Source organism: Gracilibacillus orientalis, assembly GCF_900114645.1.
Taxonomy (GTDB): domain Bacteria; phylum Bacillota; class Bacilli; order Bacillales; family Amphibacillaceae; genus Gracilibacillus; species Gracilibacillus orientalis.
On the sequence record NZ_FOTR01000002.1, the window covers coordinates 230,685 to 288,355 of the forward strand.

Annotated in this window: 57 protein-coding genes (2 of these 57 cut by a window edge); 16 read left to right on the top strand and 41 right to left on the bottom strand. The window is 37.3% G+C overall.

Translation table 11 applies throughout. From position 1 onward, the window contains the following. A protein-coding gene (locus BM121_RS04575; RefSeq protein WP_091481775.1) for a M14 family metallopeptidase crosses the window boundary here: on the top strand, positions 1-529 show its 3' end. 662 nt of this gene lie to the left of the window's left edge; the window shows 529 of its 1,191 coding nt (coding positions 663-1,191); the start codon falls outside the window, past its left edge; it ends in the stop codon at positions 527-529. A 37-nt stretch (positions 530-566) separates the two neighbouring features. Here the strand turns inward: BM121_RS04575 and BM121_RS04580 are convergent, their stop codons facing one another. The 16 genes from BM121_RS04580 to BM121_RS04655 all read right to left on the bottom strand — a co-directional run bounded on the left by BM121_RS04580 (position 567) and on the right by BM121_RS04655 (position 18,138). Next, complete coding sequence (locus BM121_RS04580) at positions 567-1,238, bottom strand: NAD(P)H-dependent oxidoreductase (protein ID WP_091481778.1); 672 nt, start codon at positions 1,236-1,238, stop codon at positions 567-569. Positions 1,239-1,344: 106 nt separating this feature from the next. Further along, the gene (locus BM121_RS04585; protein ID WP_091482402.1) at positions 1,345-1,566 is read right to left on the bottom strand and encodes a helix-turn-helix domain-containing protein; all 222 of its coding nucleotides are present in this window, start codon (positions 1,564-1,566) and stop codon (positions 1,345-1,347) included. A 10-nt stretch (positions 1,567-1,576) separates the two neighbouring features. After that, on the bottom strand, positions 1,577-2,053 hold the full coding sequence (locus tag BM121_RS04590) for a DUF2975 domain-containing protein (protein WP_091481781.1): 477 nt from the start codon (positions 2,051-2,053) through the stop codon (positions 1,577-1,579). A gap of 243 nt (positions 2,054-2,296) precedes the next feature. Further along, positions 2,297-3,214 carry an aldo/keto reductase gene (locus BM121_RS04595; protein ID WP_091481784.1) on the bottom strand — a complete coding sequence of 306 codons (918 nt, stop codon included), beginning with the start codon at positions 3,212-3,214 and terminating at the stop codon, positions 2,297-2,299. Positions 3,215-3,274: 60 nt separating this feature from the next. Beyond that, positions 3,275-4,360, bottom strand: a complete 1,086-nt coding sequence (locus tag BM121_RS04600; RefSeq protein WP_091481786.1) for an ABC transporter ATP-binding protein — start codon at positions 4,358-4,360, stop codon at positions 3,275-3,277. Next, on the bottom strand, positions 4,357-6,090 hold the full coding sequence (locus BM121_RS04605) for an ABC transporter permease (RefSeq protein ID WP_091481789.1): 1,734 nt from the start codon (positions 6,088-6,090) through the stop codon (positions 4,357-4,359). The genes BM121_RS04600 and BM121_RS04605 overlap by 4 nt, the downstream gene beginning before the upstream one ends. Before the next feature lie 12 nt (positions 6,091-6,102). Continuing rightward, positions 6,103-7,104, bottom strand: a complete 1,002-nt coding sequence (locus BM121_RS04610; RefSeq protein ID WP_091481791.1) for an ABC transporter substrate-binding protein — start codon at positions 7,102-7,104, stop codon at positions 6,103-6,105. A 378-nt stretch (positions 7,105-7,482) separates the two neighbouring features. Next, complete coding sequence (locus BM121_RS04615; protein ID WP_245780746.1) at positions 7,483-10,674, bottom strand: FIMAH domain-containing protein; 3,192 nt, start codon at positions 10,672-10,674, stop codon at positions 7,483-7,485. A gap of 551 nt (positions 10,675-11,225) precedes the next feature. Then, the gene (locus BM121_RS04620) at positions 11,226-11,669 is read right to left on the bottom strand and encodes a DUF2798 domain-containing protein (RefSeq protein WP_091482404.1); all 444 of its coding nucleotides are present in this window, start codon (positions 11,667-11,669) and stop codon (positions 11,226-11,228) included. Positions 11,670-11,700: 31 nt separating this feature from the next. Then, positions 11,701-12,156, bottom strand: a complete 456-nt coding sequence (locus BM121_RS04625) for an SRPBCC family protein (protein ID WP_091481797.1) — start codon at positions 12,154-12,156, stop codon at positions 11,701-11,703. A gap of 171 nt (positions 12,157-12,327) precedes the next feature. Next, positions 12,328-12,792 (bottom strand): hypothetical protein, encoded by a 465-nt coding sequence (locus BM121_RS04630; protein ID WP_091481799.1) that lies wholly within the window; start codon positions 12,790-12,792, stop codon positions 12,328-12,330. Between the two features lie 201 nt (positions 12,793-12,993). Next, positions 12,994-13,863, bottom strand: coding sequence for an ROK family protein (locus tag BM121_RS04635; RefSeq protein WP_091481802.1), 870 nt, complete (start codon positions 13,861-13,863; stop codon positions 12,994-12,996). 13 nt (positions 13,864-13,876) lie between these two features. Then, complete coding sequence (locus BM121_RS04640; RefSeq protein WP_091481804.1) at positions 13,877-15,259, bottom strand: glycoside hydrolase family 32 protein; 1,383 nt, start codon at positions 15,257-15,259, stop codon at positions 13,877-13,879. 146 nt (positions 15,260-15,405) lie between these two features. Further along, positions 15,406-15,591, bottom strand: a complete 186-nt coding sequence (locus BM121_RS04645; RefSeq protein ID WP_091481807.1) for a hypothetical protein — start codon at positions 15,589-15,591, stop codon at positions 15,406-15,408. A 71-nt stretch (positions 15,592-15,662) separates the two neighbouring features. Continuing rightward, complete coding sequence (locus tag BM121_RS04650; protein WP_091481809.1) at positions 15,663-17,048, bottom strand: sucrose-specific PTS transporter subunit IIBC; 1,386 nt, start codon at positions 17,046-17,048, stop codon at positions 15,663-15,665. 106 nt (positions 17,049-17,154) lie between these two features. Continuing rightward, positions 17,155-18,138 carry a LacI family DNA-binding transcriptional regulator gene (locus BM121_RS04655; protein WP_091481812.1) on the bottom strand — a complete coding sequence of 328 codons (984 nt, stop codon included), beginning with the start codon at positions 18,136-18,138 and terminating at the stop codon, positions 17,155-17,157. Between the two features lie 240 nt (positions 18,139-18,378). Here BM121_RS04655 and BM121_RS04660 point away from each other — a divergent pair, with 240 nt between their 5' ends. Then, the gene (locus BM121_RS04660; RefSeq protein WP_091481814.1) at positions 18,379-18,669 is read left to right on the top strand and encodes a hypothetical protein; all 291 of its coding nucleotides are present in this window, start codon (positions 18,379-18,381) and stop codon (positions 18,667-18,669) included. 65 nt (positions 18,670-18,734) lie between these two features. Further along, positions 18,735-20,459 carry an ABC transporter ATP-binding protein gene (locus tag BM121_RS04665; protein WP_091481817.1) on the top strand — a complete coding sequence of 575 codons (1,725 nt, stop codon included), beginning with the start codon at positions 18,735-18,737 and terminating at the stop codon, positions 20,457-20,459. A gap of 13 nt (positions 20,460-20,472) precedes the next feature. Here BM121_RS04665 and BM121_RS04670 read toward each other — a convergent pair whose 3' ends face one another. The 4 genes from BM121_RS04670 to csaA all read right to left on the bottom strand — a co-directional run bounded on the left by BM121_RS04670 (position 20,473) and on the right by csaA (position 22,548). Beyond that, a complete protein-coding gene (locus BM121_RS04670; protein WP_281244813.1) occupies positions 20,473-20,673 on the bottom strand; it encodes a helix-turn-helix transcriptional regulator in 201 nt (66 codons plus the stop codon). Next, positions 20,673-21,185 (bottom strand): DUF6773 family protein, encoded by a 513-nt coding sequence (locus BM121_RS04675; RefSeq protein WP_091481822.1) that lies wholly within the window; start codon positions 21,183-21,185, stop codon positions 20,673-20,675. Before BM121_RS04675 ends, BM121_RS04670 begins: the two co-directional genes overlap by 1 nt. Before the next feature lie 813 nt (positions 21,186-21,998). Then, positions 21,999-22,175 (bottom strand): hypothetical protein, encoded by a 177-nt coding sequence (locus tag BM121_RS04680; protein WP_245780734.1) that lies wholly within the window; start codon positions 22,173-22,175, stop codon positions 21,999-22,001. A gap of 43 nt (positions 22,176-22,218) precedes the next feature. After that, positions 22,219-22,548 (bottom strand): chaperone CsaA, encoded by a 330-nt coding sequence (gene csaA, locus BM121_RS04685; RefSeq protein ID WP_091481828.1) that lies wholly within the window; start codon positions 22,546-22,548, stop codon positions 22,219-22,221. A gap of 464 nt (positions 22,549-23,012) precedes the next feature. Between csaA and BM121_RS04690 the strand changes: the two genes are divergently transcribed. The 4 genes from BM121_RS04690 to BM121_RS04705 all read left to right on the top strand — a co-directional run bounded on the left by BM121_RS04690 (position 23,013) and on the right by BM121_RS04705 (position 27,404). Beyond that, positions 23,013-25,301 carry a ribonucleoside-diphosphate reductase subunit alpha gene (locus BM121_RS04690; RefSeq protein WP_091481831.1) on the top strand — a complete coding sequence of 763 codons (2,289 nt, stop codon included), beginning with the start codon at positions 23,013-23,015 and terminating at the stop codon, positions 25,299-25,301. A gap of 103 nt (positions 25,302-25,404) precedes the next feature. Next, complete coding sequence (locus BM121_RS04695; RefSeq protein WP_091481834.1) at positions 25,405-26,454, top strand: ribonucleotide-diphosphate reductase subunit beta; 1,050 nt, start codon at positions 25,405-25,407, stop codon at positions 26,452-26,454. 17 nt (positions 26,455-26,471) lie between these two features. Then, the gene (locus BM121_RS04700; protein ID WP_091481836.1) at positions 26,472-26,915 is read left to right on the top strand and encodes a flavodoxin domain-containing protein; all 444 of its coding nucleotides are present in this window, start codon (positions 26,472-26,474) and stop codon (positions 26,913-26,915) included. 57 nt (positions 26,916-26,972) lie between these two features. Further along, complete coding sequence (locus tag BM121_RS04705) at positions 26,973-27,404, top strand: small multi-drug export protein (protein ID WP_091481840.1); 432 nt, start codon at positions 26,973-26,975, stop codon at positions 27,402-27,404. 46 nt (positions 27,405-27,450) lie between these two features. On the opposite strand, the gene BM121_RS04710 is transcribed toward BM121_RS04705, so the two are convergent. Together BM121_RS04710 and BM121_RS04715 are read right to left on the bottom strand one after the other, a co-directional pair. Next, on the bottom strand, positions 27,451-28,359 hold the full coding sequence (locus tag BM121_RS04710; RefSeq protein ID WP_091481843.1) for a TIGR03943 family putative permease subunit: 909 nt from the start codon (positions 28,357-28,359) through the stop codon (positions 27,451-27,453). 12 nt (positions 28,360-28,371) lie between these two features. Next, positions 28,372-29,370 (bottom strand): permease, encoded by a 999-nt coding sequence (locus tag BM121_RS04715; protein ID WP_091481846.1) that lies wholly within the window; start codon positions 29,368-29,370, stop codon positions 28,372-28,374. 185 nt (positions 29,371-29,555) lie between these two features. Between BM121_RS04715 and BM121_RS04720 the strand changes: the two genes are divergently transcribed. Together BM121_RS04720 and BM121_RS04725 are read left to right on the top strand one after the other, a co-directional pair. Continuing rightward, positions 29,556-31,013, top strand: a complete 1,458-nt coding sequence (locus BM121_RS04720) for a Na+/H+ antiporter NhaC family protein (RefSeq protein ID WP_091481848.1) — start codon at positions 29,556-29,558, stop codon at positions 31,011-31,013. 200 nt (positions 31,014-31,213) lie between these two features. Next, on the top strand, positions 31,214-31,669 hold the full coding sequence (locus tag BM121_RS04725) for a DUF2269 family protein (RefSeq protein ID WP_091481851.1): 456 nt from the start codon (positions 31,214-31,216) through the stop codon (positions 31,667-31,669). Positions 31,670-31,738: 69 nt separating this feature from the next. On the opposite strand, the gene BM121_RS04730 is transcribed toward BM121_RS04725, so the two are convergent. The 14 genes from BM121_RS04730 to BM121_RS04795 all read right to left on the bottom strand — a co-directional run bounded on the left by BM121_RS04730 (position 31,739) and on the right by BM121_RS04795 (position 44,755). Continuing rightward, positions 31,739-32,497: an urease accessory protein UreD gene (locus BM121_RS04730; protein WP_091481853.1), complete on the bottom strand. Its 759-nt coding sequence runs from the start codon at positions 32,495-32,497 to the stop codon at positions 31,739-31,741. Beyond that, positions 32,498-33,115 carry an urease accessory protein UreG gene (ureG, locus tag BM121_RS04735; protein ID WP_091481856.1) on the bottom strand — a complete coding sequence of 206 codons (618 nt, stop codon included), beginning with the start codon at positions 33,113-33,115 and terminating at the stop codon, positions 32,498-32,500. A 16-nt stretch (positions 33,116-33,131) separates the two neighbouring features. Then, positions 33,132-33,857 carry an urease accessory protein UreF gene (locus tag BM121_RS04740; protein WP_091481859.1) on the bottom strand — a complete coding sequence of 242 codons (726 nt, stop codon included), beginning with the start codon at positions 33,855-33,857 and terminating at the stop codon, positions 33,132-33,134. Continuing rightward, on the bottom strand, positions 33,799-34,242 hold the full coding sequence (locus BM121_RS04745; protein WP_091481861.1) for an urease accessory protein UreE: 444 nt from the start codon (positions 34,240-34,242) through the stop codon (positions 33,799-33,801). Before BM121_RS04745 ends, BM121_RS04740 begins: the two co-directional genes overlap by 59 nt. 12 nt (positions 34,243-34,254) lie before the next feature. Then, positions 34,255-35,970: an urease subunit alpha gene (gene ureC / locus BM121_RS04750; RefSeq protein WP_091481864.1), complete on the bottom strand. Its 1,716-nt coding sequence runs from the start codon at positions 35,968-35,970 to the stop codon at positions 34,255-34,257. A 14-nt stretch (positions 35,971-35,984) separates the two neighbouring features. Continuing rightward, positions 35,985-36,335 carry an urease subunit beta gene (ureB, locus tag BM121_RS22360; protein ID WP_091481865.1) on the bottom strand — a complete coding sequence of 117 codons (351 nt, stop codon included), beginning with the start codon at positions 36,333-36,335 and terminating at the stop codon, positions 35,985-35,987. 12 nt (positions 36,336-36,347) lie between these two features. Continuing rightward, entirely contained in the window at positions 36,348-36,650 is a 303-nt protein-coding gene (gene ureA, locus BM121_RS22365) for an urease subunit gamma (protein ID WP_091481868.1), read from the bottom strand. A gap of 14 nt (positions 36,651-36,664) precedes the next feature. Then, positions 36,665-37,354: an urea ABC transporter ATP-binding subunit UrtE gene (urtE, locus tag BM121_RS04765; protein WP_091481871.1), complete on the bottom strand. Its 690-nt coding sequence runs from the start codon at positions 37,352-37,354 to the stop codon at positions 36,665-36,667. Beyond that, the gene (urtD, locus tag BM121_RS04770; protein ID WP_091481873.1) at positions 37,341-38,105 is read right to left on the bottom strand and encodes an urea ABC transporter ATP-binding protein UrtD; all 765 of its coding nucleotides are present in this window, start codon (positions 38,103-38,105) and stop codon (positions 37,341-37,343) included. The genes urtE and urtD overlap by 14 nt, the downstream gene beginning before the upstream one ends. Then, entirely contained in the window at positions 38,065-39,147 is a 1,083-nt protein-coding gene (urtC, locus tag BM121_RS04775; protein WP_091481876.1) for an urea ABC transporter permease subunit UrtC, read from the bottom strand. The genes urtD and urtC overlap by 41 nt, the downstream gene beginning before the upstream one ends. A 19-nt stretch (positions 39,148-39,166) precedes the next feature. Further along, a complete protein-coding gene (gene urtB / locus BM121_RS04780; RefSeq protein WP_091482406.1) occupies positions 39,167-40,069 on the bottom strand; it encodes an urea ABC transporter permease subunit UrtB in 903 nt (300 codons plus the stop codon). Positions 40,070-40,747: 678 nt separating this feature from the next. Continuing rightward, positions 40,748-42,037: an urea ABC transporter substrate-binding protein gene (gene urtA / locus BM121_RS04785; protein ID WP_091481879.1), complete on the bottom strand. Its 1,290-nt coding sequence runs from the start codon at positions 42,035-42,037 to the stop codon at positions 40,748-40,750. A 384-nt stretch (positions 42,038-42,421) separates the two neighbouring features. Continuing rightward, on the bottom strand, positions 42,422-43,213 hold the full coding sequence (locus BM121_RS04790) for a carbon-nitrogen family hydrolase (protein ID WP_091481881.1): 792 nt from the start codon (positions 43,211-43,213) through the stop codon (positions 42,422-42,424). A 180-nt stretch (positions 43,214-43,393) separates the two neighbouring features. Continuing rightward, the gene (locus BM121_RS04795; RefSeq protein ID WP_091481884.1) at positions 43,394-44,755 is read right to left on the bottom strand and encodes an aminotransferase-like domain-containing protein; all 1,362 of its coding nucleotides are present in this window, start codon (positions 44,753-44,755) and stop codon (positions 43,394-43,396) included. Positions 44,756-44,862: 107 nt separating this feature from the next. Here BM121_RS04795 and BM121_RS04800 point away from each other — a divergent pair, with 107 nt between their 5' ends. The 5 genes from BM121_RS04800 to pepF all read left to right on the top strand — a co-directional run bounded on the left by BM121_RS04800 (position 44,863) and on the right by pepF (position 50,499). After that, positions 44,863-45,312, top strand: a complete 450-nt coding sequence (locus BM121_RS04800) for a GNAT family N-acetyltransferase (RefSeq protein WP_091481887.1) — start codon at positions 44,863-44,865, stop codon at positions 45,310-45,312. A 252-nt stretch (positions 45,313-45,564) separates the two neighbouring features. After that, positions 45,565-46,899 (top strand): PepSY-associated TM helix domain-containing protein, encoded by a 1,335-nt coding sequence (locus BM121_RS04805; protein ID WP_091481890.1) that lies wholly within the window; start codon positions 45,565-45,567, stop codon positions 46,897-46,899. Positions 46,900-46,911: 12 nt separating this feature from the next. Beyond that, positions 46,912-47,376 carry a hypothetical protein gene (locus tag BM121_RS04810; protein WP_091481892.1) on the top strand — a complete coding sequence of 155 codons (465 nt, stop codon included), beginning with the start codon at positions 46,912-46,914 and terminating at the stop codon, positions 47,374-47,376. A 105-nt stretch (positions 47,377-47,481) separates the two neighbouring features. After that, positions 47,482-48,429, top strand: a complete 948-nt coding sequence (locus tag BM121_RS04815; RefSeq protein ID WP_091481895.1) for a DMT family transporter — start codon at positions 47,482-47,484, stop codon at positions 48,427-48,429. Positions 48,430-48,696: 267 nt separating this feature from the next. Then, entirely contained in the window at positions 48,697-50,499 is a 1,803-nt protein-coding gene (gene pepF / locus BM121_RS04820; RefSeq protein ID WP_091481897.1) for an oligoendopeptidase F, read from the top strand. Between the two features lie 373 nt (positions 50,500-50,872). On the opposite strand, the gene BM121_RS04825 is transcribed toward pepF, so the two are convergent. Together BM121_RS04825 and BM121_RS04830 are read right to left on the bottom strand one after the other, a co-directional pair. Then, positions 50,873-51,523, bottom strand: a complete 651-nt coding sequence (locus BM121_RS04825; protein ID WP_175495322.1) for a LysE family translocator — start codon at positions 51,521-51,523, stop codon at positions 50,873-50,875. Positions 51,524-51,601: 78 nt separating this feature from the next. Next, on the bottom strand, positions 51,602-52,561 hold the full coding sequence (locus BM121_RS04830; protein WP_091481903.1) for an alpha/beta hydrolase: 960 nt from the start codon (positions 52,559-52,561) through the stop codon (positions 51,602-51,604). Positions 52,562-52,877: 316 nt separating this feature from the next. Between BM121_RS04830 and BM121_RS04835 the strand changes: the two genes are divergently transcribed. After that, positions 52,878-54,440 (top strand): catalase, encoded by a 1,563-nt coding sequence (locus tag BM121_RS04835; RefSeq protein ID WP_091481905.1) that lies wholly within the window; start codon positions 52,878-52,880, stop codon positions 54,438-54,440. 49 nt (positions 54,441-54,489) lie between these two features. On the opposite strand, the gene hisA is transcribed toward BM121_RS04835, so the two are convergent. Continuing rightward, positions 54,490-55,269, bottom strand: coding sequence for a phosphoribosylformimino-5-aminoimidazole carboxamide ribotide isomerase (gene hisA, locus BM121_RS04840; protein WP_091481908.1), 780 nt, complete (start codon positions 55,267-55,269; stop codon positions 54,490-54,492). 100 nt (positions 55,270-55,369) lie between these two features. Next, positions 55,370-56,392: an NADH:flavin oxidoreductase/NADH oxidase gene (locus BM121_RS04845; RefSeq protein ID WP_091481910.1), complete on the bottom strand. Its 1,023-nt coding sequence runs from the start codon at positions 56,390-56,392 to the stop codon at positions 55,370-55,372. Between the two features lie 192 nt (positions 56,393-56,584). Between BM121_RS04845 and BM121_RS04850 the strand changes: the two genes are divergently transcribed. Then, positions 56,585-57,421 (top strand): manganese catalase, encoded by an 837-nt coding sequence (locus BM121_RS04850; RefSeq protein WP_091481913.1) that lies wholly within the window; start codon positions 56,585-56,587, stop codon positions 57,419-57,421. Between the two features lie 23 nt (positions 57,422-57,444). Here the strand turns inward: BM121_RS04850 and BM121_RS04855 are convergent, their stop codons facing one another. After that, a protein-coding gene (locus tag BM121_RS04855) for a phosphatase PAP2 family protein (protein ID WP_091481916.1) crosses the window boundary here: on the bottom strand, positions 57,445-57,671 show its end. Its footprint extends 442 nt past the window's final position; the window shows 227 of its 669 coding nt (coding positions 443-669); its start codon lies beyond the right edge, outside the window; it ends in the stop codon at positions 57,445-57,447.

Below are 57,671 nucleotides of genomic sequence, written 5' to 3' on the forward strand. Positions count from 1 at the left end.
AGAGGCAGCAGGTCCTCAAGAAGATTTCGTCCTGTCACTCAATAATGGAAGTTCCGATTTTACCGGATGGAAGGCTAATATCAATGGCGTTGACCTGAATAATCAATACCCGGCTTTGTGGGAAACAGAAGCTGCCAGAAAACCGGATTCACCAGCACCACGAGACTTTCCAGGTTATCAACCCTTATCAGAACCGGAAGCCATTGCGATGGCAGATCTAGCAAACGCACGGTCATTTGAAATAGTGAATGCTTTTCATACACAAGGTGAGGTCATTTATTGGGGATACCAGGGAATGGAGCCACCTGCATCTGAAACGATTGTCCAGGAATTTAATCGTGTTAGCGGGTATGAGCCGATTCAATATGTCGATAGTTTTGCAGGCTACAAGGACTGGTTTATACAGGAATTTCGTAGACCTGGTTACACAGTCGAACTAGGAACAGGTGTTAATCCTCTTCCGATTAATCAATTTGATGAGATATATCAGGAAACATTAGGGATTATGTTGGCGACATTGTATATGTAAAAACCCGTGGTTGAGGAAACCACGGGTTTATTACTTATTATACAAATTTCACAATATCATCAAACAGGCGTCTGCTTTTTTCTGGGGCATCCTGCACACGATAACCGAATGCTGCCATCACGGAAATCGAAAAGCTTTCGTCTTCTAAAAGCCCTTCTTCACGTAGTAATTCGTTCATTTCTTTCATTGAAAATCCTTCGATTGGACAAGAATCAATACCTATATGTGCTGCTGCGGTCATCATGTTAGCCAGTGCGATATATGTTTGCTTCGATGACCAGTCTATCATACGGCGATCATCTACCAATAAATCAAAATCTTCTTTCTGGAAATTTTCAATCATTGGTAACAATCCTTGTAATGCTTCATCAGGAAAATGATGTATGTTTTTATAATGATCAAGAAGATACTCAGCATCATACTTTGTATCCTTTTCTGTTCTTGCCAGGAATATAATGAAATGACTGGCATCCATTACTTTTCCTTTTGCTCCCCATGAAGTGTTTTTAATCTTTTCTCGTAATTCCGGGCTTTGAATAACTAAAAATCTCCATGGTTCAATTCCAAATGAACTTGGAGAAATGTATCCTGTTTCCAGTATAAATCGGAAATCCTCTTCACTAATTTCTTGATTCGGATCAAATTTCTTTGTCGCATGGCGAAAATGCATCGCTTCTATGATATCTTTTTTAATTTGTTTTTTATCCATTTTTGTCACCTCCACATAACTTCTCTCTTATTATACGAATTGTGGGGTAAAACACATAATATTCTGCTTTCATGATTGTAGCAAATCTATATACACCTTACTTCATTTACTCTCGGGTTCCTTCGTCACTTTTGCACTCTAAAATGTCTCCCGGTTGGCAATCCAATGCCTTACAAATCGCATTTAAAGTTGATAAACGAATCGCTTTTGCCTTTTCATTTTTCAATACAGAAAGATTCGCCATCGTGATACCGACCTTCTCTGAAAGTTCCGTTACGCTCATTTTCCTTTTAGCCAGCATCACATCGATATTGATTATAATTGCTATTGTTATCACCTCAGACTGTTAAATCATTTTCCGATTTTATATCAATTGCTTCTTGTAAAAGTCTTTGAAGAACTGCAGCAAACACTGCGATTACCATGGAAGCAAAGATGGGGACCATACCAACTAGTATAAGTCCTGGGGCATCATCTTTCTCTGCTACAAGAAATACGAATGGTATTATAACAACATATAAGCTACTGATTGTAATTGCGCAGTTTTTTATTTTCTTTAGAGCCTTAACAGAAATTTGTGCAAAAGCTTTTTTCTTATCAATATAATTTAAAAGTTTAAAAGCGTTATATAATGCAAAGTAAAACGGGATTGCTGACACATACATACCTATTAAAGCGGGATATAGTATATGGTCATATGCTGGATTTACTGGATTATTTGCTAGGTTAACTAATCCAAATATACACAAAACAAGAACTGGTATTCCAATAAAAAGAACAGCTATCTTTAAAAAGAGTGTTGAACCATGTTTCATAACAAGCACCTCACTAAATTATTTTCCATTTGAATTATACCATATTTTTATCGTTTTACAATAAATAATTACTGTTTATAGTTATTTTCTTATTGTATAAAGGTAGTTTCTTTAATTCTAAGTAATGAAAAAAGCATTCCTTATTTTATATTTTCTGTTTGAGTTTCCATGTATACTAACCATCCAATTGCTCAGCAGTTATAAAGAAAAGCTGTTTATCGTTAAGATAAACAGCTCCATGTTCTACGGTAATTTATTCCCTGCAACACGATACAAGTCATACCATTCTTCTTTTGTCAGGTTTACTTCTGATGCTTTTGCAATATTTTGTAAACGTTCTGGATTCATAGTACCTACAACAGGTTGCATTCTAGCTGGATGACGTAAAATCCATGCAATCGCAATCGCTGATTTAGTGACACCTTTTTTCTCTGCATATTCCTGCAATTTTTCATTTAAAATAGGAAATTTGTCATTATCAACAAATACACCTTCGAAGAAACCATGTTGGAACGGGGACCATGGCTGGACTGTCATATTATGAAGACGACTGTAATCCAGAACTCCTCCATCGCGGACAATCGCCGGATCATGTTCCATATTCACATTTAGACCAGCATCTATCATTGGTGTAAACATCATGCTCAATTGCAGCTGGTTAGCCACCAGATCTTGCTCTACATATTTTTTCAATAATTCTACTTGAGTTGGATTATGGTTACTTACTCCAAAGTGACGAACCTTTCCACTACGCTTTAACTCATTAAATGCTTCTGCCACTTCTTCCGGTTCAACCAATGTATCAGGTCTATGTAATAAAAGTACATCCAAATAATCTGTTTTTAAGCGTTTTAAACTACCTTCGACTGAAGCAAGGATATGTTCTTTTGAAAAATCAAAAAAGCCATCACGAATCCCACATTTCGATTGAATCACCATTTTTTCTCTAGTCGATGAATCCATGTTAATCGCATCAGCGAAGATTTCTTCTGATTTGCCACCACCATAAATATCAGCATGGTCAAACATATCTATGCCTTGTTCAAGAGCATTCTCAATCACACGGTTCGCATCTTGTTTGGACAACTGATCCATACGCATACAACCTAACGAAATTTCACTGACTTCTAAGCCACTATTACCTAATTCAAGCTTCTTCATCTCTCTCACCTCTCCATTTAAATCTAGGCTCATTTTAGCACACAGATAAAATGTAAGCGATTATATTGCTTGATGATTAAGGTTCTTTTGTTCCATATTATGTGGAACAAACAAATGAAGATATACCTGCTCACCTAATGAAAATTGCTGTGATACATCCGTATGGACAGTCCATGTTTGATTAGATATTTGTACAGTGTAGTGAATTTCTTTGCCCTGAAACTGTACACTGTTTATCAAGCCGGGTAAACCACTTTCGTCTTGATTATCTGCTGACATTCGAAACTGTTCCGGTCGAACAGGATAGATGTTTCGTTGTTTCATTTCCGAAACAACACCGGTATCCGGCCATTGAGTGGTAGGAGATAAAGAAGGGGTAAAATAATTATCGTTCCAATCACCTTCTACTAAATTAGCTTTGCCTACAAAACGTGCAACAAATGGGGAGATCGGTTTACTGTAGATTTGACTGGGTGTACCTATTTGTTCTATTTCCCCTTGGTTCATTACAACAATCCGGTCTGCCATCGCTAAAGCTTCTCCCTGATCATGTGTTACATATACAATGGTCGCTTTTGTCAGTTGATGTAAAGTTTGAATTTCACTGCGCATTTCCATTCTCAACTCTGCATCTAAATTACTTAACGGTTCATCCATCAGTAAAAGTTCTGGTTGAGGCGCAATTGCCCGTGCCAATGCAACACGTTGTTTTTGTCCACCGGATAGCTCATTTGGCATACGATCAGCAAATGCTTCTAGATCAATCATTTGTAACACTTCTTTAATCCGATCATGCTGTTTCCTTTTTATTGCATCTGATACAAAACGATGATGCATCAGAGGAAAACGAATATGTTCTTCTACATTTAAATGCGGCCATAAAGCAAACGATTGAAAAACCATACCAATATTTCTTCGTTCCGGTGGTAATGTTTGTTGGAGATTGCCAACTGTTGCATTACCAATCACGATCTCTCCCTCACTTGGGGAAAGAAAGCCTGCCAATAATCGCAGTAATGTTGTTTTGCCACATCCTGAAGGGCCTAAAATGGCGATAAACTCTTCATCCCGTACTTGCAGGTCAATCTTTTTAAGTGCCTGAAAACCGTCAAATTCTTTACTTAGTTGATTAATTGCGATTGTCATTTGACGTTTGCCACCTTTCTGTTCCAAAGATATTGAAATAAAAACAAACTAATAAAACCAAATAATATCAACGCGATAATTAAACTGGAAAAGGCTGTTGAATAGGTTGTATATCCTGCTTGTTCAAAACTAAATATAACAACACCAATTGTTTCTGCATTACTTGACCATAACAGAGAAGAGACTGTTAATTCAGTTAATGCTGTTAGAAAGACAAGAAATGCACCACTTAATATACTTGGTAATAACAGCGGGATTAATATTCTCCTCCATTTTGACAAGCCATTGGAACCACTGACCATCGCTGCTTCTTCCATTGATGCATCCACTTGCAATACGGCAGTAATACTTCCCCTTACCTGTAGAATTAAGAATCTGGTAAAGTAGGCGATAAAGAGAATTATAACCGAGCCGTAAATCCCTGGATTCCAGCCGGGAATAGGTTCCATCCATGCAAAAATCATCGATAATGCCATTACTGTACCAGGTAATGCGTAAGGTAAACTAATAGCGATTTCCGAAAATTGATTCCAACGATTTGGTTTTCTCACGCGATAATAAGCAAATGCTGTTCCGATTACCACTCCAATAGCCGTTGTAATAAGTGCCAGTTGAATACTGTTTCCAATCGCCCGTTTTGCTTTAGGACTAGTGTCCAGTACAAATTGATAGTTTTTTAAGCTAATATTTTCCCATGTAAAGTCCAATCCGTACGCTGATAATAAAGAAGTCATCATCATGGAAACAAAAGGGACCAAACTGCTTATTAGGAAAAAGCTCCATAATAATAGTTCAACAAATTTTCGGTATTTACCAAGGTAAACACGAGGCTTTTTGTCTTCTACAGTTGTTTCGAGCCGTTTTGATTTCTTTAATAACAGCCACTGCAGCAAAGTACCCAATAATGCCATAATCCCAAGCAATACAGAAAAGGTTGCTGCCCTTTGAAATGCAGACGGTCCAAACCCGACAACTTGCTGATAGATGTAGGTACTTAACACATCAATTTGTGCAGGTATACCTAAAAAAGCAGGTATTCCGAAATTATCAAGATTTGCTAAGAAGGCTAGGAAGCCCCCACTCGCTATTCCGGGAAGTGCTAATGGTAACGTTACTTTAGCAAAAGTTCTCCAGCCACTTGCCCCTGATACACGAGCTGCCTGTTCCACTTCACGTGGTACCTTACGCAATACACTAACAGAAAGCAAATATACTAACGGATAATGGGAAAATCCCAACACAAATATGATTCCACCCATGCTGTACAAATTAATTGGCTCCAACGAAAAAGGCAAGATCGATATCATTTTCCCGTAAAGACCATTTGCCCCCAAAAATTGTGTCCACGCAAGGGTTGATATATAGGATGGAATTACAAATGGTAAAATAATAAACACCTGCATCCATTTCTTAGCTCGTATATCTGTATAAGCGACTAACCATGCTAGAAACACGCCTAGTGTTACCGAAATAATAGTTGAACCTATCACAATTAATATCGTATCCATTAACACTGTCCATGTCTTGGAATCTTGTAATATATCTGCATAATTTTGCAGTGACATCTGATTATCTACTTGAAAGCTTAATAGAACCAATCTTAAAACAGGGATTAAAAAGAAAAGAATGATTGCTAGTAATGCTATAATTTTCAAAAATCTCATTTTAAACAGCGAAGATAATGCACGTAATGGCATTATCTCCTTGTACGTATTAGATGTATTCTTCATTAGTGACTCATCCTATTCTCCAAACAACTCACTGAATTTTTGTTTATCTTCTTCTCTAGCCTGATATAATTCATTAATATCTGCTTCTAGTACATCCATCTCATCAATTGTCTTTAGCCCTTCTGGCGCTTCTACTCCTTCACGTATTGGAGTATAACCAATTTCCTTCGCTAATTCCTGCCCCTGTTCAGAAAGGACAAAATCGACAAATGCTTTAGCTGCTTCTTCATTTTGCGCATCATTCATAATGCCGATTGGCTCTGTGATTACTGGAACCCCTTCTTCCGGATATACAAGTGTTACCGGAGATCCCTCTGCTTCAGCACGTGCCACAATAAAATCTACTACCATTCCGTAATCTACTTCTCCAGCAGCTACAGCTTTAAGAACTGCTCCATTTCCTTGTGTGACGGTCGGGTTATTCGCTTGTAAGGATTCATAATACCCCCAGCCAAAATCAGCATTTTGCGTTAAGACTCCTAAATTATAAGCCGCCGCACCAGAATAAAGTGGACTTGGCATTGCTAGATTATCCGATGCTTCTGTTAAAGCATTCCATGACGTTGGTAGATCTGCTACATTTTCTGTATTTACAACCATAGCGGTTGACATCACTTTTGTTCCGGTATACATATGGTCTGTATCGATAAAATTATCTGGAATTGCCTCTAATTCAGGTGATTCATAAGATAATAACATATCTTGTTCTTTCAAACTTTCGAACGTTACAGCATCTGCTACAAGTAACACATCCGCTTGAACATCTCCTGCTTGAGCCTCTGCTTGTACTTTACTAATAACTTCTTCTGTTCCAGATCGATAAATTGACACTGTGACATCTGGATATTGTTCATTAAAGGCTTCCACTAATTGTTCCGCATCAGCATCAGGCTGGGATGTATAAAAGGATAAATCTCCTGAAATTCCATCCTCTTCTCCTGACGTACTATCGGAACAGGCAGCGAGTAAGAATATAGCAATTAAAAAAATAATAGAAGTCCTCATTTTAGACATAGAATTATTCCTCTCCTTTACATTTTGTCTGTGAAATTAGACTGTGCTTGTTATTTTACAGCTTGACTATTAATAACAATTAAACAGAATGTATGGAATTCGTTAAGTACATGTAAAGGAATAATAAGGAAACTGTTGTTGTGATTTTGCATTTGGAGGTAGTTTGAGGTAAGTAAGTGTAAATTTGTTTACATTCAATTAAAATTCTTAACCTAAAATACGAAAAAAAGTTAAAATTAAAGAGATAATGATGAGTGCGTCAATAATTAGTGTACATCTCTTTAGTAGAATGGCTAGCGCTTTCGTTATGTATTGTTTGTTTTGTATTTTAAAATGCACAAGGAGGGACGGTCCCTCCTTGTACAAAAAGGTAACATGTTATTTTATAATATTGTGTATTATGCTCTGTGCGGAGTCTTCAAGCATTTCTTTGGCTATAGATGAAATATGCTTACTGTTCTCTTCTTTCTTTACATGTTTTAAGAAATCCTCTACTCCCTTCACAGCTTGTTCAGTCTTTCCATCCGTGTAGTGTTTTTCTGCAAGTTTAAGCCTGTTGTTTAGTACATTGACTAATGGCTCAGATAATTCACCTGACTCAACATAAGTTTGTAATAAGGTTGATAACGATTCAAACGAAAATTCTTGTACCATCAATGCATTGATAACCCAGTGTTTGTCTGTCTCACCTGAAAAGCCTAACTCAATTTCTTTCCCTGTTTCTCCACCGTTTACTAAGAATGAAAGGACTTTAAACTCACCTAGATCTGTTCCACCGGTTTTAGCAACCTCTTCACCATTAACTGTAACAGTTGTATTTGCTTGGCTATATTGCCGGTCTCCAGACATCACATGTACTGTATGGTAACCAGAAGGGATAGAAATACGTAGTGTAGCTGGATCAAAAGATGCAATAAGATCTCTTCTTAAAAAATCTACTTCACCTCTATCACGGCTATCAGGTACTTCACCAGTCCAGCCATAACCTTTGGTTCCATCCCAGGTATCTTCAGGCGAAAGTCGACTATATTCCCCAAAAACTTCACTATCTGAAGTCCCCGCATCAAGGGCAAATACTGAATCTTCCGCTTTTGGTACAGCTACAATTTCGAATTCATCTGTTTCCAAATTATCATCGTATCTAACCTGAATATTTAGGTTGAATACCTTAGGATCTGCTTTTGCAGGTGGAGTAATAGATAATTCCACTTTTTTAGATTCCAGACCCGCTAACTGTGCTGTTACTGGTTCTATCTTCCATTCGCTTGGAGCATCTGCATTTACCTTTACTTCTTTTTCAGATTCCGTATTATTAGTCACAGTAGTAGTCAAAGTATATTGGTCCCCATAATATAATATATCTGTTTCAAAACCAAAATCTTCAACTTCAACTGGAGGAACAACGGAAATTTTTATCTCGATGACTTTATCTAAATCAGGAAGTGTTGCTTCTACTACCGCCATTCCCTCTTGAGAGAATTGTTCGATATCATACGACCACTCCACTGCAGTATCCAATGTGTCACCTTGATCCGTAGTGACATTGACAGTGCTTGGTAAATTTGGTGGCTCATTAATTAAAACTTTCTCAGGTAGCTCCGTATTAATCGTTACGCCTGCCATCTTATCAAGTAAGTCGAGCTGCCATTCATCATACCAATCAATGGATATCTCATCTTCCTGCCCAAATTCAATTGGTAACCAAATATATCTAGAATTCGCCAAATCGGTCCTATTCCATCTATCACCCATATAAATAAATTTGCCATTATCAGAATCAACAGGAATCACGTACGTACTTTGTGAGCCATGAGTGGTAGACTCTCCTTCCCCTTCGACTGGGTTACCCATATCAGTCCATTCTCCTAAAATAGAGTCTGCGACATGATACCTTGCTGGGTTAGGATCCCATCCAGTAGCACCTGAAGTAATTAAATAGTACTTATCTTTGTATTTGAACATCGCTGGTGCTTCACGATGACCATTATAGATCGCACGCGTAAAATCTTCTCCATATTCATCTCCAGCAAGGGCAGTGTACTCTTCATTAAGTTTGGAAATATACAAAGAATAGTTTTCTTCACTAGAATAAACAATATAAGCAGTACCATCATCGTCTTTAAATAAAGTCATATCTCTGGACATACCAGTATTACGGACCTTATATTCATAACCTTCTGGCATTTTATTTAAGCGATTACTTTCTAGAAATTCAAAAGGTCCTGTTGGGGAATCACTAATTGCCACACCAGCCTTTGCTTTAGCATAGTTAGAATCTGATCCCTCATATGGTCCATCAACATGTAACCATAATACATACTTATCAGTTGCTTCATTATAAATAACCTTTGGTCGCTCTAATACACCACGTTCCTGATTTATATCACTAAAAATAGTATCTTTTTCCTCGGCAGATCTATTTTTATACAATTCCGCCAAATACGGATCTTCGTCCAAATCTTCTCTACTTTCAACTGCTTTCATGACTACACCTTCATCTTTCCAATTATATAAATCCTTAGATGAATAGGCATGAACACCTGTGGCCGGAAGGTAACCATTGGTTTTATCTTCCCCGTACCAATAGTATGTTTCTGTTTTCTCATCATACATGATCCCGCCACCATGTGCTTGGATAACTGCTCCATTCGTATCTAACCATGGTTGCCCTGGTTTAATGGATTCATTTAAAGTGTTAGCAATCAAACCAGCTAATGATTCATCAAGTTGATTGACTTTACCACGAATTTCTTCTTGTACTTCTGATGATTCAATATCCAAATTATTTTCATTTACTTCGTCAAAATAATTCTCAGCCTCTGATATTGCATTATTTAATACTCCTAAGCTCAGTGGTGTATATATATCTGTTTTCTCTGCCTCTATCTTAGATTCTGCGATTTTATTCTCTAAATAGGATAAAGGGAGAACAACATATTCCTTAACAATGATGTAATTTACCAATGGATCATTATGGTTGGAGAGAGTATCCTCTGCAGGCCCTTGAATTTTAAAATTCAATTGCCCATCCGTTACAGGAACTTGATAATAAGTAACCTCTTTTTCTTCGCCTTCACTGCCAATTGCGAAATCTCCATTAGATAAGTTTTCGTCTTCACTTATAATATTAGCACTTCTTCCACTCCACGGGTTTTTAAAGCCTAGCGTAATCTCATACTCACCTTCAGGCAATTCGAAATTGTATTCAATTGCCTTATCACGAGTTTGTTCCCCATTATAATACCTCAAGGTTCCATACTTATCAGACGTATCTCTTGTTGAAGTATTAGTAGTTTCCGTAACCAATCCCCATGATTTACCTGTTACCTCATCTACTCCATACATTTGCTCAGTCTTACTAGCATACAACCCCATTTTGTCATTACCTTCAACTGTTTCAGGAGTCGTATCCCCAGCATTGACGAAGTAAAGAATATGATCATTATTCTTCAGCTCTTCTTCTGTAAAATCTGTAGAATCTACTTCGCTAGCAAATATAGTTGAACTAAATGCTAGACCTATGAGTAATAAGCTTATGATACAAAGTAAAACAACCCTCTTGCCCTTCATCACAGACGCACACTCTCCTTTTTATAAAAAGTAATAGTTTCTTTATGGCCTAATAAGCCTGACCTTCTTAACATCACCCCCTTAAATGAAATTGGTTGATGAAAAATAACAAATTTTCGTTACTTTTTGTTTGGGTTTGTTAATTTAGGAGAATCTCAAATTAATTCACATAATAAAATTTATGATATGGTAGTAAGTCTTTGTATAAATAAGCTTGATTTTTTGGTAATCATTAACAACGAGGATTAACCCACGACTAAATTTTTACCAAATAAAACGCTTACATTTTATTGTAGTAATCGTCTTTGAATTAATACTATTTTTATTATCTTCTTATCTATTTAAAAATGATTAGCATTTATTATTCGATTCACATAAAATAGTTTCTACAAACTAGATTATAATCAAATAAGAACGCTACACTATAACAATTTTTTGCTTGTTTTTAATACTATTTTTACTTTTCACATTGTCAACCACTCATGATTTTGTATAAAAAGCCGACTGCTATTTTATATTATCAGTCGGCTTTATAATTCATCTATTACGTTTTACAAATCAATAATTTCTCTTTTACTATCTTGTCTTTCATGTAGTTTTTTCATTGCAAATCTTGCTATTGGCTGTGCAATCAACAGCTCAATCCATAATGCTACACCAAAATTTCTAGGCCAGACATGAAGGAAGTTTTGAAATGGTTCAATGCTTATTTGTTTCGTACCTATCCATGTTCCTATAATTGTTAAAAATATAGATAAGACGGTAACATGTAATAAAATATTTAATAGAACTCTAGCATTAAATCCATCTGACTGTCCTACAAATTTTGGCATTACTTTACCCACTAATGGTTCTGCAACCAAACTAACTAACGCAACAACTGCAATCCATATAAACGGAATAATCTGTAGTGTCTCTAAATAAACTTCGTTACTAAATCCACGTTCCAGCCCCGTAATAAATAGCGATGTTGTTAACTTTTCATAAGTGAACATTTTGTGAACATTTTCCGGATAGTCTAATAATTTATTCCCTATTTTCAGCAAACGATTTTAATTCTTTTGCACGAGAAATTATAAAACTTGTCATATATTTTTCCAAAAACAATTTATCAGCAATCAAACCGATTGGACCAAAAGGTGACTTGTATTCAAATGTATCTATCATCATAGTCCCTCCTTTTTCTTCTACAAATTGATGTTTATGAGTAAAAGAATGGAAGGATCCTTTTAGCATACTATCCACAAACTCGATAGGCTTTTTCATATGAGTTACTTTAGCTATTAACCTTTGTTTAATACCAAGATGAGTTGCTTCCCAAGTAACAGTATCTCCCTCTTCTAATAAACCATGTGTCACGCCATCCACCGCTGTTTCCTTAGTTTTAGCAGTGGTTTTAGTATGTATATCAACGTTTCTTGCAAGATCAAAACATATTTCAACAGGCGCTTCAATAAACTGGTGGTGTTTTATAATCGGCATCTGTAACCTCCTTTACACGGAACTTTTTCAAACTGCTCATTCCACGCTCCTTGTTGTTCGTTCAATATGTGATAAGAGCAGAGCACCTATTAACACAAAAGTTGGTTCTAATTATTTTAAGATATACTATAAGTGATTGTACCTTTTTTACTAAGGCCCCGTTGTTTTTATTTAATAACCTATATTTAACGTCTGTTTCATTTTATCAAGTAAGTCTCTATGTTTTTCTGTTGTAATAGCTGGAGTATTTGTATTTCCAACATTGTCATAATTAAAAAGAATAGTACCATCTTCTAAAATGTTAAAAGCATATTCTCCCTTTTTCGTTTTAGTTTCATCTCCTTTAAAGAAAGCAAACATATATACGATACCTGACTTCATTTCTTTCAATAATTGTTCGTTTTCAATTTCCTCTACTTGTACTCCCTCCACCATAGATAATATTTCTTTCATTTTTTCTTTATCTTTTATTATAGTATCTGTGCCTTCTGAAGATATATTGTTTTCTATCATGTTAACAGCTAACATATCAGCAAAATCTTTATCTTCTATTATTATAGTCTCTTCATTACCTGAGCAAGCACTTAAAAAGACCACTATAAATATAAAAGGTACATAAATATGTTTGATAAGCATCCTCCTTGTTCTGTGATAGAATACTGCCTATAGCTTGATATATTTGATTTAACTACTTTTTACTAACCTGCCCCTTCAATATCTGAACACTTCAATATTAACATAATATTCCAAACAAAATTTATTTTTCACACAAAAAAAGACGACCATAGATGATCGTCTAGTTTACATCTTTAAAGAAGCATTCACACCGTAATAAGGTTATTCCTGCATCGCCAGATATAATGCCCCTTTCACACCTGCTTCATCTGTAAGGCCTGGAGATACAATATAGTTATCTATTTCTTTTTCCGTTAAATATGGCGAACTAACATAGCCATTAAGCATTTCTAAGACATTTTTTCTGATTAAAGGAAACAGCTGTTGTTGTTTCATTACTCCTCCACCCATAATAATCCGCTCGGGTGATAAAATATAAATATAGCTAGTTAACGCTTGTGCTAAATAGAAAGCTTCGATCTCCCATACTTTATCATCATCCGCTAATTCATGACCTTTCTTGCCCCATCTTTTTTCTAATGATGGACCGGCGGCAATTCCTTCGAGACAGTCACCATGATAAGGGCAAGTTCCTTCATATGTATCTTCCTGGTGACGTCGGACTTTAATATGCCCCATTTCAGGATGGGATAGTCCTTTTAATGTTTGGCCATGAAAATATGCACCCGCACCAATTCCAGTACCGACTGTAATATACAAGCAAGTATCAACATCTGTAGCACTTCCCCATTTTGCTTCTGACATCGCCGCTACGTTTACGTCCGTATCAATAATAACTCGTACACCTAAACCTTCTTTTAGCTTGGCACCAAATGGATAATCTACCCATTCAGTTTTTGGTGTTTTTTGTAATTGGCCATATGCAGGACTTGTTTCATTAATATCAATCGGACCAAATCCTCCCAATCCAAGACGTTCAATACCTTTTCCCTTAAAGAAAGCCAGCACTTTCGGTACGGTGATATCAGGATGCTCTGTTGGAATGACTTCCTTTTCCAGAATTTCACCTTGATCATTACCTACTGCTAATACAAATTTTGTTCCTCCTGCTTCAATTGCACCTAACTTCACTAATGTTACCTCCCTAAAACTTTTGCTTTAACGACCATAATGACAGCTTTCCTTGTGCTTGTACCTCTACTGTTGCAATCGAAGTATCAGCAAACATACGTGAGGTAAAGACAAGTTCTCCATCATTGATAAATACTTCAAGTGAAGAGTGGTCAATAAAAATCCGAATATTGTTTAACTTACTTTCGAAAATCCCCACTCGTTCTTCCTTCTCACTATTGTCGAATGCTGGTCGTGTTAATGTTATAGTTCGATTTGTTTTATTAAAATCTATTGTAGCATAATCGAATATCGTAATATATCCTTTTTTACCAGTAATTTCATCTAATATAATTTCACTTGCTCTGGGAATCATTTTGGTCATCGGGCCGTATTCATTTACTAGCAATTCATCTCGTAAATCGGTAAGTTCTTCTACCGGCTTTTGATAAATTTTGCCGTTTTTTAATTCTAATTCCCGAGGCAATGTTAGTTGATGAATCCACTGATTCTTTTTCGTTGGATGATATTCCTCCTTCTGATCAGGAACCCCTATCCAGCCAAATAACAAGCGCCGACCTTTCTCATCTAAGGTCGTTTGTGGTGCATAAAACTCGAAACCACGATCAAGTTCAGTAAAATATCCGAACTCAAACCGCTCTTTCCAGTTCCCGATCACATAACCACTTTGGAAAAGATTGCGATAATGAATACCGTCTGCTTCTAACCCTTGTGGGGAAAAAAGAAGTACGTCTTCTCCGTTGAGTGGAAAAAAGTCCGGGCACTCCCACATATATCCGAAGCCGTCTGCCAGAATCCCTTGAAACTCCCAATCTTGAAGGTTATTCGACTCATACCAGACAACAGAACCTTTTTGTTCTACTGTCTGTGCCCCGATTACCATATAAAACTTACCGTCCTGTTCCCATACCTTTGGGTCACGAAAATGAGCAGTGAACCCATCCGGGAGTTCAATCTGCACCCCTTTTTTATCAAAATGAATGCCATCAGTTGAAGTAGCTAAACATTGGTACGTTTCACGAATATCATTATTTTTTACATTACCAGTATAAAAAAGCTTCAACTGACCATCATGTGAGATCGCACTTCCAGAATAACACCCATCCTTATCGAACCAAGCGCTTGGTGTTAATGCTATCGGTTCCTGCTTCCAATCAACTAAATTCGCGGAAGAGAGATGCCCCCAGAACTTAGCACCATGCTCAGTTTTGAATGGCATCCATTGATAGAAAAGATGATAAGTACCATTCCATTGAATCCACCCATTTGGATCATTGATCAAACCTACTGGTGGGGCAATATGATAGGAAGGTAGATAAGGGTCACAGGTGACAGTCTCCTGATGCTTTTCTACTTCCTGTTGTGCTTTTTGACGTAATACTTGATCTTTCTCCATTCGATAACTCCTTCTCCATTTTGAATATCTTTTTTTCGTGAGATTCATTCTTACGGACAATTCAACTTAATTTGCCTTTCTTTTGTCCATAAGATCATTCATTTATATAGAAAAGAAGGTGGGACAAAAACATAAATTAGATACTCTTACTCATTTGAACAGAACAATGCTCTACCTTCTGTGCTTGTTGCTTCTTCCTTGGAATTCTCTTTCTGTTCCTTGGAAAAGTGCATCGCTTCCTTGGAATCCTCTTTATCTTCCTTGGAAAAGTACTTCTGTTCCTTGGAAATAATCATTTTTCCAAGGAAGAATGATACTTTTCCAAGGAACAATAAACACGAACATCCAACTTGATGTTCGTGTTTTGGCCTAATTCAAGTACTTCTGTCCCAGCCACTTCTTTTTATTTATCTTCTTTATACCCAAAGAAGTAAGTTAAACCAAATGCGATACCAATCGCCACGAGGTTCACTAAAATATATAAGAATAATTGTTCATTTAAATAAAGCAATGTTCCCGGAATTACTGTAATTGCCATTCCTGTTGCTTTTAAATTAACTATGGTTGCAAGGAAACCGGCAATACCACCAGCGACTAACCCCATGATGAACGGTTTACCATGGCGTAGGTTTACACCGAAAATAGCTGGTTCAGTAATTCCTAAAAATGCGGATAATGCTGAAGGGTATGCTAATGCCTTCATTTTCTTTTGCTTAGATTTAACACCAACAGCTAGTGCCGCACCACCTTGGGCTGCGATTGAAGCTGTAATAATTGGGTTAAACGGATTGTAATTCAGATTTTCTAACAATTGAATTTCCAAAAAGTTAAATATATGATGAACCCCTGTGATTACAATGATTTGGTGGAAAAATCCAATGATTAAGCCACTAAGTCCAAGTGGTAATTCCAGTAATGCGATCGTGCCGTCAAAGATCCAATTTTCCACTAAGTGAAGAATTGGTCCTAACGCAAATAATGACAATATAATCATAATTAATAATACCAGAAAAGGAGTTAAGATTAAGTCCAATGATTCCGGAACACGTTTACGGAAAAACTTTTCGACTTTAGCCCCGATTAATCCTGCAAAGAAAGCTGGTAAGACAGACCCTTGATAGCCAATTACCGGAATAAAGCCTAAAAAGTAAAGTGGCTCGGCAGCACCTTCTGCCACTACCCACGCATTAGGTAAAGAAGGAGATACAAGCATTAACCCGAGTACTAAACCGATGACTGGTGTTCCACCAAACACTTTAAAGGTTGACCATGCAACCAGTGCCGGTAAGAAGACAAATGCTGTATCTGTTAATACCTCTGTAAATAATAAAAAGTTTTCCGAAATACTATCTGGTGTCAGACCAAATAATACTAAGATTTGTTCCTGTGTGATCAATCCGCGTAATCCCATAAATAAACCGGTTGCAACAAGTACCGGAATAATTGGTACAAAAACATCACCGAATGTACGGATCGCTCGTTGAAAGGTAGTTCCCTGCTTTTTTGCTTCTTCTTTCATTTCAGATTTTGAAGTACTAGTTACACCTAGGTTATTAATTGCTTCATAAATTCTGTTAACAGTACCTGTTCCGAAAATGATTTGATATTGACCCGAGTTATAGAAAGCTCCCTTTACTTTATCTATTTCCTCTACCGCATCTACATTAACTTGCTCACGGTCATGAACCATCACACGTAGTCTCGTTGCACAGTGAGCGATTGATTGAACGTTTTCTTCTCCACCAATCGCCTCGATGACCTGCTTTGCAATTTCTTCATTACTCGCCATTATAAAAACCTCCTCTTAATTTCATAAAAAGGTGGAATCGATTCCACAAAAGCTAAAAATAATAACGAATGATATGGGATCGATCTCACACATTCGTTACAACAGATTATAAACTATTTCCTGACAATCGTCTATAGGTATGAGTTAATTTTTTTGTTTTATTGTAACCGTTTAATTTTTCCATTAGTAGACGAGTGATGGCGATACCTGCATCTTCATTTTGAAAATCAATCGTTGTTAACACCGGCTCTATGTATTTCGATAAACGTGATACCCCTGTTGTCGCCATTCCTATATCTTTTGGAATGCTATAATGATTTTCTTTTAAATATTGCATTGCTCCTACTGCCATATTATCGGTTACGACAAAGACTGCATTTGGCTGTGATGAATGCATCATTATCGTTTGCATGGCGTCATAACCAGACTCAATACTAAAATCACCAAACGCCATACGTTCTTCTAATATCGGGAGGTTATACTTCTTTAACGTATCTATATATGCTTTTTTTCTTAAAATTCCTACTGCCGGATCATCCTCAGGTACTCCAATAAAGCTGATATCACGGTAACCATTCTCTAACATGTAGGTGATCATTTCTACTGTTGCATTGTAATCCGGATAACTGATCGAAGTAGTCGATGGCATGTTCTGCCCCAGCACAACGACGGGAACATCCGCTTTTTGGATTTCGTTAACAAGTGCTTCATCTGTATTAGTTCCCAACAAAATAACTCCGTCGACATTCCGTGATTGCAATAATTTTATAAAAGCTATTTCTTTATCCTTGTCTAATGAAGTTTGAGTCAGTAGCATTTGATAATCATTTTCTTGCAGCATTTGATTAATACCATCAACAACTCGACTGGCAGTTTCAGTACTAATTTTGGGTAAAATCACTCCAATAACACCCGTTTTTTTGGTACGTAATGATTTTGCTGATTGACTAGGTAAATAACTGGTCTCTTGGATGACTTTATCGATGCGTTCTTGAGCTTCCTGACTTACATATCCATTCTTATTAAGGTGACGGGAAACCGTAGAGCGTGATACGTTAGCTAGTTTTGCAATATCATTAATGGTTGTCATGACAATCTCCTTCACACTAATTTCCCACTTATTATACCAAAGAGAGTGACATAGCAAAAGAATAGTAAGTTAACCAATTCCAAGTGACGTATTTCACCATTTTTCATAATAAGTAGTGAACATCTCCATAGAATACTTGCCACCATATGAAACCATAATAATAGTAAGTTCATCCTCTCTCTATTGTGATAAGCAGAGGAATTGATCTATATTACAAGTCGAAAGGAATGAGAAATGTTTATGGAGTCGTTTCTTATCATTGCTATTTTGACAGCGAGCTTCATTGTATTGCTGATGCATTGGGGCTTACTGTTGCTCCAAATCGTATTCGCTGTAGTTGTTACAAGCTTTCTTCCTACAGATTGGTTCATGGCAGCAGTCATAATACAAGCCCTGTTTGGCTTATGGATTTTACGTCAAGCCTTTCAAGCAGCACGCTATCAGTATCAATTAGAACTGGAAAAAACACAGCGTATTCCTCAGCATTATACCGAAGGAGGCAGATCAGGCATTAAGAAGAACTTTTTATAATAGGCTAGTTTGAAAAAAATCTGCTATAATATGTTAGTCAATAACAAAAAAGGAGTATTACTAACATGTTAAAGCAGTTTTTTTCTTATTATAAACCACATAGACGACTGTTTATGATTGATTTTTCTAGCGCTGTCATCGTAGCAATCTTAGAGCTAGCTTTTCCGATTGCTGTTCAATGGCTAATAGATGAATTATTACCTGAACGTGAATGGAATCTGATTGTAACAGTCAGTATCTTATTATTTGCAGTCTATCTACTAAGTACCTTCTTGCAATATGTCGTCAGTTACTTGGGACACAAACTCGGGATTAACATTGAAACAGACATGCGTGAGCAGTTATTTTCACACGTACAGCGCCAATCATTTCGTTTTTTTGATAACACGAAAACAGGTCATATTATGAGCCGTATCACAAACGACTTATTTGATATCGGTGAATTGGCACACCATGGACCGGAGGACTTTTTCATTGCGATTATGACCTTTACCGGAGCATTTTGGATAATGTTCACCATTAATCCGACACTTGCATTGATTGCATTAGTGATGGTACCGCTGCTAGTTGCTTTGGTAACTTTCTGTAATATCGCCATGAACAAAGCATGGCACCAGATGTACCACAACATTGCCGGTGTTAATGCCCGTGTTGAAGATGCGGTATCTGGCGTAAGAGTCGTGCAATCTTTTACAAATGAAGATTTTGAATTAAAACGATTCAATCGTGATAACGGTTTGTTTCGCAAAGCAAAAGTCAAAGCATACAAAGTCATGGCTGGAACACATTCAAGTATTTATATGATGACTCGCTTCCTTACTGTCACCGTCCTTGTCGTCGGAGCATGGTTAACCTTTAATGGGGACTTAAAGTATGGAGAATTAGTCAGTTTTGTTCTTTATACCAATGTATTAATTAAACCAATAGATAAAATCAGTGCGTTACTGGAATTGTATCCTAAAGGAATGGCTGGATTCCGCCGCTTCCAGGAACTTCTGGCGAAAGAACCAGATATTAAAGATGACCCAAATGCAATCGAAGTGGACAAGCTTACAGGTAATATCCAGTTTAATCAAGTCGCCTTTTCCTATGACGGTCACCAACAAGTATTGGAAAATATTAATTTGCAAATCAATCCTGGGGAAACTGTCGCATTTGTAGGTCCTTCCGGTGCAGGGAAAACGACGATTTGTTCGTTGATCCCTAGGTTTTATGATGTGAATGACGGTGCGATTACGATAGATGGGATCGATATTCAGAAAATGACGAAAAAATCCTTACGTTCACAAATCGGTATCGTGCAACAGGACGTCTTCCTTTTTACTGGAACTGTCCGGGAAAATATCGCCTATGGAAATCATCAAGCAACAGATGAAGAGATTATCAATGCTGCGAAAAAAGCACATTTGGATCAGGTTATTGCTGATTTACCAGATGGATATGATACCCAAATCGGTGAGCGAGGCCTAAAATTGTCAGGTGGTCAAAAACAACGATTAGCGATTGCTCGTACATTCTTAAAAAATCCACCTATATTAATATTGGATGAAGCAACATCGGCATTAGATACCGAAACAGAACGAATGATTCAACAATCACTGGATCAACTTGTAGAAAACCGTACGACATTAGTGATTGCACACCGACTAGCAACGATTAAAGACGCTGATCGTGTAGTCGTAGTAACAAATGATGGTATTGCCGAAGAAGGCAACTACCAGGAGCTTTTAGCTAAGGACGGCGTGTTCGCACGCTTGCATAAAATTCAATATCAACAAAATCAAGACTAAGTGCGTCATGCACTTAGTCTTCTTCTTGCCAAAACAAATCATCTAACGTTTTATTTAATGTTTTACAAATTGAAATACACAACTGCAGACTAGGATTATATTTCCCTTGTTCAATTAAACCAATCGTTTGCCTCGTAACATCAACTTTTTTAGCTAGTTCCGCCTGAGACAAATCGTGCTCCACCCTTGCTACTTTCAGCTTGAGATTTTTCATCATTCTTCATCCTCTAGCTGTTTTTCCACTGCTTTATCGCTTTGCTTTTTCGCAGATGAATAACTTATCGCCAGTACTAGTACAAGTATAGGAATATAAAACATCATTGATGCCACAAACGTAATGAAGAAATAGTAAATCGCCTGTGATTGACTGTCTGCATAGCTGTATGCGCTATTAAGTCCAAAAAACAGTCCTAATAAAACTCCTATTACGATCCCTGAAGTAAGGGTTTTAGTCTGATAACTCCACTTACTTTTATTGTCATGCAGTTCTACTTCAGCAGAAAAAAGTCCTTTTTGCGATGCACGAACACCATAATAAATCCCTGCCACAAGAAATATAATCATTTCAGTAGCCACATGCTCCATCTCAAAGTAGCCGTAAACAAAAAATTTGCAGATCACCGAAGCTAAACAAATGATATAGATTAAAAGGTAAATTTCTCGATAAATCTTGTTTTGCTCATTAACGACTCGTTCATCCTGGATTTTATTTTTAAATAAGTTCATCATCTTACCTCCCAGTAATTGTTATACTTTTATTATACATAATATCTAACTTTATGCAATATATATATTACATAAAGTTAGATATATATATATTATTGTAATATGGAAAGCTTCATATTAATAATTTTCAATGCCTTCTTAAATGGAGATAAGTTTTCAGAGGTCGATCCTGCTTATGTTTTTAGGGAGAGTGAGGACCTTACAAGCACGGGCCTGGTTTTTTTGTGACAAATCTTTAACCTCTCTTGAGATTTGTCAGTTATAACAGTTTTTGTGACAAATCTTCAGCCTCTCTCTTGAGATTTGTCAGTTATAACAGTTTTTGTGACAAATCCTCAGCCTCTCTCTTGAGATTTGTCAGTTATATCAATTTTTGTGACAAATCTTCTGCCTCTCTCTTGAGATTTGTCAGTTATATCAATTTAAAAAAACACATATTTCCTCATTCTTAATAGATTTATTGTTATCTGGGTTTATTATTATAATAGTAGTTATTTTGGTTAACCCTGAATTCATACTGTTGCAGGCACCGATCAAACCCAATATATACAAGGAACGACCTATGAACTAACCCCATTTCGTTTGATGCAATAAGAGCTATTAGTTTTGATACCAATGATTGTATGCTTTCTTTACTTGCAAGAAAGCTTAGTGCGCCCGTCTAGAAAGAAGTCACGGTAAGCATGCGAACCGGGAAGTCGCCTAGTTTTTGGGCACTCGGAGTTAGACAGGCACCCCATTTTCTTTCATGATAATAAAGACACCCACGTCATACATCGTGAGTGTCTCTATTGCTAATCATTTACATATATATTATGACTCTTTATCTTTAATAATCACAAACGACAACATAGCACCTATTAAAGTTGACACACCGCTCAAAATAACAAAAACAATCGACTTATAGTTAAAATCAGGAACTAGAAAACTAAACACCGCTAACACAATCATAACAAATAATGACATAAACAATACTTGTAAAGAGTTCATCTTCTTCATTCTCCTAAGTACTTTAGTTCTTATTTATAATCTTTTATGATATTTTTGTTCCGTTTTCCACTGTTTCATCCGGTCTGAGCAAAACTACATCATCAGCTCCCGGTACTCCGCCCAATACCAATACCTCTGATTTAAAGCCGGCAATTCGTAACGGCGAAAAATTAACTACTGCAGCTACTTGTCGTCCAATTAACTGTTCCGGATTATACCTTTTCGTAATTTGTGCTGACGATTGTTTCACACCAATCTCACCAAAATCTATTTTCAACTTCAAGGCTGGTTTTCTTGCTTCTTTGAAATCTTCTGCTTCTATTACTGTACCAATTCGTACATCTAACTTTGTAAAATCATCAAAAGTAGCCATTATAATCACCTCAATTATTATTTCTTATCCTAATTCGCTTTAATTTTTCGTAATAATACTGATAGCCATATACAGTAAAACCTTATATTTCGACTTCCGCTTATGTCATTTTTCGATATTATTTTAATCACACCATTTTTTTACTATTTTTTGCACAAGTATAGTTTCTAAAATTTGATACTTAGGTCCCAATCATATATATTAAAACTCTCTGCATCAACTTTTCTGTAATAGTTTAAATAGATCTCAATGATTTTTACACAAATATTTTGGTTGTCAAAAATCAGCTTATGAGATAAAATACAATATATAGATGATTATTAAATCAAAAACATCTATATATTGTATTGACGACATCAATACTGTGATAACCTAATTTTTCGCAGTTTTGTTTATAACATATATAGTTTAGCATTTAATCGCTCCATAATGAGCGCTTTTATTTTATATTTGGAGGTTTTTTCATGACAACAGAAGTTAAATCTATTAAACAATCAGTCACCAAAGCATTACAAGATGCTGAAGAAAAGTATGGATTAGATACGAAGGATATTCAACAACGTATCGAAGAATCTACAAAATCTGACAAAGACGCAACACAAGAAGCTTTATTCTATTCATTGAACCGAATCTCTATGGATCAATCAAAATGGACTTTTGTTGCGGCTCATTTTCATTTAACTCAAATGTACGATGAAGCAGCACAAAATCGTGGGTATGATCCCGCTCAAAAATACGGCGATTTACATAACCTAATTCAGGTACTAACGGATAAAGGTATCTACAGTACCGATATCCTTACTCATTATAGCAAAGAAGAAATGGATCAACTACAAAATGCAATTGATCCGGAAAAGGATTCTTTTTTTAACTATATTGGACTATTTCTATTAGCTGATCGTTATTTAGCAAGAGATCATGATCGTAATTTATTTGAGTTACCACAAGAACGATTTATGATTATTGCGATGACATTAATGCAAAATGAAGCACCTGAAAAACGTCTCGAATTAGTGAAAGAAGCTTATTGGGCATTAAGTAACCTATATATGACTGTTGCAACACCAACCTTATCCAATGCAGGTAAAAGCTATGGTCAGCTGTCTTCCTGCTTCATTGACACTGTAGACGATTCATTAGACGGCATTTATTTAAATAACTGGGATATTGCCCGTCTTAGTAAAGATGGCGGCGGAATCGGCATTTATTACGGTAAAGTTCGTGCGCTAGGATCAGATATTAAGAGATTTAAAGGCAATTCATCTGGTATTGTACCGTGGATTCGTTTAGTGAATGATACAGCAGTCAGTGTAGATCAACTCGGGCAACGCCAAGGTGCCGTGGCGATCTATTTAGATGCTTTCCATAAAGACATTATGAACGGTTTCTTAGATTTAAAGACCAATAATGGTGATGAACGTCGTAAAGCACACGATATATTTACCGGTGTATCTATTCCAGATTTATTTATGGAGCAATTACAAGAAACAGATGCACAAGGAAAAAGTATCGGCGAATGGCACACCTTCTGTCCACATCAAGTTAAACAAATGATGGGCTGGAAAGACGAAAATGGTGATCCACTCGGGCTTGAGGACTTTTATGATGAAAAAGACAATAAATATTTTACGGAAAAATACTGGGAAGCTGTGAATCATTCGTTACTTCCTAGAAAAACGTACCGTGCAATGGATATCATGGCACGTATTATGGTCGCCCAACTAGAAACTGGGACACCATATATGTTCTACCGTGACGAAGTCAATCGCCAAAACCCGAACAAACATAAACGTGGTATTGGTAAAACATCTATTTATTGCAGTAACTTATGTACAGAAATTGCACAAAACATGTCACCGACAACAATCACAAAAGAATATCAAGATGAAGAAGGTAACATCGTTATTGTTCGTAAACCAGGTGATTTTGTTGTATGTAATTTATCATCCGTTAACTTACCAAATGCAGTTAGAAAAGAAGTATTGGATCGATTAATTTCTATACAAGTTCGCATGTTAGACAATGTAATTGATTTAAATACAATTTCAGTCGGTCAGGCACAGGTAACAAATAAAAAATATCGTGCTGTGGGTCTTGGTACTTTCGGCTGGCATCACCTGCTTGCATTAGAGAAAATACATTGGGAATCAGAAGAAGCTGTCGAGTATGCTGATAAAGTTTACGAAGATATCGCTTATTACACCATTAAAGCATCCATGGAATTAGCAAAAGAAAAAGGTGCTTACTCTGAATTTGAAGGCTCTGAATGGCAAACAGGAGTTTATTTCGACAGAAGAGACTATCATTCAGATCGCTGGAATAAGTTGCGCGAAGATGTGGCAGCCAACGGTGTTCGTAACGGCTGGTTAATGGCTGTAGCACCAAACTCTTCTACTGCCAAAATTGGTGGCTCAACTGATGGTATTGATCCACTATACGCAGTCGAATTTGCGGAAGAAAAGAAAAACTTCAAATTTAAAGTTACTGCACCAGACTTAGATCATGTAACATACAACTATTACCGTCGTGCACGTCACGAATTGGATCAAATATGGAGTATTAGACAAAACGCAAAAAGACAACGTCACATTGATCAAGCGATCAGCTTTAACTTCTATGTACGTCATGATATAAAAGCGAAAGAGTTATTAAACTTACACATTGCAGCATGGGAAAACAATCTAAAAACAACGTATTATGTTCGCAGTACTTCCCAAACAGAAATCGATGAATGTGAAGCATGCCATAGTTGATCACGAAACAAATATATGAACATTATATATTGGATGCCGTTGTGAAGAATTTGCTCACGGCATCCACCATCAATATTTTTATCCTATGTGGGAGGAACTGTAAATGACACAAGTTGATCAATCTTTATCAAAAATTAAACTATTAAATCCTACCTATCCAAATAAAGCTACCGGAATTATTAACGGTGAATCTTCAGGGTTATTAAACTGGAATGACATTGCTTATCCGCAAATGTATGACTTATATCAGACATTACTGGCAAACTTTTGGAAAGCACAAGAAATCAATATGCAGGATGACATCAAACAATGGGATAGCTTATCCGAGACGGAAAAAGATATTTTCTTACGTATTAATACACAACTGGCATCACTTGACAGTCTGCAAACACCAACGATGACACATGTGATGGACTATGTAACAGATTCCAGCTTTAAAGCGATATTCGCTGTTATTTCACAGCAAGAAGCGGTGCATAATGAATCCTATTCTTACATTTTAAGTTCTATTGTACCTTTACGTGAGCAAAATGAGCGTTTTGACCAGGCTAAGGAAGATCCAATGGTCCGTAAGAGAAATCAGTTGATCCTCGATAGCTATGAAGCATTCCGTGAAAATCCGACACCACAACGCTTATTTGAATTAGCTATTAACTCTATTAATTTAGAAGGTATCTACTTTTATGCAGGGTTCGCCTTCTTCTATCATTTGGCACGCAAGCAAAAAATGTTAAAAACTAGTACAATGATCAGCTATATTCAACGTGATGAAATGCAGCACGCTTATTTCGTATCTCAGTTTGTTCGTATCCTGCTTACTGAAAACCCGGAACTTAATACAAAAGAAAATATTCAATATGTTTATCAAACGGTTGATAAAGCAGTTCAGTTGGAAAAAGAATGGGCAGATTACATTTTAAAAGATATTGAAGGAATTGATATCGGTGAATTCCATAGCTACGTAGAGTATTTAGCTAACAAACGTTTCCGTCAAATCGGCTTAGATAACTTTTATCCTGAACGTGATAATCCAATGGAATGGATTCATGTTTTTAGTGATGAAATGATGAATGAAACTAAATCAGACTTTTTCGAGCAAAAATCTCGTACCTATACCAAAGTATCATCATCTAACGGCTTCGACGAACTATAATAAGGAGGCTTTTTTGTATGAAAGCTGCGATTATTTATTCATCTGTTACAGGTAATACCTCTACTCTGGCAGAAATAATTTGTGAAAATATGAGTAAGTATACTATCGAAACAGACCTGATTCCTGTTGATGAGTTCCATCCAGAACAGTTGCACAACTATGATATCGTCACAGTCGGTACCTATTCATGGGACAACGGTGAACTGCCACTGGAAATGGAAGAAGTCTTTGAGGCGTTCGAAGATGAAGAGGTAAAACATATTACGACTGGTATATTTGGAACAGGAGATAGCTTCTACCCTTATTATTGTGGAGCGGTTGATATTTTTAGAGATATGCTTTACGTTCATACAAATCTTGCAGTTACTTTAAAAGTAGAACTAACACCGCAAGAGGAAGATCTTCATCGTTGCAAAAAATTTTGTGATCGATTAGCAAGTGAATTTGCAGTAGTTTCATAGCTTCGAAAGTTGATGTTATAAAAACATCAACTTTTTTCATGAAAGGAGAATGACAGAATGTTAGAATATCTACTTATTTTTTTAGGTGCTGCAGTGCCCTGGTTTGAAATTATCCTCGTAATTCCACTTGGTATTTTATCAGGGTTAAATCCTACGCTTGTTATTATTGCTGCATTCCTCGGAAATATGGCAACCATATTAGCCTTGATTTTCGGTTTTGATAAATTCAAACAATGGCAGGCAAAAAGGAAAGATAAAAGGCAAACCAAACGCGAAGGTAGAGCACGCACCATTTGGAATAAATACGGTCTGCCAGGCTTGATTATGCTAGGCCCCATCTTAATCGGATCCCATATTACTGCCTTTATCGGCATGACATTAGGTGCAACAAAACAAAAAACCTTAATATGGTCGACATTCAGTATCGGTGCTTGGTCATTAGCTTTGGGCATTTCAACCGCATTAGGATTTGACTTTTTTACAAATTAAAATAAGGATCAGTGATCGTATCATCACTGACCCTTATTAAATTTTCCTATTCAACCATAACAATATTTATTGGATATACATATGGCTGATCCGGCTCAATTATTGTTTCCATATTCTCTATTTGAACAATCGGCAATTGAGAGCCTTGATATTCCGTTAGTTGAATCGTTCCTGTCACTTCTAGCCATGTATCATCTTCGATATTAACCGCTTGGTCAAACTCCATCATAAAACCAATTAAACTGGCATCTGCCACACAATGTGTAATAAGAAAACGCCCCATCACGAATTGCTGTGGTGAAAAATCTTCTTCTCGATATACGAATCCTGATAATGTTACCTTTGTTCCTTGCAATTGTTCTGGATTTTGCATTATTTGTTGATAATACGTAGAAAAAAGTGTTTCATTCATATCAATTCGTGATTGTTGGAAAATATCTGTAAGCAACTGATCATACTCATCTTTTGTAATTTTATTTTTATAGACATTTGGGTCAATCTGATTAACATCGTCATCAGATAGTTGTTGCTCTTCTTGAGATGACTCTTCAGATTCAGACACCGCTTGACCTGTAATCGCTAAGGTTGATCCTTTATTTTTCGCAATTGATGCATCCAAACTTGCTAACGGTAAAAGGATACCCGTTGCAACCGGAAAAAAAATGATGATATAGCTTACACTTTTTTTTAAGTTTATCGGTTGATCTCCATGATCATGATGATGTCCATCGCCTTCCTCGTGATGGTGGTGTTCGTTTTTTCCTCCAAATGTAAACACCCGATGCATTTGAATGAGAAATAATAATAAAAATAGTGATGCTCCTAATTGACTTAATGTTTCATATTTGGGATTAATCAATTTTAAGATGTCGCCACTGACATGTAATCGAAAAATAAAGATAGTGAAAAACAAAAGAATCGTAGCGCGTAATAGCTGTTGTCCATTTATTTTCATGTGGCAACCTCCTTAGTTAAAGCCTTGTAACAGACTGATAACAATAAATACTGTGAAAGTCACGATTCCAACAAAAGTGAATACAAACTTGGTTCTGAACACACTTAACATCATCAATGTATTTTTTAAATCTATCATTGGCCCATAAATGAGAAAACCTAAAATAGACGATTTTGGAAATACATTGGAGAAGGATGCTCCGATAAAAGCATCTGCCTCAGAACATAATGATAGTAAATACGCTAGTCCCATCATAACTATAAGAGAAGTTACATGACCATCACCAATACTTACTAGCATGTTGGTAGAGACATACACTTGTACAAAAGATGCTAAGAAAGCACCAATAATTAAGTATTTTCCCATATCAAAAAACTCGTCCACTGCATGTAATAATGTTTTGCCCGCTTTCTCTAGAAAAGATGAATTTGTAGAGTGAGCATGACATATGGCTCCTGTTGTCACATGTGATTGTAGTTGATTAGTTTGAAAGAGAAAGCTGATGATAATACCGATCAGCAATGCAATGACAAACCCTGCTCCCATTCGCAAAAGAGCCATCTCGAAATCATTTCCGAACGCCATATAAGTGGAAAAGATAACAATTGGATTGATTAAAGGTCCTGTTAATAAAAATCCTATCCCTGCATATATTGGTACGCCTTTGGCAATCAACCTTTTAACAATCGGAACTATCCCACATTCACAAGCAGGGAAAAGACCACCAACGACACAACTCATAAAAACAGCAGCATATTTATTCTTGGGAATCCATTTTTTTAACTGATCTTCTGTTATAAATATTTGAATAAATCCAGCAATCAGTACACCTATTAAAATGAATGGTAATGCTTCTATCAAAATACTTAAAAAAATCGTATTCATATGATAAAAAGAATCTGGTAACTCCATAATCGAGAAGTTATCACTAAAGGAAAAAACATATGCGACTATAGCAAATAGTAATAAAATAGCAGAATCAATAATCAACGAAGGGAAACTTTTTCTCATAATATACTCCTTTTTGTCTTCATCTACCACTATTTCTATGTCATAAATAGAATTCTAGAATCAATCCGGCGAAATAAATCGTAATCATTTCGATTGAAATGAACAGAAAAAAATTTTACTTATTAGTTATTTAAATATGATACAATATTAAAGGCTTTTTATATAAGAGAAGGAGGGGAATCACGATGAGGGAAGATAGCGAATTATCACGTGCAACAGGAAACTCTAAAATTGACAAATTAGATTTTCGCTTAGGCGCATTTGGCGCAGCAGTTCCTTTATTATTTTTCGTCATATGGGCGATTACAACTAGTGTATTACAATTATCTTCTGAAATTGGCCTTGTTCTTGGCGCGATTTTTGGAATTACCTTAGGATTATTTTTTTGTAAAAGCAAATGGGCGGATTATGCGCAAGGATTATTTGATGGACTAGCCCAACCAATTGGTGTAGTAGCAATGGTTGCATGGTTTTATGCAGGAATGTTTGCTCAAGTATTACAAGTCGGAGGATTGGTGGAAGGTCTTGTCTGGATCGGGATGATTACCGGGTTTACAGGAGGACTTTTTGTCGGATTGACCTTCTTATTAGCTGCCATATTCTCCACTGCGGTTGGTACTGGTTATGGTACAACGGTTGCTTTTTGTACCTTAATGTTTCCAGCTGGAGTTGCAACTGGAGCAGATCCTACCATTTTATTTGCAGCGATTCTTGCTGGAGCAGTATTCGGGGATAACCTTGCACCTGTTTCAGATACAACAATTGTATCGGCGACAACTCAAGATGCTGATGTACCAGGTGTTGTGAAAAGTCGTTTTAAATATGCAGTTATTGCCGCTATTCCAACATTAATTCTCTTTATTATATTTGGAGGCGGCGGTTCAATGGAAAATCAAGCAAGCATTGAGGCTTCCACTAATCCAAATGGGTTAGTAATGCTCATACCGTTTGGTGTGGTACTGTTTTTAGCAATATCAGGTCACCATATTATTACTTCTTTAACATGGGGAATCCTAGTTGCAGTAGTAATGCTGGTATTATTCCCGATAGGTTCGTTTAGTGATGTCATTCGTTTTAATCCTGATTCAGATAATATTGTAGAAGGTGCACTTATTAATGGTATTGTCGGGTATATTAATATGGCAATTCTGATTTTATTAATTGTAGCCGCCGCGCATTTATTACGGCTTGGTGGTACGATGCAGGTCATTACCTCCGCACTTGTTAAATGGATTAAAAACTCTGTTCGACGTGCTGAAGTTTCCATGTGGGCGATTGTTGCTCTATTAAACAGTGCGATTACAATTAATACAGCTGCCGAAATTGCAGCGGCACCTTTTGTTCGGGAAATAGGTGAAAAATATAAGATCCACAGTTACCGTCGTGCGAATATGCTAGATGCTATCACTTCTGCTTTAGGATATATTTTCCCTTGGGGGGCACCAGTGTTGCTTGGTTGGTCCACCATCAATATGATGCAGGAAACATATGAATGGCTACCGTCAGTTTCACCAACAGCAGTTTTCCCATTTGTATTCCAAGGTTGGTTCCTTGTCATTGTTATGCTAGTTGCAGCATTAACAAGTTGGGGGTTACGTTACCAAGGGAAAAATGGTGAAGAGCTAACACAACCTCCTAAATAAAGTGAGACTATGATCAGTGAGGTCTTACAGACGGTTAGCACCGTGATAAATAATTGTTGTGCTATTGGCGAGATACCCTTGTTTTCTCGCCATCAATTGATAAGACTTGGCGTTTTTTGTTGCCAAGTCTTTTTTTTTTATAAAGTTATCAATTAAATTGTGGTATTATTACTTTATAATGAAAGTAAGTAGGTGATCGAGTGCAATTAATATATACTTGGCTTGTTATCATTCATATTTTTTCTGCTATAGTCGGGATTGGACCTGGATTTGTGCTGACAACTATTGTGAAATCTGCTAAAAGTCTACCTGAAATCAGACATGCTTTCGCGTTAAAAGCAAAAGTACATATTTATGTGATGATCGGTGGCATACTTGTTTTACTAACCGGACTTTTAATGGGCGCGATCAACCCCATTCTTTTTCAGCAAGGGTGGTATCTTTCTAGTTTGGTGCTCTACTTTATCGCGCTTTCGTTGGGACCAACACTTCTCAAAAAGTTTATGGCTCCAATTAAGGAACTAATTGCTGATTCAAGTCTTGAAACCATTCCCGCAGCTTATCATGAAAATGTACAGAAACTGCTGCGTGTAGAGTATATCGAAAACACGTTGCTGTTAATCATTATCCTTCTGATGATTACCAAACCTTTTTAGACTAACCAAGAATATGATGGTTCCAATTTTATTCAACAACAGGAAAAGCTAGCAGTCATACATGAACTGCTAGCTTTTCCTTCCCAATTGATCCATTTCTTTTTTGATTCGTGGTAAATCATTTGATAAAAAACGCACTAAATAGCCGGCATCACGCAATCTGGTGATACTTACCTGATGATCCGCTGATGAATGATTCCATTTTTCCTCATCCAGTTCTATTTCTTTGTCTATTAACCAGACACTTGCAATATAATGATAATCTCCCATTACTCCAAAATGTTTCACATCTTGTTTACTTGGCTCAAAGCGCAAGCCATCATAAACAAGACAGTCATCCTCCATCCACACTTCTAATTGAGTGTGACACTTATCAAACGTGAACCGTTCCCCTCGTTTTTCCCGTCCTGGATATAAAATTTCTTGCCAGTAAAAACGACTGTTTTCTTTCATATTTATGGTCGTATGACTGTGGAATTCACTTTCGGCAAAAGGAATAACTTCTTCTCTTTCCCACGTTAAAGAGGCTTGTTCCGCTAATTCGATTTCTACTTGTTGCCTACTTGGGCTACCATTATAGGCAGGATACACTTTCGTGGCAGCCTGGGGATGAAGAGTTACATTAGTACGCTCGTCTAAACGCACACTATATGCATTCCTATCTCCGGCTACCAGTCCTCCTGAAGATTCCATTAAATAAACCGTGATATTGTCTGGATTATCAACATACAAACCTCTACTCGCTTTCAGCGGCGGTTGATAATAGACATCCTTCATAATCGTTTTTTGATTGCGCATTGCAAAATGAAGATCCAGTTTCCCATTCATTTACGATACTTCGCTTCCTTCTAGTAACATTGCATGTTGAATCCACTGTATTACTTCGGGAACACCGTCACCTTTTTTTACATTGGTAAAAACAAACGGACGCTCTTTACGTGCTTCTTTTGCATCTATTTTCATTTTATCCAGATCTACTTCGACATACGGTGCCAGATCAATTTTATTAACGAGTAAAAGGTCTGATCTTGTTACACCAGGGCCGCCTTTTCTCGGAATATCGCCACCCTCTGCCACATCAATCACATAGATATAGCCGTCTACCAACTCTGGACTGAATGTTGCTGATAAATTATCGCCACCACTTTCCAATAGAATAATATCAAGATCATCGAAGCGACGTTTTAATTCGTCAATTGCCTCAAAATTCATCGATGCATCTTCACGAATGGCAGTGTGTGGACATCCTCCTGTTTCCACACCGATAATGCGATCTTCTGATAAAATACCTTTTTTAATCAAAAATTGTGCATCTTCTTTCGTATAAATATCATTGGTAATGACCGCAACACTATATTGGTCGACCATTGTTTGTGTTAACTTTTCGACGAGAGAGGTTTTACCAGAACCAACTGGACCTCCGACTCCTACTATAATTGGTTTCATACCACATTCTCCTTCATTAAGATATAAATAATCGTGATCTTAAATATTTATGTTGCATTGATGCAAGCTCGAGACCAACAGCATGATTGGACAAATCAGTCAAGTCACGCTCGAGCACAGTGATCGTTGCTTTTTCCATTTCAGGTATCAAGCGATGAATCACTTCAATTCCAGCCTTTTGACCAAGTGGAATCGCACGGACAGCATTATGAACTAATCCGACCGTTGATGAATATAGAAAAGTAAGCACCGTTGTATAAAGATCGAATGCTAAATCTTTTGCATACAGACTATATACAATGGGAAAATGAGCAGTCACCTTTTTATCCTGTAAAAGTTGATACCATTCCTCAAGAGAAGGCGTCTCACTTACGGGCAATACAGCTTTTACAAATTGTTTACCGATCATACTGCTCGCATCTCGGGTTTCTTCTGCATTTTTGCTTGCATCACATATCTTTTCCAACCGGATTAATTCTGCCAGTTTCTCTTGTTGATAGGCTTCCTTTACAAAAATACCGTCTGTATAGGCTACATTTTCATGGAGATACATTTGGCAAAAATGAAATAAGTCTTCTTTTGTTCTGATTAATTCATTTTGAATAAAGGTTTCCATACCAAACGAATGGGTATATGTTCCAATTGGAAATGCAGAATCATGAATATGCATTAAATAGAGAAACTTAGTGTTGATGCCCTCTGTACTTAAATGGCTCTGTGAACCTTCTTTCTGTTTTCTCATACTTTACACCTACTTCATCAAATAAACGTTCTAGCGTATCATCATAGCGTACAACAATTTCTGATTCCGAAATCAGGCATGGTGTATGACGGTTGCCCAGTTCAAATGCTGCTTTACCCATTTGTACGATGTTTTTAGGATAAACGACATAGACTTTTTCTTTTTTCGTACGGATAACAATTTGTTTTTCTTCATCTTCATACACGACATCGCCTACTTTTAATGGTGCCTTTTCTTCTAAGGCAATCGCAACATCTGTACCCTTATCCGTTGTCTTTCGGATAATCCGTTTATTTAACTCGTCCCAATCGAGTTCAATCCACTCGCGATTCGAATGGTCTTTGGGCTGTTCTTCTATATTAGTGAGTACTTCTTTTGTTAACATCTTTTATCCTCCCTAGAATAAATAATAACGTTGTGCCATGGCTAGCTCTTCAAACGGTTCACAAGTGATAATTTCACCATCCAATTTGACTTCATATGTCTCTGCATCGACTTCGATATTTGGTGTTGCTCCATTTAATGGCAGATCTTGTTTAGCAATATTGCGGCAATTCTGCACAGGTCGTATCAGTTTCTGCAAACCTAGCTGCTCATGAATTTTGTCTTGGTATGCTGCTTGTGAAACAAAAGTAATAGAAGTTTGGTATTTCGCTTTTCCAAGTGCACCAAACATCGGACGCATCATCACCGGCTGTGGTGTCGGAATCGATGCATTCGGATCACCCATTTGTGCATAAGCAATCATGCCACCTTTTACAACTGTTTCCGGTTTTGTTCCAAAAAATTTCGCATCCCAAATTACCAAGTCCGCCAGCTTTCCAACTTCAATCGAGCCGATCTCATCGCTCATTCCATGAGTAATCGCTGGATTAATTGTATACTTTGCCACATAGCGCTTGGCACGTGTGTTATCATTTTCCGCTTGTTGATCTTCCTGTAAAAAGCCTCGCTGTTTTTTCATTTTATCTGCTGTTTGCCATGTTCGGGTGATACTTTCACCAACACGTCCCATTGCCTGTGAATCAGAAGAGATTATACTAATCACGCCCAAGTCGTGTAAAATATCCTCTGCTGCGATCGTTTCCGGACGTATCCGTGAATCGGCAAATGCCACATCCTCCGGTACATTATGGTCCAGGTGATGACAGACCATTAACATGTCAAGATGCTCATCAATCGTATTGACCGTATATGGTCTCGTTGGATTGGTTGATGATGGCAACACATTGGGAAAGGCAGCAATTTTCATAATATCTGGTGCATGCCCTCCCCCTGCACCTTCCGTATGATAGGTATGAATCACCCGGTCACCAATAGCATTGATGGTGTCTTCCAAGAATCCCGCTTCATTCAATGTATCGGTATGTATTGCCACTTGAACATCCATTTCATCTGCTACACTGAGACATTGACTAATGGCTGCAGGTGTTGTTCCCCAGTCCTCATGTAATTTCAGACCTATCGCACCAGCTTTAACTTGTTCTCGTTGCGGATCAGGTGATGAAGCATTTCCTTTTCCTAAAAAGCCTATGTTGATCGGGTACTCCTCTGCAGCTTCCAGCATACGATGGATATTCCACTCACCCGGTGTACAAGTCGTTGCATTCGTACCTGTTGCAGGCCCGGTACCACCGCCAAGCATCGTCGTGAATCCTGCTGCCGAAGCAACTTCAATTTGTTGAGGACTGATAAAATGAATATGTGCATCTATCGCTCCTGCTGTAATTATTTTTCCTTCACAGGCAATCACTTCTGTCGAGGCACCAACGACCATATTTTCAGTAACTCCCTCCATCACATCCGGATTTCCACCTTTGCCAATAGACACAATTCGTCCATCTTTGACTCCAATATCCGCTTTAACGATACCGGTATAATCAAGAATCAATGCATTGGTTAAAATTAAATCGAGGACATTTTGATCACGTGTTCTTGTACTGCTTTGACCCATGCCATCACGTAATACTTTGCCACCACCAAATACACTTTCATCTCCATACGTCGTGTAATCTTTCTCGATTTCGATCCATAAATCCGTATCGGCTAGACGAATTTGATCACCAGCTGTCGGACCATATAGAGCAGCGTATTGCTGTCGTGAAAGTTTCATAGATAGGCTCCTTTCTAAAACCCTTTTTGCTTGATTGTTTCTGAAATTGCTACTGTTTCCGATACACTACCGTCTGTCAGATTATTTAATCCGTATACATGTTTATTCCCTGCTATTTCAACGAGCTCGACTTCTTTTTCCTCGCCTGGCTCAAAACGTACTGCTGTACCCGCTGGAACATTTAATCGCATGCCGATCGTACTAGGTCGGTCAAAATCAAGTTCCCGGTTTACTTCTGGAAAATGATAGTGCGATCCAACTTGTATCGGACGATCACCTTTATTGGCAACTTTTATTGTCTTCGTACTTCTGCCTTTATTAATTTCAATTTCCTGTTTGGCTAGTTTGATCTCACCAGGAATCATGGAAAAACCTCCTCACGTAATCGGTTGATGGACAGTAACCAGTTTTGTCCCATCTGGAAAAGTCGCTTCAATCTGTACACTTTCGATCATCTCTGGAACACCTTCCATCACATCGTCTGCAGTCAGTACTTTCTTCCCTTCCTGCATCAGTTGGGCAACTGTTTTCCCTTCACGAGCCCCTTCTAATAAATAACAACTAATCAACGCATTTGCTTCCGGGTAATTCAATTTTAATCCTTTATTTCTTCTTTTCTCTGCTAGTTCACCCGCTAAAAAAAGTAGTAATTTTTCCTGCTCGACAGGTGATAACTTCATGAAGATCCCTCCCTTTATACACTTAAATAACGATAAACCTCATCATCTTCCACCTGATCGATTGGATTCTTATATACCACTGATCCGTGATCAATTACATATAAATAATCAGCAACACTTTTGACGAAATCTAAATTTTGCTCTACGAGAATCATGGATGTAGCAGATGTATTTTTTATATCTATAATAACGTCTTGAATCTCCTGGACAATATTCGGTTGAATCCCTTCTGTTGGCTCATCCAGTAATAAAAAAGAAGGATGAGCTACTAATGCACGTGCGATAGCCAATTGCTGTTGCTGACCACCACTTAAATCCCCGCCATTTCGTTTGGCAAAATCTTTTAAGATCGGAAAATAATCGTATATTTTCTCATCTATCTTTTTTTGCTTACCAGCTTCGAGTCCAATTAGTAGATTTTCATAAACTGTCAATTTCGGGAAAATCTCTCTTCCTTGTGGGACATAGCCCATTCCTTTTTGGGCACGTGAGGAGGAACGGGCTTTGGTAATGTCTTCGGATTGATAGTGGATCGATCCTTCTTTCGGGTGCAGAATGCCAATGATCGTCTTTAATAAGGTAGTCTTCCCTACCCCATTTCTTCCCATCACACAGATCACCTGGTTTTCCTCTACTTCCATATCAATCTCACGGATGACCATACTCTCTTCATAACCAGCTTCCAGTCCCTTAATTGACAACATTCTCCTCAACCTTTCTGCCTAAATATACTTCCCTGACTGTTGGATCATTTTGAACTTCTTCCATACTACCTTCATAAAGTAATTGTCCTTCATGCATCACAGAAACAATATCTGCATATTCCTTCACAAAATCCATATCATGCTCAACGATTAATACCGCGTGATCTTTTGCTATTTTCGTAATTAATTCCCCTGTTTTGTTCCGCTCTTTCTTCGACATACCCGCAATCGGCTCATCTAATAACACAATGTCTGGTTCCTGCATTAATACCATCGCAATTTCCATCCATTGTTTTTGACCATGGGCCAGAGAACCCGCCAACTGATCCTGCTCTTCCTTCAAACCGACTAAATCAAGCATGTCATTTACCTTCTTTTTTTGTTCATTTGTCCATTTTGCCTTGATCATCGAAAATAAGTTTTTCTTCTGCTTCATCGCGATTTCCAAGTTATCTTTCACTGTCAAGTTATGAAAAATGGTTGGAGCCTGAAATTTCCTTGAGATCCCCTGATGAACAATTTGATCTTCGGTTAATTTGGATAGTTCTTTTTTTTCCTGTAATTTTATTTCCCCTGTAGTTGCTTTTGTTTTACCACAAACCACATCTAGTAAAGTAGTTTTTCCAGCTCCATTCGGCCCGATCACAAAATGAACAGATTTCGATTGGACCGTAAAATCTAACTGATTAATGGCTTTAAATCCACTAAAGTCAACTATAACTTTTTTCAACTTCAACACTGCTTGAGACATCTTGTTTTTTCCTCCGATCGCTCCATTTTTCAAATAAACCAGTTATACCTTTTGGTAGGAAGACCACTACAAGTACGAACAATAACCCTAAGAAATAGGTCCATATATCCGGGTATGATTCACTAAATCCTGTTTTTGCCGCATTGACAAGTACAGCTCCAATAATCGGACCAATTAATGTACCGCGTCCACCTAACGCAACCCATAGTACCATTTCAATCGATGGAATAATGCCAATCATAGTCGGTGAAATAATCCCGACTTGCAAAACGAATAGCATTCCGGCCAGTCCAGCTATCCCACCTGATAAGGTATAAATAAATGTTTTATATGCAGATGGATTGTAACCAAGAAATCGCATGCGGTTCTCACCGTCGCGAATTCCGACGAGTATTTTACCGAATCGACCTTTTATAAGCTTACGACAAGCGAAAAATACCAAACCTAATACCACTACCGTAATTAAGTAAAAAGCTGTCTGAGTAGAAGCTGAGTTGACCTGAAAACCAAATAATGTCTTAAAATTGGTCAGCCCGCTTGTACCACCAGTGAGGTTTTGGCTTCCAACAAATAATGTAACAACGACTAAAACAAGTGCCTGTGACAAAATGGTAAAATAAACACCACTTATCCGATTACGGAAAGTTAGGTAACCAATAAATAAAGCCACCACTGCAGGTATCAATATACCAAGTAAAATAGCGATGATTGGATATTGAAACGGAAGCCATATAAGTGGAAGTTCACTCATTCCACTCCAAGCCATGAAATCCGGTAATGTGCCTCCTGTTGCTTCTAACTTTAAATACATCGCCATACAATAAGCGCCTATACCGAAGAATATCCCATGTCCTAAACTTAGGACACCTGTGTAACCCCACAATAAGTCTAAACCGATTGCCAGAATAGCGAATGCTAGAAATTTACCGAGTAAATTCAAACGAAAGTCTGACATAAAAAGTGGAGCTGCTAATAACAACAGAAAAATCAAACTAAAAATGACTCTCCGACTTAGTAGTTTTTGATAAATCGTATTTTGCATGATTCAACGCTCCTAATTTTTAATCTAGTGATCTTGAACGTGACATGACAAGACCGGATGGCCGCCATTGTAAAAAGGCAATAATGACTACGAAAATTAATACTTTACCTAATGTTGCATTCGTCACATATTCAAAAACCGTATTTAAAATCCCAATACCGAAAGCTCCTGTAACTGCACCAAATAATGCACCAACTCCACCAACAACAACCACCATAAAGGCATCAATAATATAACTTGTTCCTATTGTTGGACCTATTGCACCTAATAATGTTAGCGCACAACCAGCTACACCTGCGAAACCAGAACCAATTGCAAATGTCAGCATATCTACTTTTCTAGTAGATACCCCCAAACATTCTGCCATTTGTCGATTTTGCATAACTGCTCTTATTCTTCTGCCACTTGCTGTTCGATAAAAATAATAAAAAATGCTGAATAAACATACGATCGATAATCCTAAAATAAATAACCTGGAATATGGCAAGAATAACGTGCCAACTTCTAATCCTCCAGTTAAAAAGGATGGGCTTGTTACACCTACATTCGGTGCTCCGAAAATCGATCTTGCCGTTTGCTGTAAAATAAGCCCGATCCCCCATGTAGCTAGTAAACTATCTAGTGGACGCTTATATAAATGTCGAATTAATGATACTTCTAACAACATCCCGATACCTGCTGCCACGATAAGTGCTACCGGAATCGATATGATAAAATACAAATCGAAATATTCCGGCGGGGCATAATTGACAAATAGATTTTGTATAACGTAAGTGATGTAAGCACCAACCATGATTAATTCACCGTGTGCCATATTAATTACATTCATCAAGCCAAATGTAATCGCAAGCCCCAATGCTATCAATAGCAGGATCGAACCAAGACTTATTCCGTTAAATAAGGTTATAATAATTTCATTCAATCCAAACAATCCTTTCCTTCTTGAAGGGAGTGGGCACTTTGCCCAACGTCCTCATTCATCTTATTAACTACCAATTCATGTATTTTTTTGTGACATTTGATGTGAACTTCACTGTAAAAATTTTTGTTTTATAAAAAAGTAAATCGTGCACTACATTGATAAACTGCGCAGTAACTCTATAAAGGAGTTGCTTCCTTCACTTCTTTCTTGTAGAGATTGTTATGTCAACGCTGCGGCAGAATACTTCGCTTTCCGTGGGCACGGCTTCAGCTAACTTGGTAAAGAAAATCACTTTACCAAGTGGATCTTCAGCCCGTGCTGTTCCCACAGGAGTCTCCGTATTCTGCCTACGCTAATAACATGATTCTATCTTTTTAAAGTGAAAATACTCGGAAACCAATTCCCATGTATTACTTCTTTCAAAAACCAGAACACTACGCAAAGCGGAGGTAAGATACGTAGACTCCTACGGGAACAGCGCGAGCCGAAGACCCCGCAAGAAAACGTACTTGGTTTTCTGAGGAGGCTGAGGCCGTGCCCGTGGAAAGCGAAGTATCTTGCCGTAGCGTTTCCTAGCACTCACCATTAATCAGAAGGGGAGGAAGCTATACCAAAATAAATTTTCAATGTTGCGCAGTTTGTATCTATTACGAATAAGATACAGATAGGAACCTTTTTTTATTCTGCTAGGGATTCACTTAAATCTGATGCCCAATCGTATTCATCTAAATAAGGATCAGGCTTAACAGGTTCTTCTGAATGCCATAATTCTGATATCATACCGCCACTCTGTACTTCACCAATTCTTACGGTTTTATACACGTGTTGGTTGTCTCCATCAATAGTTACGGTTCCGTTTGGAGCATCAAATGAAATTCCTTTTGCTGCTTCTCTTACTTCATCCACATCGGTTGTTCCGGCTTCTTCAACTGCTTTCGCCCATAAATAAACGCCGAAATAACCTGCTTCAATCGGATCTGCCGTTACCTCATCCTCTCCGTATTTTGCCTGATAGTTAGCAACAAATTCTTCATTTTCAGGTGTATCCGTTGTTTGATAATAGTTCCAGCTTGTTAAATGTCCTTCAATGACGTCTGCGCCAATACCTTTAATTTCTTCTTCAGCAACACTTACAGATAAAACCGTAATATCATCTGATGTAATACCTGCGTCCTGTAATTGTTTAAAGAAAGCAACGTTACTGTCACCATTTAATGTGTTAAAAATAACATCTGGATTTTCATTTCTGATTTTTGCAATGACCGTATTGTAATCTGTATGTCCTAATGGTGTATATTCCTCACCGACTAATTCTGCTCCTTCATTATCCAACTGTGCTCTGATAGCTGCATTTGCCGTTCTCGGGAATACATAATCAGATCCTAAAAGGAAGAAAGAATCTCCTCTATTTTCTAACAACCAATCTACCGCTGGTACAATTTGCTGGTTTGGTGCTGCACCTGTATAGAAGATATTCGGTGAATCTTCCATTCCCTCATATTGAACTGGATAGAACAATAAACCATTATGTTCTTCTACAACTGGTAACATCGCTTTGCGACTTGCAGATGTCCATCCACCAAAAATCGTGGCAACTTCATCCTGTTGTAATAATTTATTTGCTTTTTCAGCGAATGTCGGCCAATCGGAAGCACCATCTTCAACCACCGGCTCTAATTGTTTACCAAGCACTCCACCATTTTCGTTAATTTCTTCAATAGCGAGTAGCTCTGCCTGTTGTACAGATGTTTCACTAATTGCCATTGTTCCACTTAATGAGTGTAAAACCCCTACTTTGATCGTGTCTCCATTAGTTTCCTCATTACTTTCGCTTTCCTCTGTCGTTTCCGTTTCCTCTGCTTCTTCTGGATCTGTAGCATTTACTGCATTATCTGCCGCTGAACATGCCACCATAAAGATTGCGAGTAATCCTAAAATTAATAAATAGAAAAAATTTCGCTTTCTCATTTTTCTGCCCCCATCCAAGTTTTAACTGATCTACAAAGATAAGGCTAGCAAATAAAAAAGTTCTATTCTAACAGTATGTTAGGTTTCCTTACATTGTTTTTCGATTTTTCTGACATATCAATGTTGATGTTTTTGTAAGATTTTAGCAATTTGACAGAGTAGTTTTGTTAAGAAGAATCAAAAATGTCATTTTTTTCTGTGATTGAAAGGAGATTATTAGACATGAGGAGACATACTTTCTGTGGAATCAAGAAAAGCCTCCTCATCAAGAGAAGGCTTTTCTATATATTAATTATAACTTTGTAACTAATGCCTGCGTTTTTTGAAAAAATTGTTCTGGCATTCGCTTTAGTCGATCGGACTACTCGAAGTCTGTCATATTCATCATTCTCCATATAAATGTGGTACCCGGCTTTCGAATACGGGAATATTATTGCGTATTTCTGCTACTATTGATAAATCGATACTTGCATCAATGGTGGATTCTGTTTCCGGTTGTCCTGACGCTACAAGCTCACCTGATGGATTAATCACCATTGATTCGCCGGCAAAGTCGGTACCATTACATGTTCCACTGCTATTGGCTGAAATAACATAGCATTGATTTTCTATCGCTCGTGCATACTGCAGAAATTTCCAATGATCTTTTCGAGCTGTCGGCCATTGTGCCACTACATGGATCACTTCTGCACCTTGCAAGGCTATCGCTCGCATTAATTCTGGAAAACGAAGGTCATAACAAATAATTACCCCCATCTTGACACCGTCTAAATCAAATACCGCTCCTTTTGCTTCCCCACCATTTAAGTATTTAGGCTCATCTAACATTGGAACGAGATGCATTTTGTCATATTGGTGGACAAGTTCACCTTTTCGATTAAATACATAACTGCTATTATAAATGCCATTTTCCTTTTTATTAGCAATCGAACCGCCAATAATATTAATCTGATGTTTTTTGGCTAAATTGCTTAGAAAAGGGATCGTATTTTCACCATTATTGTCTGCTAAACCTTCTAGTCTATCCAGTGCATATCCTGCATTCCACATCTCAGGTAATACAACAGTATCCGGTTTATTTTTGCTTACTTGCGTCTCGATCCAGTTTTTAATTTTATCCCTGTTTGCTTCCGGATCTGCAACCACTACATCCATTTGATATATTGCATATTTCATGTCAAACACCTACTTTTTAGCTTTTATCCCATTGTAAAACATATTAGTGTGATAAGCGAAAAAATTTAACTTACTTATTTATATAGGTGATTTTTTATATGACTATACAAATAAGTAGTCAGGCACATATTAATCAATTACGAAAATGGTATGCCAAAAAGCTGAGTTGTTATTTAGCTATCAATAAAATTCAACTTGCTGATTTTTCAATGTATGAATGTATTTTGCAATGGTTTCTACCCCTTTATATATTTGATTTTTATCTACTTGTGCTATACACACTCTAATTAAATTTTCCTTTTGAAATTCTGGCAAGTACATTCTCTTTGCATCATCAACAAAGACATTTTCTTGTTGTAACGCATTAACTAATCGTTTTGCCGGTAGTTCTCTTGGTAAATAAATCGACATATAAAACCCCGTTTCAGGTGCAGTAAATGGATAATTTGGTGATAAATAGTGTTGACATGCGGCTTTCACTATCTCCATTTTTGTTCTGTATAAATCTCTAATGTTTTCTAAGTGGCTATTAAACATACCACTTTTCAAGTAGATTTCTAAAGCACCTTGGGAAATTGTCGTACTAAACAAATCATTACTGAATTTATGGCGAGAGAAAGTGTTTATTAATAGTTCAGGTAAGACGGCTATACCAATTCGCAATCCTGGAAGCATTATTTTGGAAAAACTCTTGATATAAATAACTTTTCCTCTTGGATCATAGGTGAACATTGGATCTGACTTTGAATTTATGTCAAGATCACCAAATATATCATCTTCCACAATATATACATCATACTTATTAGCAAGTTCCACAATTTCCCTTTTTTCTTCATTTGAATAGCTATGTCCAAGTGGATTATGAAATCGTGGAATAATATAAAAAAATTTAATCTCGTTATGACGAAACATATATTCTAATCGATCTAGATCTATTCCTTCCATAGAAAGCTCTATACCAAATGTTTTAACATTGTGAAGTTGTACAGCTTCTACTGCACCGAAATAAGTAGGCTGTTCTATAAGAATATTCGATTTACCGTTTGGAAAAGACATAGGCGTAAGTAAATTAATTGCCTGTTGTGACCCAGATAGAATAAACATTCTTTCAGGACTAGTAAACACCTGTCTGTCCTGTAAGTGTTTGGTTAGTTCCTTTCTTAATGCCATGAGTCCTTGCTGGTGTGAGTATGTAAAAAGTTCTCCTTTATATAAACCTATTGCTTGATTAATACAATGTTGAAAATCCTTATAAGGCATCGCTGCATTATCTGGTCCTGCAGATAGGAAATCGATTTTAGGAGAATCTTCCATATTGTTTAAAGGATTAACATCATGTACAACATAATAGCCACTCTTTGGAATCGAATAAATCAAATGTTGTTTTTCTAACTCATTATAAGCCTTAATGATAGTATTTTTACTACAAGAATACTTTTCGGATAAATATCTGATCGAAGAAATCTTGGATCCAGATTTTAATGTACCCTCGAAGATTTTCTGTTTAATGTCATTCATTATCACGCTGTATTTTGTATTCATTCTGCTGCCTCCCACCTTCTGTACCCATACAGAAAGCTTAAAAAAGGATTTAATAAATAATAAAAAGACTCTATACTCCTATTATATCATGAATAGGAGGCAAGCTAATGGAGTGGAACAAAAGAGGTTATACAGTGAGTGACAATACAAATAGAATGGATACAGATGCCATCTTTGAGATGTTATCAACTAGTTATTGGGCAGCAGATCGACCAAAAGAAGTGATTACCAATAGTATGAAGAGATCCATTTGTTTTGGTATCTTTGAAGGTGAGAGACAAATTGGTTTTGCCAGAGTTATTACGGACAATGTTGTATTTTCTTGGGTTTGTGATGTCATTATTCACAGTGATTATCGTGGTAAAGGATTAGGTAAATGGTTGTTCGACTGTATAATGGAACATCCAAACAACCAGGTAAAAACAGTAGGACTATACACCAAAGATGCCCATCAACTTTATGAAAAATTTGGATTTATTAATGTGGAAACAATGCAATGTAAAAAAACAAATCCAAAAAGCTGGGAGAAAATCAGTAATTCGCATATACAGCAATGATATTGGAGTATAACTCGAAATAAAAAGAATCCATTCGAAACAATGGATTCTTTTTATTTCTTAGGGATTGTATTCTAATATCCAACGAATGATTTTTAAGTTGCTTACATCCTCATTATCAATTACTAAAAATATAAGAGATTAGCTTCGCATCACATTTTGTTCAAAAGTTCACATAATTGTCGTTGGTGCTACAGTGCCCCGTCTATTACAATTAAATTAATTACCTTTTTAGAATATGGAGTATGATAAATGAAAAAGAAACCATTATATAAAACCATTTGGCGCTGGCATTTTTACGCCGGAATTCTGATTGCGCCTTTTCTACTAATCTTGGCTGTTTCGGGAGGTATTTACCTCTTTAAACCGAATATTGAGCAATTTCTCTACCAGGATTATTACGAAGTGGAAGTACAGACTGAGAAGTCATCAGCAGAGGAACATATCAATGCTGTTTTGAATGAATATCCGGATGCAACCGTCACACGCTACCGGCCTGGAGAAGCAGACGATAGATCAGCAGAAGTGAGAATCAATCTTGACCAGGAGTCATACACGATCTTCGTAAACCCTTATACCAATGAACTGATCGGTCAACTGAATGACAAAAACAGATTGATTGACCGGGTTGAGGAATTTCACGGGGAATTGATGCTTGGCACGTTCGGTGATCGTATAGTAGAACTTGCTGCTTGTTGGACACTTATTCTGGTTACAACAGGTCTATTTATTTGGTTTCCAAAGGGAAAAAGAAAGCTCTTTGGAACATTGCTTCCGCGTTTCAACAAAAATAAACGAATTTTATTTAGGGATATGCATGCTGTAACAGGTTTCTGGTTATCATTTGCTATTATCTTCCTTGTAGTAACGGGATTGTTATGGTCAGGGTTCTGGGGAACAAAGGTACAGACTTTGACAACGAATCTTGGTATCGGTTATCCACCATCCATTTGGGTAGGTGATGCACCAGAGTCAAACGTTCAAACAAAAGATGTGGCTGATGTACCTTGGTCCGCTCAAACAATGCCTGTTCCTGAATCTGATCAGCAAGGATTTATCCCATTCAGCATTAATGAGATTGTTCGTATTGCTGATGAGGAAAATATATACCCAACATACGAAGTGATTTATCCAAGTAGTCCAGAAGGCGTTTATACAGTTTCTGTTTTTCCACCGAAAGCACAGGATGAAGCTACTATGCATATTGATCAATATACCGGAGCTATTTTAGCAGATTACCGATATGATCACTATCAGCCGCTTGGCAAATTAATGGCCTGGGGAATCACCGTCCATAAAGGATTGGAATACGGACTCGCCAATCAAATTGGTGGATTAATAGTCTGTATCGGTATTATCACCATCGTCATCAGTGGCATTGTTATGTGGTGGAAACGCAAGCCTGACAAACATCTTGGAGCACCTATAGCTCCTAGTATCTGGAGTTCCAAGCGACTTATTGTTTTGTTAGTATTATTTGGTCTGTTATTTCCACTTGTCGGTGTCTCTATCATTATTGTGTTTTTACTAGACTGGTTGATTATTAGACGTATACCAACATTAAAAAGAATCTTTCAAATCAGATAGGAGAGCTATAACATGAAAAACATACTATTAATGATCATTTTATTAATCCTATTAGTTGCCTGCTCTCCTAATCAAGTAAACGAAGAGGCAATCAATCAATATAAAACCGAACGGCCAGTGGAAATCAGTTTGGATTTACCAAATGAATTGAAAACAAATGAAGACACCATGATAGAAATACATGTAAGCCGATCGGATGTAAAAGAAATAACTGCATCACTCAGGAAACATGGCGAAACAAATAATTCCATCAATTTAGACGTAACAAAAAAGAAAAATACCTATTATTTAGCACAGCATGTATTCCAAGAAGCTGGTATCTATTACCTTCAAATAACAGTAGATACTAGAGACTCGAATATTATGCCAACAAAACGACTTATCGTAGGCAATTTGAATGAAGAGGAACAAAAGATATTAGAACAGGAAAATGATCATACAAATCATGATGAGCATGACCATTCAGATCATCATTAAACAAATGGGAGCTGTCGATTTTGACGGCTCCCTTCTGTAATAGAAATTTTTTAATGATTACTGATTCACAACTGCTATGATATGCTTACAAAGAGGTGAAAAAGAATGAAAGCAATTTTTATTGGTATTCTCGCAGCTATGTTTTTCTCAGTTACTTTTGTACTGAACCGCTCTATGGAATTGGATGGAGGTAGCTGGGCATGGAGTGCTTCGCTCCGGTTCATTTTTATGCTGCCATTATTATTATTCATTGTTGGTTTTAAGCGAAATATTAAACCCGTTCTCTTACATATGAGGCAAAATCCGAAAGCATGGTTAGTATGGAGCACTGTAGGCTTTGGCCTCTTTTACGCTCCTATAACGTTTGCGACTATATATGGTCCAGGTTGGCTTGTTGCAGCTACCTTCCAACTAACCATTATCGCAGGCTCGTTTCTTGTTCCTATCTTAGATAAAAATAAAAAACAAAGCATCCCTATTCAATCGGTTATTATATCACTTGTCATACTTGGCGGTGTATTTCTGATGCAATGGGAACATGCAAATGCGGTGCCATTAATGAGTATGCTACTATGTGTAATCCCACTTCTTGTTTCAGCCATCGCTTACCCATTGGGAAACCGCAAAATGATGCAGGTAGTAAATGGACAGCTCAATACCATTCAACGCATTCTGGGTATGACTATTGCTTCCATGCCATTCTGGATTCTTTTATCCATATATGGTTTTGCCTCACATGGAGTGCCTGAAGCATCTCAACTTACCCAAACATTTATTGTTGCCATTTTTTCCGGAATTATTGCCACCGTCTTATTCTTCTATGCTACAGAACTGGTTCAGAATGATAATGAAAAATTAGCGGGAGTTGAAGCTACACAGTCTGGTGAAGTAGTGTTTGCCTTATTTGGAGAGCTAATGCTATTGAGTGCACCACTGCCCAGCTTAGTATCTTTTATCGGTATTTTACTTGTTATTATAGGAATGATCTTACATAGTCTAGTAACAGTATTTAGTAATAAGAAAAAGCAACAATCTCTGAAAAAAGCAGAGTAGAAATAATAAATATTGTTGTTTTGGACGATTCCCAGTTAACGGAATCGTCCATACTTCTTTTTATAACGATTCATCTCTCTTTTATACACCCTGAATACCGATCACCTCCCTTTTTAAGGGATTTACACTACTTTTGTATACCACGAATACCGATTATTTTTAGAAAATTCTTTGACAATCTATCTTCTTGATTAGTGTTATTCTCTTTTAAGCTGTAATATACTATTTAGAGTAGCGAAATATTATAGGTGAAAAGGGGATTTTCTAATGTCAACACGTTTACAGCGTTCAGAAGTACCTGTCGAGCAAACATGGAATTTAACGGATTTATTCCCATCTGATGAAGCTTGGGAAAAGGAATTAAAAGCAGTACAAGATGATGTTTCACAAGTCACACAATATAAAGGGACGTTAGTTAGTAATGCTACCATTCTATTACAAGGACTTACTGCATTTGAAAATTATCGCAAGCGATTAATTCAAGTAGGTACGTATGCCCACTTACGTGCTAGTGCTGATGGTAGTGATCCAACTAATCAACGTGATGCTGCCAAATTTTCTTCGGCAATGGCAAGTATCAGTGCAAAACTATCATTTATTCAGTCAGAACTATTAACGCTCTCCTACGAACAAGTCGAGCAATTTTTACAGGAAGAGGCAGGGCTTGTTACATTTAAAAAATTGCTCACTGATACATTAGAACAAAAGCCATATACATTAGCACCAGAAATCGAAGAAACATTAGCTGCCTTAGGTGAAGTTCATGATGCACCATTCATGATTTATGAACGAAGCAAATCTTCCGACATGACATTTGATTCGATTCAAGATAACAATGGCAATGAGTTACCGATGTCTGCCGCATTGTATGAGGATCGCTATGAATTGGAAGCTGATACAAGAATTCGTCGTGATGCCTATCAATCATTCATCAAAACATTAAACCAATATAAACATACATATGCTGCAACATACGCTACCGAGGTAACAAAACAAGTAACACTAGCACGTCTCAGAAACTATGATTCTGTTACAGATATGTTGCTCACCCCTCAGGAAGTAACGAAAGAAATGTACCATAACCAACTAGATATAAGTCAGAAGGAACTCGCACCACACATGCGTCGTTATGCAAAGCTAATGAAAGAAAAACTAGGATTAGATGAATTACAGTATGCTGATTTAAAGGCACCACTTGATCCTGAATTCAATCCAACCACTACTTATGAAGAAGCAAAATCAATTATTCTCGAAGCATTGCAAGTAATGGGATCAGAATATAGTGAAATTATCCAAAAGGGACTAAATGAACGCTGGGTAGATTTAGCAGATAATGTTGGAAAACAAACCGGTGCATTTTGCGCCAGTCCTTATGGTGTTCATCCCTATATTTTAATTACGTGGACAGATAAAATGCGTGGAGCTTTCATTTTAGCGCATGAACTCGGACATGCTGGACATTTCTACTTAGCAGGGGCAAATCAGTCCTTAGTCAACACAAGTCCATCTACATATTTCGTTGAGGCACCATCAACAATTAACGAATTATTGCTAGCAAATCATTTATTAAATAAAACAAATGATAAACGGATGAAACGTTGGGTGATTACACAACTACTCGGAACCTATTATCATAATTTTGTTACCCATCTATTAGAAGGGGAGTATCAAAGACGTGTATATGACTTAGCAGAAGCTGGTACACCTTTAACTGCTGATGTACTGACAGAACAAAAATTAGAAGCATTGCAAAACTTTTGGGGTGACACGGTAAGCTTTGACGACGCAGCAGGCCTTACATGGATGCGTCAACCTCATTATTACATGGGATTATATCCGTATACGTACTCTGCTGGGTTAACCATATCTACTGCTGTAGCACAAAGAATTCAATCAGAAGGAAAAGTTGCAGCTGACAACTGGTTAGAAGTTCTTAAAGCTGGTGGTTCATTAAAACCGCTTGATCTTATTAAGAAAGCTGGCGTTGATATGTCTAAACCAGACGCCATTAAGGAAACTGTTGCATACATTGGCTCACTTGTTGATGAATTAGAAAAAAGTTATGACTGAAATATAAAATAAAACCGGATGACATCGTATTTTGAAATGATGTCATCCGGTTTATTAATATCAAAAAAGTTATTTGTTCATTTAGTTCGTAGCTATGATGGACACTTCACCACAAAAGAATATATCCACAAATTGGAATCGCAATACATTCTACTGCTGTCAAAAACATCAACCATACACTACTAACTTCACCCGAACCACTCATTGGATCACTTTTAACTGTATAGATACCTAAGGCGATAACACAGATGCCCACTACTATTGTAACAATAGATAACAACATACTAATCCTATGCCCTCCTTATCTATACAACGAAATATATTCATAATTGGTTTCATTTTATACCAAAAAAACGTTATCAGCTATAAACAATTAGCTTTTCAACTTTCCATCAAATGCCAACCATGCACCAAGACATAGCAAAGTAATTCCACTTAAAGTCTGCTGCCACCAAAGTGCTATTTTATTTTTAGCTAAGAAATTGCCAAACAAACTTGAAATAAACGCTATAGAAATATCCACCATTAAACCAATAACACCTAAAATCAGTCCCAATATAATGAACTGGCTTGCTGTGCTAGAGATCTCTGGATTAATAAACTGCGGAATAAATGTCAAGAAAAACAATGCAACTTTTGGATTAAAAATATCTGTTAATGCCCCTTCAAAAAATGCTTTGCGGATACTCACCTTTTTCTTATCGGTTAAAATGTGAACATTTTTTCTATCTCTTAATGTTTGTATCCCTAAATAAACCAGATAAGCTGCTCCAACATATTTTAAGATCAGAAACGCCCAGGTAGACGTCATTAGGATAGCAGATAAGCCTAATACTGCTAATAAAATATGGACAATCACTCCCATTTGGATACCTAATGCTGTGACTATCCCATACTTTCTTCCTTGTGAAATACTCCTACTAATAACAAATGCCATATCTGGTCCAGGTGCAATACATATGACAAATGCGGCTAAAATAAATGCAGGTAAAAGTGAATAATCAATAACTAAAAAATCTAACATTTTTGATTCTCCCCCCATAATTAAGTATGCACTAGGACACCAGTTAGTCCATTATCTGCCACTTCTATTTTTGATTGATCAATGAATATATTTATCGACAAATTTCCAGATCGTTGTCCAGTATAATTCCGAATCAACTTCTACCGATTCACCATGGCCAGCTTTTGGCATGATCAATTTTTCTTTATCTGTATTCGCTGCTTCATACACTTCATCTAACATTTCAAAAGGAACAAAGCTATCTTCTTCCCCATGGATGAACAGCATGGGTATGTAACTCTTCTTAACCTTCTCCACTGCAGAAGCTTCATTTAAATCAAATCCTGCGCGCATCTTTGTAACGGAATTGGCAGCATTCAGAACTGGAAACTTAGGTAGCTTAAATAAGTCAGCTAATTGATAAGCAAAAATATTATCAACGGAAGTATAGCCACAATCTTCTACAATGACTTTCACATTAGCAGGTAGCCTTTCCCCTGATGTCATCATAACAGTAGTTCCTCCCATCGAAATTCCATATAAAGCAATGTCTGCGTTTGGATTTATGTCTAATACTTCATCAATCCATGACAAAACATCCAAGCGATCATGCCAGCCCATACCTATATAATCCCCTTCACTTTCTCCATGGCCACGAAGATCAGGAGCAAGAACATTAAATCCTTTTTCATAGAAACCTCGAATCCACCTCACCATAACCGCAGCTGTTGCTCCATAGCCGTGCACAACAATAGCCCATTTCTGATTTTGCTCCTCTTGTTGATAAAGGTTAGCATGTAACTTTAACTTGTGCTTATCATTGGATATAATCGACATACTTGATGATGGTACTTGTTCTTTAAACGTATTATCCGAAAGTTTTGCTACCTCCGCAACATCCGCTAACACTGCTTCACTTCTTGCCAAATTAGGATTATCTTGAATAAATGCTTTCTCACGCTTTGCGTTGAGTGCGAAATTATAAAAATAGGTACCTACCCAACAGTAAACTCCTATCATAAGCAAAGCAAGTACTATTAATACGATGATTACTTTCATTTACTTCTAAATCCTCCTATTTATCAACAGATAACATTTCTAAACATTTGGTAATTTTAATACATAAACTCTTCTTTTATAATAAATCACTTCTTAAAAAATTGTTATTAAAAGGTACTATACTTTTCTTAGGTATAAACAAATTCTATTCAACTAAGCGTTACGATCACCACATAATCTTAACAAGTATTGTGCGATTTCCTTTCAAATCCATATCTTTTTCGCGAAATTAATCAATTTCCCATTCTGTTTAGTTTCGCATATCCTCAACCAATTGGGGAATAATGGAGATGACGAAGCTCAAGGAGGTTGGATAATGGATAACAAAAATAAACCGAATCACGTTAAAGAGAAAATGACCAATCAGCAAGGGCATCCGGTTACCGACAATCAAAATGTACGTACTGTCGGAGACCGTGGTCCTACAACATTGGAGAATTATGATTTTTTAGAAAAAATTAGTCACTTTGACCGCGAGAAAATTCCAGAACGAATTGTTCATGCCCGCGGGACTGGGGCACATGGCTATTTTCAGTCTTATGGAACAATAAATGGGGAGCCGATTTCCAAGTATACCCGGGCAAAGGTTTTTACAAATACTGAAGTTCAAACACCTGTTTTTATCCGCTTTTCAACAGTAGTTCATGGTAAGCACTCGCCCGAAACGTTACGGGACCCACGCGGATTTGCAATAAAATTTTACACCGAGGATGGTAACTGGGATCTTGTCGGTAACAATTTAAAAATATTCTTTATTCGAGATCCACTAAAATTCCCAGACATGATTCACGCTTTTCGTCCTGATCCCGTAACAAATTATCAAAATCTAGAGCGCATGTTTGATTTTGTCAGCCAATCACCTGAAGCATTGCATATGATTACATTTGCCTTCTCTCCTTGGGGAATTCCGGCATCATATCGGCATATGCAAGGATCAGGGGTACACGCATACAAGTGGGTCAATGAAGAAGGAAAAGGTGTGCTCGTAAAATACCACTGGGAACCAGTCCAAGGGATTAAAAACTTAACACAAGAAGAAGCAACGAAGATTCAAGGTGAAAACTTTAATCATGCAACACAAGATCTCTATGAATCCATTGAAAAAGGCGACTATCCTGAATGGGAGCTGTATGTTCAAATCATGGAAGATGGCGAGCACCCAGAATTGGATTATGATCCATTAGATGCGACGAAACTCTGGTACAAAGAGGATTATCCTTGGCACAAAGTTGGAAAAATGGTATTGAATCGCAATCCGGACAACTTCCATGCCGAGGTAGAACAAGTCGCTTTCGGAACAGGGGTACTAGTAGATGGATTAGATTTCTCTGACGATAAGTTATTACAAGGAAGAACTTATTCCTATTCTGATACACAGCGTTACCGTGTTGGAGCAAACTACTTACAGCTACCAATTAATCGCCCTAACCATCAAGTAACAACCAATCAAACAGGTGGACAAATGGACTTCCGCCAAGATTATGGAGACTTTAAAAATCCACATGTAGATTATGAACCATCCATTACCGGTGGATTGGATGAAGACAAAAACCCTGGTGTTGAGCACGAACCTTATGTAGAAGGAAATCTACAGCGTAAGACTATTTCCCGGGAAAACAATTATGGTCAAGCTGGTGAAACATACCGTCGTTTAAGCGATTGGGAAAAAGATGATCTTATTAAAAACCTTGTTTCTGCATTGTCAGATTGTCGGAAGGAAATCCAAGATCAAATGATCGAACATTTCTACCAATGCGACAAAGACTACGGGAAACGTGTGGAAGATGGATTGAAAATGTCCATAGAGAGTAATAAAGAAATGATGGAAGACGCTGTTCGAGACGCAGAAGAGATGGGGCATCCATCAGATCCATATTAAATGATGTTTTAAAAACCTTGGAGTGATTTGCCATTCCAAGGTTTTTCATTCATTCTTCTATTTGTTGTTTATCGCTAAATCTACAATATTCCACAACTTTCTGATAAGATAAATCTCCCCCAAAAATATCAAGCGCGCTACCTATTGTCACATGTAATTTTCCTTTTGCTAATTGTTGAAAAAGCTGTAAATCTTCCATGGAACGGACACCACCAGCATAAGTTGTTGGAATGGAGACGTAGTCAGCGAGTTTTGCTACTAAATTTTCCGCGATACCGCTACGTTTTCCTTCCACATCTGCAGCATGAATTAAAAACTCATCACAATAAGTTTCTAAGTCTTTAATTGTTGATGGTGTTATTTCAATATTACTGAATTTTGTCCATTTATCGGTGACTACATACCATTTGCCGTCTTTTTGTTTACAGCTTAAGTCAATTACAAGTCTTTCCTTGCCTATTTTTTCGATTAAACTCTTTAGGCGATCCATTTTTAATTCGCCATCTTGAAAAATATAAGAGGTCACAATTACGTGAGTTGCTCCTGCTCGAATGAATTCTTCTGCATTATCGGCATTAATTCCACCACCGACTTGTAACCCACCCGGGTATGTTTGTAATGCGTGGAATGCTGCTTCTTTGTTTCCATCCCCAAGCATGATTACGTGACCACCAGTTAAGTTATCTCTCTGAAACATATCTGCATAATAGCTACTACCATATGTAGAAACATAATTTTCGATTACATCTTTGTTTTCATTATTAAGGCTAGCACCTACGATTTGTTTTACTTTTCCTTGATGCAAGTCGATACAAGGTCTGAATTGCAATATATTCACGTCCTTTTCGATTTATCCTGTAAATCTATTTTAGTTCATTCCTACTAAAAAGAAAAGACGCCACTTAGAAGTGACGTCTCTTTCATTACTATCAGGCAAATCCACCTTCATATTGTACTGGTACTTCAATCTCCTGTCCTAACTCGCGGGCAGCACGTATCGCCCAATATGGATCCCGCAGCATACCTCGACCGACTGCAACAAGATCTGCGTCCTGATTACCGATTATAGAATCTGCTAAATGAGCATCTTCCAAACGACCTACTGCAAGCACAGGAACCTCAAGTGCTTCACGCATTGCTCTGGCAAATGGAACCATGTAGCCTGCATGACCACCTGGATTGCGTGATGGAGCTATTGCACCTTCACCACCAGCACTAACATGAAACATATCTACTCCAGCTTCTTTATAGGCTTTTGCGAGTTCGATACCATCTGGTAATTGATAGCCTTCTTCCACAAATTCAGTTGCTGATATCCGCATAATTAATGGCATATCTGCTGGCATTTCACTTTTTGCAGCTTTCACTACTTCTGTACCGAAGCGTGTAAGCTCTCCATATTCGTCATCACGCTTATTGGTATAGTGTGAATGAAATTGATGAATCAAATAACCGTGTGCACCATGCAATTCAATCGCATCAAATCCTGCTGCGACTGCACGGCGAACTGATTGACGGAATTTATCAACCATTTCTTTTACTTCTTCAGTAGAAAGTGCATGTGGTTCCTTATATTTATCACTAAATCGTATCGCAGAAGGAGCAACAGGTGTTTCCGCATCTTCCGCTTTTCGACCAGCATGTGCGATTTGGATCGCAATCTTGGATCCTTGCTCATGCACGGCATCGACAATTTTTTTATACGCCGGAATTTGCTCATCTGACCAGAAACCTAAACAATTATTAGAGATACGTCCGTCTGGCTCAATGTTTGTCATTTCCACAATAACAAGCGCGCTACCGCCAACTGCTCTGCTTACATAATGGGTATAATGCCAGTCATTAGGCGTACCATCTTCTTTTGTTACTGAATATTGACACATGGGTGGCATTACCACACGATTTTTGAGTTCTAAATTTTTTATTTGAAAAGGACTGAATAATTGATCCATTTTCGTGTTCCCCCTTGCTTACTTTTTGTTACCAGATAAGTATAGCAAGAATTTATAGACTGGTCACATGATTGAACTTGAACTAATATTCTTCTTAGACGAGCCATGATTCGAACACTCCATTTTGTAACATAGATATACGCACTTGCATAATGTATGGACAGAGACCTATCTTTTTAAGGATGTGATTACATGTTCTATCATGTGAAGGAATTGCAATATCCAGCTAAACCTGATCGTCCTGATCCGCTTTTTGCGAAACAGCTGCAAGAAGTATTGGGCGGTCAATTCGGAGAGATTTCGGTTACCATGCAATACTTATTTCAAGGCTGGAATGTTCGAATGGATGGTAAATATAAGGATTTGTTAATGGACGTCGGTACAGAAGAAATAGCACATGTTGAGATGTTATCAACGATGATTGCTCGCCTCTTAGATGATGCACCTGTTGGTGACTTGGAAGAAGCGGCAAAAGATCCTGTTCTAGGTGCGATTATTGGCGGGATGAATCCACAACATGCAATTGTATCCGGGTTGGGTGCAATGCCTGGGGACAGTATTGGTAATCGATGGACAGCAGATTATATTATTGCAAGTGGGAACCTGCTAGCAGATTTTCGTGCGAATTTAAATGCGGAATCTCAAGGACGCTTACAAGTATCTAGACTGTATGAAATGACATCTGATCGCGGTGTAAAAGATATGCTTTCCTTCTTAATTGCCCGTGATACAATGCACCAAAATATGTGGTTAGCTGCGATTGAAGAATTAGAAGAAAAAGAAGGAGTAGTGGTTCCTTCCACTTTCCCTCGTAGTCTTGAGAAACAGCAAGTAGCATATGATTTTTATAACTTCTCACAAGGGGACGAAAGCGCAGAAGGAAGATGGGCATACGGCCGTTCCATGGATGGTTGTTCCAACTTCCGTTACGTACAAAATCCGCCTGCATATGGTGGTATACCGTCCTTGAAACCAGCACCACCTTATACATTTAATACCAATTTTCATATTCCCCCATGTTTATGTTAGATGATGAATGCGTAATTCTTTCATTAGGAATTACGCTTTTTTCTTCCCCTCCAAAGGAAAAATTCTAAAGCAATCATACAAGTGATCAGCCATGCCAATCCTAATGACATACCTGCTACAATATCCGTAAAAAAATGAACCCCCAGTACGACGCGACTAAAAGCAATCACAATCGCTAAACATGCAAAAAACAGAACAGATAACCATTTTAGCCATTTAGCTGATACTTTTTTCCAGAGTAAGTACATAA

Coding starts and splice junctions, on each gene's coding strand:
- BM121_RS04665 (WP_091481817.1), top strand. CDS start 18,735: ATGTTAAAGCAGTTTTTTTCTTATTATAAACCACATAGACGACTGTTT.
- BM121_RS04670 (WP_281244813.1), bottom strand. CDS start 20,673: ATGAAAAATCTCAAGCTGAAAGTAGCAAGGGTGGAGCACGATTTGTCT.
- BM121_RS04660 (WP_091481814.1), top strand. CDS start 18,379: ATGGAGTCGTTTCTTATCATTGCTATTTTGACAGCGAGCTTCATTGTA.
- BM121_RS04790 (WP_091481881.1), bottom strand. CDS start 43,213: ATGAAATATGCAATATATCAAATGGATGTAGTGGTTGCAGATCCGGAA.
- urtC (WP_091481876.1), bottom strand. CDS start 39,147: ATGCAAAATACGATTTATCAAAAACTACTAAGTCGGAGAGTCATTTTT.
- BM121_RS04850 (WP_091481913.1), top strand. CDS start 56,585: ATGTTCTATCATGTGAAGGAATTGCAATATCCAGCTAAACCTGATCGT.
- BM121_RS04625 (WP_091481797.1), bottom strand. CDS start 12,156: ATGCCGATTATAAAACACCACCAGTTTATTGAAGCGCCTGTTGAAATA.
- BM121_RS04745 (WP_091481861.1), bottom strand. CDS start 34,242: ATGTTAACAAAAGAAGTACTCACTAATATAGAAGAACAGCCCAAAGAC.
- BM121_RS04815 (WP_091481895.1), top strand. CDS start 47,482: ATGAAAGCAATTTTTATTGGTATTCTCGCAGCTATGTTTTTCTCAGTT.
- BM121_RS04615 (WP_245780746.1), bottom strand. CDS start 10,674: ATGAAGGGCAAGAGGGTTGTTTTACTTTGTATCATAAGCTTATTACTC.
- BM121_RS04720 (WP_091481848.1), top strand. CDS start 29,556: ATGAGGGAAGATAGCGAATTATCACGTGCAACAGGAAACTCTAAAATT.
- BM121_RS04675 (WP_091481822.1), bottom strand. CDS start 21,185: ATGAACTTATTTAAAAATAAAATCCAGGATGAACGAGTCGTTAATGAG.
- BM121_RS04740 (WP_091481859.1), bottom strand. CDS start 33,857: ATGAGAAAACAGAAAGAAGGTTCACAGAGCCATTTAAGTACAGAGGGC.
- BM121_RS04795 (WP_091481884.1), bottom strand. CDS start 44,755: ATGAATACAAAATACAGCGTGATAATGAATGACATTAAACAGAAAATC.
- BM121_RS04835 (WP_091481905.1), top strand. CDS start 52,878: ATGGATAACAAAAATAAACCGAATCACGTTAAAGAGAAAATGACCAAT.
- BM121_RS04620 (WP_091482404.1), bottom strand. CDS start 11,669: ATGTTCACTTATGAAAAGTTAACAACATCGCTATTTATTACGGGGCTG.
- BM121_RS04715 (WP_091481846.1), bottom strand. CDS start 29,370: ATGAGAAAAAGTTTCCCTTCGTTGATTATTGATTCTGCTATTTTATTA.
- BM121_RS04825 (WP_175495322.1), bottom strand. CDS start 51,523: ATGTTAGATTTTTTAGTTATTGATTATTCACTTTTACCTGCATTTATT.
- urtD (WP_091481873.1), bottom strand. CDS start 38,105: ATGTCTCAAGCAGTGTTGAAGTTGAAAAAAGTTATAGTTGACTTTAGT.
- BM121_RS04845 (WP_091481910.1), bottom strand. CDS start 56,392: ATGGATCAATTATTCAGTCCTTTTCAAATAAAAAATTTAGAACTCAAA.
- BM121_RS04650 (WP_091481809.1), bottom strand. CDS start 17,048: ATGGCGAGTAATGAAGAAATTGCAAAGCAGGTCATCGAGGCGATTGGT.
- csaA (WP_091481828.1), bottom strand. CDS start 22,548: ATGGCTACTTTTGATGATTTTACAAAGTTAGATGTACGAATTGGTACA.
- BM121_RS04630 (WP_091481799.1), bottom strand. CDS start 12,792: ATGCTTATCAAACATATTTATGTACCTTTTATATTTATAGTGGTCTTT.
- BM121_RS04600 (WP_091481786.1), bottom strand. CDS start 4,360: ATGACAATCGCAATTAATCAACTAAGTAAAGAATTTGACGGTTTTCAG.
- BM121_RS04680 (WP_245780734.1), bottom strand. CDS start 22,175: ATGAACTCTTTACAAGTATTGTTTATGTCATTATTTGTTATGATTGTG.
- BM121_RS04655 (WP_091481812.1), bottom strand. CDS start 18,138: ATGACAACCATTAATGATATTGCAAAACTAGCTAACGTATCACGCTCT.
- BM121_RS04710 (WP_091481843.1), bottom strand. CDS start 28,359: ATGAAAATAAATGGACAACAGCTATTACGCGCTACGATTCTTTTGTTT.
- BM121_RS04590 (WP_091481781.1), bottom strand. CDS start 2,053: ATGAAACATGGTTCAACACTCTTTTTAAAGATAGCTGTTCTTTTTATT.
- BM121_RS04640 (WP_091481804.1), bottom strand. CDS start 15,259: ATGGAGAAAGATCAAGTATTACGTCAAAAAGCACAACAGGAAGTAGAA.
- urtA (WP_091481879.1), bottom strand. CDS start 42,037: ATGAGAAAGCGAAATTTTTTCTATTTATTAATTTTAGGATTACTCGCA.
- BM121_RS04695 (WP_091481834.1), top strand. CDS start 25,405: ATGACACAAGTTGATCAATCTTTATCAAAAATTAAACTATTAAATCCT.
- BM121_RS04805 (WP_091481890.1), top strand. CDS start 45,565: ATGAAAAAGAAACCATTATATAAAACCATTTGGCGCTGGCATTTTTAC.
- BM121_RS04610 (WP_091481791.1), bottom strand. CDS start 7,104: ATGTCTAAAATGAGGACTTCTATTATTTTTTTAATTGCTATATTCTTA.
- ureB (WP_091481865.1), bottom strand. CDS start 36,335: ATGATTCCTGGTGAGATCAAACTAGCCAAACAGGAAATTGAAATTAAT.
- ureA (WP_091481868.1), bottom strand. CDS start 36,650: ATGAAGTTATCACCTGTCGAGCAGGAAAAATTACTACTTTTTTTAGCG.
- ureG (WP_091481856.1), bottom strand. CDS start 33,115: ATGAAACCAATTATAGTAGGAGTCGGAGGTCCAGTTGGTTCTGGTAAA.
- urtE (WP_091481871.1), bottom strand. CDS start 37,354: ATGTTGTCAATTAAGGGACTGGAAGCTGGTTATGAAGAGAGTATGGTC.
- BM121_RS04830 (WP_091481903.1), bottom strand. CDS start 52,561: ATGAAAGTAATCATCGTATTAATAGTACTTGCTTTGCTTATGATAGGA.
- pepF (WP_091481897.1), top strand. CDS start 48,697: ATGTCAACACGTTTACAGCGTTCAGAAGTACCTGTCGAGCAAACATGG.
- BM121_RS04700 (WP_091481836.1), top strand. CDS start 26,472: ATGAAAGCTGCGATTATTTATTCATCTGTTACAGGTAATACCTCTACT.
- BM121_RS04690 (WP_091481831.1), top strand. CDS start 23,013: ATGACAACAGAAGTTAAATCTATTAAACAATCAGTCACCAAAGCATTA.
- BM121_RS04800 (WP_091481887.1), top strand. CDS start 44,863: ATGGAGTGGAACAAAAGAGGTTATACAGTGAGTGACAATACAAATAGA.
- BM121_RS04810 (WP_091481892.1), top strand. CDS start 46,912: ATGAAAAACATACTATTAATGATCATTTTATTAATCCTATTAGTTGCC.
- BM121_RS04730 (WP_091481853.1), bottom strand. CDS start 32,497: ATGAATGGGAAACTGGATCTTCATTTTGCAATGCGCAATCAAAAAACG.
- BM121_RS04580 (WP_091481778.1), bottom strand. CDS start 1,238: ATGGATAAAAAACAAATTAAAAAAGATATCATAGAAGCGATGCATTTT.
- ureC (WP_091481864.1), bottom strand. CDS start 35,970: ATGAAACTTTCACGACAGCAATACGCTGCTCTATATGGTCCGACAGCT.
- BM121_RS04605 (WP_091481789.1), bottom strand. CDS start 6,090: ATGAAGAATACATCTAATACGTACAAGGAGATAATGCCATTACGTGCA.
- BM121_RS04705 (WP_091481840.1), top strand. CDS start 26,973: ATGTTAGAATATCTACTTATTTTTTTAGGTGCTGCAGTGCCCTGGTTT.
- BM121_RS04595 (WP_091481784.1), bottom strand. CDS start 3,214: ATGAAGAAGCTTGAATTAGGTAATAGTGGCTTAGAAGTCAGTGAAATT.